Origin of the sequence: Providencia sp. PROV189 (assembly GCF_028480065.1) — a bacterium.
Lineage (GTDB): Bacteria > Pseudomonadota > Gammaproteobacteria > Enterobacterales > Enterobacteriaceae > Providencia > Providencia stuartii.
In genome coordinates this window covers 173,015-230,685 of sequence record NZ_JAMPOG010000004.1, presented here as the reverse complement: position 1 = coordinate 230,685, position 57,671 = coordinate 173,015, and the positions used below count along the sequence as shown (strand labels likewise).

The following is a 57,671-nucleotide window of genomic DNA, read 5'->3' as shown; positions in this document are numbered from 1 at the left end:
GTGGCGTTGTTAGGCATTGAAAAACTTCTAAATCGTTTTCCTATTACATTATCAGGTGGGGAAAAACAGCGTGTTGCTATTGGCCGCGCACTGTTAACCGCACCTGAAATTTTATTGATGGATGAGCCATTAGCTTCTCTTGATTTACCGCGTAAACGTGAGCTACTACCGTATTTAGAAAAACTGTCTCAAGATGTCAAAATCCCTATTTTATATGTCAGCCATAGCTTAGATGAGATTTTACGCCTTGCCGATAAAGTGATTGTGATGGCACAAGGTAAAGTTAAAGCTTTTGGAGCATTAGAGGAGGTGTGGGCAAGCAGTGCATTGCGTCCTTGGCTCCAACAAGAGACATTAAGTAGCGTGTTAAATGTGATATGTCATGGTCACCACCCTGACTATGAGATGACTGCGGTGATTGTGGGCAGTCAAAAATTATGGATCCCGCGTATTGATACAGAAAGAGGTGGGCAGTTGCGTTTACGCATTGATGCCTCTGATGTGTCTTTAGTATTAGAAAAGCCACAGGTCAGCAGTATCCGTAATATTTTATCAGCGGAAGTGGTTGAATGGATTGAAGATGGCGAGCAGGTGGATGTGAAGCTTGATTTAGGCGAACAGCATTATTTATGGGCGCGTATCACACGTTGGGCGCGTGACGAATTGTCTATTCGCAAAGGTCGTCGAGTTTATGCACAGGTTAAAAGTGTTTCATTAAGCCGCCATTACACATCATAACAGTACGTTAGCTGATATCTAAAGTCATGCCGCTTGAGTGAACAGCATAAAGTAGCAAAATGAGTTAATTAGGGGGCTTATTATTGGCCCCCTAATAGATAAAATTACAATACGTATTTATGGATCACTTCAGCGATACCCGGTTGGGTGTTATCACGTGTAACCAGTTTTGCTTGTTGTTTGATTTCATCGACCGCTTGGCCCATAGCAACACCTAGTCCAGCCGTTGTTAACATGCTTAAATCGTTAAAGTTATCACCAAAAGCAACCACATCATTCATGGTCATACCCTGTGATTCAACCCACTGTTTTAGTCGTTGGCCTTTGCTGTTTCCTTTGCGGCCGACGTCGACTTGATCAGCCCATGACCATTCACATTCCAAGCCAAAATCATCTTCAATACCGCGAACAACCTCTTTGAGCTGATCGATATTTTCTGAACTGACGGCAAATTTCCAAATAGATTGATAATCATGTAAGACATCAGCATAGTTTTCGACAAACTGAATATTAGGACGTTGAGCCACTGGCAGGGTTTCTGCCCAACTTAGCGTCCTTTTGATCCCTTCTGTCGGTGCGTTGTATAGCATGGCATCATCAACATACATTAAATGTTGAATATCGGTGCCACGCAGCCTTTCAATCATTTGTGTTGCTGATTCGAGTGTCATAGGGTCTGAAGAAAGAACTTTTTTACCTAAATAATCATAAAGATAAGTACCATTGCAGCAAATTGCAGGGGTATCAAGGTTAAGCTCTTGGTAGAAAGGATGAATGGCAACATGATGGCGCCCTGTCACAATCAACACTTTAACGCCTTGGCGACGTGCTTCATTTAATGCAGCAAGTGATTCGGGCAAAATTTTCTTTTGAGGATCAAGCAGTGTTCCATCAAGATCGAGCGCAATAACGCGGTATGACATAAACGGCTCCACGTGATTTGAGGTTACATATGCCTTAATGAGTGGCCATATGATGGTTTTTGTCGTTGTCAGCTAAACAGAAAGGGATCTGTTAGCCTGATAATAATCCAGTGCTAAAATAATTTTATCATCTTAGCGGATATTGCAGATTAACTAAAGTGGCGCAGAATGAATCGAGTCAGGTTATTGGTAATCTGTTGTTTTAATCATTTTGAGATAATTTAGTGGCGCGATGTATTGAAAAGAGGGGGATTGCTTGTTATTCGCTAGTCTATCCTGAGATTAACCGTCATAATGGAAGAAGATATTTTTATCATGAATCATAAGGAGACAGGATGAATCAGGTTGTCTATATTGCTAGCCCCGAAAGCCATCAGATCCACGTTTGGTCTATGAACGAAGCCGGTGAACTGACGTTATTACAGACGGTGACAACACCAGGCCAAGTACAGCCAATGGTATTAAGCCATGATAAAAAGCACCTTTATATTGGTGTCCGACCCAATTTTCGAGTAATCACTTATCAAATTGAAGATAAGGGCACTCTCAGACTAAAAGCTGAGACGGCAATTCCAAGTACACCGGTACATTTATCATTAGATAACACTGGTAAGTATTTGTTTGTGCCGTCATACCATCAACATAATTTGGCTGTCTTACCTATCAACCAAGAAGGTGTACCACAAACCGCGAGCCAAGTGATCGAAGGGCTACGAAACCCACACTCTTCACATGTTGATGCTGACAATCAACAATTATGGGTGCCGTGTTTGGGGGAAGATCATATTCGCTTATTTGATCTGCATGACGATGGTCATTTAACCGAAGCTTCTGCTGATCAAATCAGTTCAGCAAAAGGCGCAGGCCCCCGCCACCTTGCATTCCATCCACAGCACAAAGTTATTTATTGTGTTAATGAGTTGGATTCAACCATTAACGTTTACCATAAATTTACTCGCTATCGCCAAGTTCAGCATATTAACGTATACCCGGAAGGTCGTGAAAGCCAACGTTGGGCGGCAGATATTCATATCACGCCTGATGGACGTCATCTGTATGCGAGTGAGCGTTCAGATAGCTATATTAGCCATTTCCGAGTATCTGATGATGGCCGCGAGTTGACCCTAGAAGGGATTTATCCAACAGAAGCTCAGCCTAGGGGCTTTAACCTTGATGCAACAGGGCGCTTCTTGATTTCTAGCGGGCAAAAATCTGACAGTATTTCTGTTTCAGAAATTGACCCGATTACAGGTAAACTCACCCAGATTGGTCGCTACCCAGTGGGCAAAGGTCCAATGTGGGTGACGGTATTAGCGCGTTAATTGCTAAACTAAGATCTCCTCAAAGCACTGAGGGGATCTTTACCCCTCAATCACGTTTCTCATTGCACTTGTCACTTTACTCAGTTGTTCCGGTGAAATAATGTAAGGTGGCATAACATAAATCAGCCGACCAAATGGCCTTACCCAAACCCCTTGCTCAACAAACTTTTTTTGTAATTCAGCGGTATTGACTGGCTGCTGCATCTCAATCACGCCAATCGCCCCTAAAACGCGCACCTGCTTGACGCTTGCGTGGGAGGACAAAGGTGCTAATTCAGCTAAGAGCTGCTGCTCAATCTTGGCGACAGTATGTTGCCATGGGCTTTCAAGCAATAATTTTAGGCTTGCGTTGGCGACGGCGCACGCTAATGGGTTCCCCATAAAGGTTGGCCCATGCATGAAACAGCCCGCTTCGCCATTACTAATCGTTTCGGCAACATGACGCGTTGTTAAGGTGGCTGATAGTGTCATATATCCCCCCGTGAGGGCTTTGCCTAAGCACATAATATCCGGTGAAATAGCCGCATGGTCACAAGCAAATAATTGGCCTGTGCGCCCAAATCCTGTCGCGATTTCATCGGCTATCAGTAATATGCCATAGTGATCACAAAGCTCACGAACGCCTTTTAGGTACTCGGGGTGATAAATACGCATTCCACCCGCACCTTGTACGATAGGTTCGAGTATAATTGCTGCAATTTCGCGATGTTTTGCTGCAAGTTCCTGCTTAATTGGTAATAAATCATCACTGTTCCATTCATCATGAAAACCACATTGTGGAGCCTCAACAAAAATATGAGGAGGTAGATAACCTTTGTATAGGCCATGCATTGAATTATCAGGATCACATACTGCCATCGCACCAAAAGTATCCCCATGATAACCATGGCGTAAAGTTAAAATACGTTGGCGCTTTTCCCCTCTGGCCTGCCAATACTGGAGTGCCATCTTTAGTGACACTTCCACAGCCACCGATCCTGAATCGGCAAGAAAAATACACTCTAAAGGCGCTGGAGTGATCTCAACGAGTTGACGGCACAAATTCACTGCGGAAGGGTGAGTGATGCCACCAAACATGACATGAGACATTTTTTGTAGCTGCTCAGTAGCGGCTTGATTGAGAACGGGATGATTGTAGCCGTGGATCGCCGCCCACCAAGAAGACATTCCATCAACAAGTGTTTTTCCATCAGCCATAATCAACTCTGCGCCTTTAGCCTCAACGATGGGATAGGCGGGGATCGGGTGGCTCATCGAGGTGTAGGGATGCCAGATATGCTTGGCATCGAATGCAATATCAGAACTGTCCATTTTACTTTGTTGTCAACTTATTTAAATGAATTTGGTTGACATGATAACCACAATATTTAAACTGGCAACGACTTTTTATGATGGAGATCTGCCGTGAGCGAATTAAAAAAGTGGACAACTAAACAGGCTAATGAATTGTTCTCTATGCCTTTCTTTGAGCTTTTGTTCCAAGCTCAGCAAGTTCATCGACAGCATTTTGACCCACAGCAAGTACAGGTCAGCACTTTGCTTTCAATCAAAACAGGGGCATGTCCAGAAGATTGCAAATATTGTGCACAAAGTGCTCGTTATAAAACCGGATTAGAAACTGAACGTTTAATGGAAGTTCAGCAAGTTCTTGAATCTGCAAAAAAAGCGAAGCAAGCAGGCTCAACGCGTTTTTGTATGGGAGCCGCTTGGCGTAATCCTCGTGAGCGCGATATGCCTTATCTCGAAATGATGGTGCGAGAGGTGAAATCGCTAGGCATGGAAACCTGCATGACACTGGGAATGATTGACGATAGCCAAGCTCAGCGCCTTGCCGAAGCGGGGCTTGATTACTACAACCATAATCTTGATACCTCCCCTGAATACTATGGCAACATCATTACCACCAGAACTTATCAAGACCGCTTAGACACATTGGATAATGTGCGGAATGCGGGTATCAAAGTGTGCTCTGGAGGGATTCTTGGTTTAGGGGAAAAAATCAGCGATCGAGCAGCGCTGTTGGTTCAACTTGCGAATTTACCTAAACCGCCAGAAAGTGTACCGATCAATATGCTGATGAAAATGGAAGGCACCCCGATGGCGGATAATGAAGATGTCGATCCTTTTGATTTCATTCGAACTATTGCAGTAGCACGTATTATGATGCCGACCTCTTACGTCCGTTTATCGGCGGGTCGCGAATATATGAACGAGCAAACCCAAGCACTCTGTTTTATGGCAGGCGCTAATTCCGTATTTTATGGTTGTAAGCTGTTAACCGCTCCTAATCCGAATGAAAATAAAGATATCTCCTTGTTTAAAAAATTGAATATTAACCCAGAGCGTATTGAAGTGAGCGAAGGGGATAATCAACAAGCGGCACAATTAGCGGAGTCTATTTTGACAGCCGATAATTCACAGTTCTATAACGCGGCTGTCTAATGAGTTGGCAAACATTTATTCAAGCGCAACTCGAGCAGCGTAAACAAAATGCGGCTTGGCGTAAAAGAACCTGTATTGATTACAGCACAGGTCGTGAGTTGCGAATTAACGGGGAAAATTACCTGAATTTTTCAGGAAATGATTACTTAGGGTTAAGCCATCACCCCAAGGTCGTCGAGGCTTGGCAGCAAGGCGCCACATTATATGGCACCGGCAGTGGCGGTTCAGGGCACATTACTGGTTTTACTCGCGCCCATTATGATTTGGAAAACGCGCTATCTGCATGGTTGGGATATCCAAGGGCACTATTATTTATTTCTGGTTTTGCGGCGAATCAAGCGGTGATCACCGCTTTAATGGGGCAAGGGGATCGCATTTTAGCCGATAAACTTAGTCATGCTTCGATTTTAGAGGCATCAATGCTTTCAAAAGCTAATTTACGGCGATTTGCTCACAATAGCCCTGCATCATTACAAAAATTGCTCACCAGCACTTTAGATGCAAAGACACTCGTGATTAGCGAAGGGGTGTTTAGCATGGATGGTGACAGTGCGCCTTTAGCGGAATTAAAACAGCTCGCGGAACAACATCACGCTTGGTTAATGGTCGATGATGCCCATGGTATTGGCGTGAGAGGGCGAGAAGGGCGTGGTAGTTGTGATGTGCATGGTATTAAACCTGAATTACTGATTGTCACCTTCGGTAAAGCATTTGGTTTGAGTGGCGCTGCCGTTCTGTGTGATGAAGCAACCGCAGATTACTTTATTCAAGCGGCTCGCCACCTTATTTATAGTACCTCAATGCCACCAGCTCAGGCAGTTGCGCTATCAGCAGCGTTACAGCAGATCCGTACAGCCGATGATGCAAGGGAACGGCTTAATCAACATATTGAATATTTCAGAAAAAATAGTCAATTTAGTGATCTGCAATTAGCTGATTCACAGATGGCAATTCAACCCGTCATTGTGGGTGATAATGAGGTGAGCTTACAGCTTTCTGATTATTTACGACAAAAAGGGCTATGGGTACAAGCGATACGTCCACCGACTGTCCCACCAGGCAGTGCACGGCTACGCATTACCTTGAGTGCAGCTCATCACCAACAAGATATCGATCAACTGTTGGAGGCGTTAAATGGTTTTACCATTAAGTGATGAAAAACAAAAAATCGCTTCGGCTTTTGGTAAAGCAGCAAAACGCTATGATTCGATAGCTTATTATCAACAAAATAGTGGTCATCAACTGCTGGATTTATTAGCTTCAGCACGGGTCAATTTACCGGCTAAAAAAGTGATTGATGTTGGCTGTGGCACTGGTTTTTTCAGCCAAATAATTAAAGCACAAGGGGCTGAAGTGACCGCATTAGATTTATCGTCCGGCATGTTGGAGGTTGCACGTCAAAAAAATGCGGCTGAACAGTATATCTGTGCGGATATGGAAGCACTGCCTTTTGCCGACCAAACTTTTAATGTGGTTTTTTCTAATTTGGCTATCCAATGGTGCTCTGACTTATCACTGGCCCTGACTGAACTACATCGAGTGACTAAAAATGGTGGGGTGATTGTATTTACCACGCTTGCTAAAGGCTCTCTATCGGAGCTATCGCAAGCTTGGGCTAGGTTAGATGGCTATTCGCATGTGAATGAATTTTTAAGTTTTGAACAGATAACCGCGAGTTGCCAACCATGGCAGCATCAATTGCTGCTTCAGACCGATACACTACATTTTCCGGATTTAGCTCGATTATTGAATTCATTGAAAGGCATTGGCGCGACCCATCTCACCGCAGGACGGCGTGGTGGATTGATGACAAGGCAGCGATTACATCTACTTGAGAGCGCTTATCCCACGTCAGCAAACGGTCTTGAGCTCACTTATCAAACTGTATTTGGAATAATTTATCGTGACTAAAACTTATTTTGTGACCGGCACTGATACTGAGGTCGGTAAAACAGTAGTCAGTTGCGCATTACTGCAAGCGGCTAAACAATTGGGTTATCAAACCGCGGGTTATAAACCGGTTGCTTCAGGCAGCGAACAAACAGCACAAGGGCTACGTAACAGTGATGCACTTTTTTTACAAACAAACAGCACATTGCCGTTAACTTACCAAGAAGTGAATCCAATTGTATTCGAAGCGCCAACATCTCCACATATTATTAGCGAAAAAGTTGGGCTGCCAATTGATTTTTCAGTGATGACAAACGGATTAAAACATTTGCAGTCAAAAGCGCAGTGGGTGTTGGTTGAAGGTGCTGGCGGCTGGTATACGCCATTATCAGCACAACAAAGTTATGCAGATTGGGTGGTTGAGCAACAATTGCCAGTGATTATGGTGGTTGGCATCAAACTGGGTTGTATTAATCATGCCTTATTAACCGCACAAGCGATTAACCAAGCAGGGCTAAAATTGGTGGGGTGGGTGGCGAATGAAGTCGAGCCAGCAGGAACCTATCAGGCCGAATATTTAGAGACATTGCACCGTTCGATCAATGCGCCTTGCCTTGGTATCATTCCTCATCAAGATGCCGAACAATTTGCCGATGTAGGGCAGTATGTTGATGTGACAGCGATTTAATTTTTTAGTGGTTAATTGTCTATTTTATCAGAGAGCTTGTTTTTCAATATAAACACGCTCTCTGGTGTATTGAACGAAAACTCTTTTGTTGTGCAACGGCTCAGTCTAAACGTAACCCTGCGCCTATCTCTTCCGTTGAATTATCAAGCGATAAAATGACATGTCTTGATTCATCAAGTTCACGCCATCCTTCCCATTTTTCATGGCGACTTGGCTTAATTAGGGACTTGTGTGTAAAGCCCCTATATTAAATTTTTATATTCTAAATAATTCAATATTCAGGTAGGCAATAAACGGAGATAGGCAGGGAGTATCGATAACTATCAGACTCGTCTGGCTGAGCGCATTCAATAATCTTATATCCTGAAGTAGATGCTATAACTTGAGCGTTGTTAAACAGCAAAAATATCCTTTAACACCGAATGATAAGGACGATGGCGTAGTCATGGTACATTGGGTGTAATGTTTGGTTATTTATGATCGGAAAAGTGTGCCTATCTAGTGGATCTTACTAGATAATTTTTTATGTTCCTGTTTATTCTGTGTAAAAGGCTATTTTGGATCGTTAATCCGTCATTTTTGTCAACTCGGATCCGTTAAAAAAGAGTAAATACTGTTTTTATGATAAATTCTGAGTAAAAATATTTTCACTGAATTGCCATTTTTTTGTCATGTATATGCGCTATGTGGTTTTTAGAGTGGAACGGAAACGCACTATCTGAAAGGGATTGCAGAGTTATCCACTATTTCTGTGGATAACCTTGTGAATTAGATCTAAAAAAACAACCGAATCCAAGGTGACAAGCGGCTTTGCCTTTATTTGATGTGATTTCAGACTTATAAATAATAATTTTAAAATACAATAAGTTAAATAAAATCAAGACATGGGTTGTTATTTGAGATAAGACTAGAAGTCGCATCAGCATAAAATATATAAATCACTTTAGGTCAAGAAAAATTTTTGGGGATAACCTTGTTTTAACCACAATAAAAAATTGCTGGAGAATTTTTAAACTTAGCACTTGAAGCTGGTTTTTTATCCAGTATCATAGGGGGGAGATCGGTTAAGAGGCGTGGGTAATGAGTAAAGTATTTAAATTGTATTCTGATTTTCAGCCTGGAGGGGATCAACCCGAGGCAATTCGTCAGCTTTCTGAAGGGTTAGAAGATGGACTTGCTCATCAAACCTTACTCGGGGTAACAGGCTCAGGTAAAACCTTTACGATTGCCAATGTCATCGCCAAAGAAAATCGCCCAACCATGTTAATGGCACACAATAAGACGTTGGCAGCACAATTGTACAGTGAGATGAAAGCCTTCTTCCCTGACAATGCCGTTGAATACTTTGTCTCTTATTATGATTATTATCAGCCAGAAGCCTATGTGCCTAGTTCAGATACCTTTATCGAAAAAGATGCGTCTGTTAACGAGCATATTGAGCAAATGCGTCTGTCAGCGACAAAAGCACTACTTGAACGGCGTGATGTGATAGTTGTGGCTTCTGTTTCGGCTATTTATGGTCTTGGTGATCCTGATAGCTATTTAAAAATGATGCTGCATTTGACCGATGGGATGATTATCGATCAGCGGGCTATTTTGCGGCGCTTAGCCGATCTGCAATATACACGTAACGACCAAGCTTTTACTCGAGGTACGTTCCGCGTACGGGGCGAGGTGATTGATATTTTCCCCGCAGAATCAGATGAATATGCGTTACGTGTCGAATTATTTGATGAAGAAGTGGAACGGTTGTCTTTGTTCGACCCATTAACGGGGCAAATTCAGCATCGTGTTCCTCGCTTTACAGTTTATCCGAAAACCCACTATGTGACGCCGAGAGAGCGGATCTTAGAAGCGATGGAACAAATTAAGGTTGAACTGGCGGATAGGCGTAAGGTGCTCCTCGAAAATAATAAATTGCTAGAAGAACAACGTATCACCCAACGTACTCAATTTGATCTCGAAATGATGAATGAGCTGGGTTATTGCTCAGGTATTGAGAACTATTCACGTTATTTGTCTGGTCGCGCGCCAGGAGAGCCGCCACCGACGCTGTTTGATTACCTACCTGCTGATGGTTTATTGGTGGTGGATGAGTCGCACGTTACTATCCCGCAGATCGGAGCGATGTATAAAGGTGACCGCTCTCGTAAAGAAACACTGGTAGAGTATGGATTCCGTTTACCGTCTGCGCTTGATAATCGACCATTACGTTTTGAAGAGTTTGAGGCGCTTGCGCCACAAACTATCTATGTTTCCGCGACGCCGGGTAATTATGAAATAGAAAAATCAGGTTCAGAGGTGATAGAGCAGGTTGTGCGACCAACAGGCTTGCTAGATCCTGTGATTGAAGTGCGGCCTGTTGCCACTCAAGTTGATGATTTGCTTTCTGAAATTCGTATTCGTTCGCAGAAAAACGAGCGTGTGTTGGTGACAACGTTAACAAAACGAATGGCAGAAGATTTAACGGAATACCTTGAAGAGCATGGTGAACGGGTTCGTTATTTACACTCTGATATTGATACGGTAGAACGGGTTGAAATCATTCGTGACCTACGTTTAGGTGAGTTTGATGTGCTGGTGGGGATCAACTTGCTGAGAGAGGGTCTCGATATGCCAGAAGTGTCATTGGTGGCTATTCTCGATGCCGATAAAGAAGGCTTTTTACGCTCTGAACGTTCACTCATTCAGACAATTGGTCGTGCGGCGCGTAACCTTAATGGTAAAGCAATTTTATATGGCGATAGAATCACCAATTCAATGGAAAAGGCCATCAAAGAAACGGAACGCCGCCGTGCTAAGCAGATAGCCTTTAATGAGCAACACGGTATTGTGCCGCAAGGCCTGAACAAAAAAATTGGCGATATCTTGCAAATTGGTCACAAAGTGGGTGGCAAATCGAAAGGTCGCAATAAAGAGAGTGCCAAAATCGATAAACGTGAAGATATCCAATTATTATCAACAAAAGAGTTGGAGCAACGTATTTCGCAACTTGAAGCGCAGATGTATAAACATGCTCAGGATTTAGAGTTTGAAGCGGCGGCAAATGTAAGGGATCAATTGCAAGAGCTAAGGGAGCGTTTTATTGCTAATTCATGATGCTACAAAGGTTAACGGCTCTGTGAGTTTTTGCTGTTAACCTTTGGCGTGATTGGTGGTGATATCCCGTGGTGGTTTAAAACAAACGCACGGTTTCTTCGATAGCTTGCAAGAGTAGCTTACGGTCATGACGATAAGGAATATCATCGGCCTCTAACACCCGTTGAGTGACTAACCGCTCATGGCGAATAGGCGCGATATTCGTTCTAGGGCCAACAATCACGGCATCAATTTTTTTGCAGCCGATATGCTGCTCCATCATGGTTAACTTTTCTTGTAACGTGAGGCTAGCTGCGGATGTACTTAGCTCTTTACCTAGGTTACCGATATAGATCATCGGGGCTTTACATTCGCGCAAAGCATCCGTGATATCTTCCAACAGTAGCAGTGGCATCAGGCTGGTGAAGAAACTACCCGGACCAATTAAAATTAAATCCGCTTGATGAATTGCTTCAATCGCTTCTGCTGTGGCTTTTACGGTTGGGTAGAGTCGTAACTCTTTCGGTAATTCAATCAGAGCATCAACATTGACCTCGCCATACACTTCATTACCCATCTCATCAATCGCCATTAAGTCGACGGGAGATTCTGACATAGGAATGAGTTTGGCATCCACTTTGAGCATATTGCGGATCAAATTAATGGCATCAAGAGGGCGTACACTGAGGTGATCTAATGACTTTAGCATCAGATTACCCAAATTATGGCCTGAAAGTTCGCCGTTGCCACTAAAACGGTATTCAAACATCGCCGATGCGATTGATGGCTCAGTAATTAATTGATTGAGGCAGTTGCGCATATCTCCCCAAGCAATCCCACCTTCCGCTCGACGAATACGACCAGTAGAACCACCATTATCCGTCGTGGTGACAATTCCAGTTAATCGAGAGCCTAAAGAGGAAAGCGAAGACATTACGCGACCAAGCCCATGTCCGCCGCCAAGGGCGACAACATGCCTAAAATCAGTCAAACTACTATTCGGCATAGTGTTCCTATATCAGTTATTTTTTCAGCGCCAAGGCTATTATACAGTGTTATTGCCAGTTAAATGCAATTTAAAACGCGATTATCACGTCTATCACAAAACGGCGCTAATTTATCATAAAACACCGTTTGGGGGTCATTTACCGTCATCATTGACAGATAAAAATTGAAAATGATGGCAGTTTAAACAGCAATTATCTCATAGGGCTGTTTTTTACTATCCAAAAAAGATCAAAATTTGGGGCAAACCTAATCTAAGATTGCTCTTAATTAACGATTAAAAATAGGGGCTGGATGTTTTTTGTACATGCGCTTAATATTGGGTTTAATAGGTGACATAATACAAATTAGAACATTAAATTTATACTGAATTAACAAACGCATAACTAAATCCTAAGTCGTTGTATAATATATTATATATCGAAATTCAAATTCGCTTTTTCCTTTCTTTTACGCTAAAATCCCCACATAAACTAAGTGAACAAAGTGAGCAATTTGATTGTTAACCTATGCTGGCTTTGTGGGCTTGTTGATAAATATCACTCCTAGCCTTTGTGTCTAAGTTCGCGATAACGAATATGATGCTTTGGCCGTGGCCTCTGAGCCACCAGGGTGCAAGATAGAAATGTCTGCATCTCCCGTATTTGGAAAGGTGTCATTATGCAGCAGCTTGTCGATCAATTTGCTCGGAAATTTTATTATCTCCGTTTATCTATTACAGATGTTTGCAACTTTCGTTGCACATACTGCCTTCCCGATGGTTATAAACCAAGTGGTCGTCACGAATTCCTTTCACTGAGTGAAATTCAGCGCATTAGCCGTGCTTTCGCAGAATTGGGCACAGAAAAGGTACGCATCACAGGCGGCGAGCCGACCATGCGTAAAGATTTTACCGATATCATTGCCGCTATCCATGAAAATCAAGCGATCAAAAAAATTGCGGTGACGACAAATGGTTATCGTATGGCTCGTGATGTACAAAAATGGAAAGAGGCGGGACTCGGAGCGATTAATGTCAGTGTTGATAGCCTAGACCCGCGTCAATTTGCGGCAATTACTGGGCAAGACAAGTTTTATCAAGTGATGCAAGGCATTGATGCTGCCTTTGAAGCGGGATTCGACAAGGTCAAAGTCAACGCAGTATTGATGAAAAACGTCAATGATATTGCTTTAAAATCCTTTTTAAATTGGATCAAACATCGTCCAATCCAACTCCGCTTTATCGAATTAATGGAAACGGGGGAAGGGAGTGACCTTTTTAATCGTTTCCATATTTCGGGAGAAACGATCCGCGACCGTCTTATTGAAGAGGGGTGGTACAGTGTGCCACGCTCTCGTAGCGATGGCCCCGCCCAAGTCTTTAGCCACCCTGATTACCAAGGGGAAATTGGTCTTATCATGCCTTATGAAAAAGATTTCTGCCAAAGTTGTAACCGACTACGCGTTTCTTCTTTGGGGAATCTTCATCTGTGCCTATTCGGTGAAAATGGTATCCCACTACGTGACTTGTTAAGTGACGATAATCAAAACGAAGCATTAAAAGCACGTATTCAAAGTGGTCTACAATTTAAGCGAGAGACGCACTTTTTACATATGGGCGACAGTGGCATCACCCCGAATTTATCCGTTATTGGCGGTTAATGAATTTTTGATTTTTCAGGAGAAAATATGTCCCAACTGACTCATATTAATGCGTCGGGTGAAGCGCATATGGTGGATGTTTCTGCAAAAGCTGAAACAGTCCGTGAAGCGAGAGCCGAAGCATTTGTCACGATGAATAAAGAGACCTTAGCGATGATTGTTGAGGGGAGCCATCATAAAGGCGATGTATTTGCGACCGCACGTATTGCTGGTATTCAAGCAGCGAAAAAAACATGGGAGCTGATCCCGTTATGTCATCCGTTGCTGCTAACAAAAGTTGAAGTGACGTTGCAAGCATTGCCGGAGCAAAACCAAGTCCGTATTGAGTCCTGCTGTCGATTGACAGGAAAAACAGGGGTTGAAATGGAAGCATTAACTGCCGCTTCAGTAGCTGCTTTAACCATTTATGATATGTGTAAAGCGGTGCAAAAAGATATGGTAATTGGGCCTGTTCGCTTATTAGAAAAAACAGGTGGCAAATCTGGTCATTTTAAGGTGGACGCATGATTACGGTACTTTTTTTTGCTCAAGTACGTGAATTGGTGGGAACAGCTCGTCTCGAATTATCAGAACATTACTCAAATGTTGAAGCATTGCGTCAAGCATTGGCACAACGTGGTGACCGGTGGGCTTTAGCTTTAGAAGATGGCAAGTTGTTAGCGGCAGTTAACCAATCTTTTGTAGCAACAGATCATCCATTGGAAGATGGCGACGAAGTGGCCTTTTTCCCACCGGTGACCGGGGGCTAAGATGGAAAATACGCATATTGCGGTACAAACAGAAAATTTTAGTGTAGGCGAGCAGTATCAATGGCTTGCTGAATGTGATAGCGATGGCGCGGTCGTAACGTTTACAGGCAAAGTCCGAAATCATAATTTAGGCGATAGCGTTGCAGCATTAACGTTAGAACATTATCCCGGAATGACGGAGAAAGCGCTGGCCGCTATTGTGGTCGAAGCGCGTCAACGCTGGGCACTACAGCGAGTTAGTGTGATCCACCGAGTAGGTACTTTACAGCCGGGCGAAGAGATTGTTTTTGTGGGTGTGACCAGTGCTCATCGTGGCGCTGCTTTTCAAGCGGCTGAATTTATTATGGACTATTTAAAAACCAAAGCACCATTTTGGAAGAAAGAGACATTGCCTGATAATGAACGTTGGGTCGAGGCAAAAGAGAGCGATGAAGCTTCTGCAAACCGTTGGTGATCAGTAAATTTCATTTATATTTAAAATAATTTTTAGCGTATTTAGACGCCCGTCAGCAGCGGCATGGCATAAATTCTAATCAATGGTTTTAAGTTTGTTGAATGGTATTGTCAATAATTTATGATAAACTTTGTAGGAATTTGTCTGGCTACGGCACGTTGCTGTGGTCGTTTCTTACTAATGTACGAAGGGTAACCATCATGGATCGATTCGATCAACGTAATGATTCTCTTGTCCAGCGCAGCAGTGCCGGCATTCAGACATTTATGTCACAGGTTTATGGCTGGATGACTGTTGGTCTGTTACTGACTGCTTTTGTTGCTTGGTCCACACTGAATAGTGGCTTATTTTATACCATAGCGACTAATAATGTTCTGTTTTTTGGTTTAATCATTGTTGAGTTTGGACTTGTACTTGGTTTGTCATTTTTACTGCCAAGAATGAGTGGTATGATGGCAACGGGCATGTTTATGCTCTACTCAGTACTTACTGGGCTAACAATTTCTGTGGTTTTAGCTGCTTATACAATGGAATCGGTAGCAGGAACATTTTTTATCACGGCGGCAATGTTTGGTGCACTAAGTGTTTATGGTTACACCACAAAGCGTAGCCTAAGTGGTATCGGTAACTTCCTGTTTATGGCGCTTATTGGCCTAATTATCGCTTCTATTGTCAATATTTTCATGAAAAGCTCAGCATTATACTGGGTGATCACCTATGCAGGTGTTCTGATTTTTGCAGGCCTGACCGCATATGATACTCAGAAACTGAAAGAGATGGGTGCACAAATTGATGTGGAAGATAAAGAAAGCATGCGTAAACTCGCTATCCTAGGTGCATTAAACTTGTATCTGGACTTTATCAACCTGTTCTTAATGCTGCTACGTATTTTCGGCGACCGCCGTTAATCATGTATAAATTGTGTATTTAAGATACACAATAGCTTTTAAAGAATATCAACCCTTGTCATGGTCAAACAGACAAGGGTTTTTTATTGTTTAGTAAAAAATATAGTCGTGACTAATAGGTAATTGCTACGCTGTTTTCTGCCGAAAGAGGTAGTAAGCAAAGGTACTGGTAATGACTGATATCACGAGCAGTGGCCATAGGCTCGGCCAAATAACACTAAAATCAGCATCTTTTAAGTAAATCTGTTTGGTGATTTCAGTGAAATGGCGGATTGGATTGATCAAGGTAATTTCTTGCAACCAAATGGGCATATTCTCAACGGGAGAAATATAGCCTGAGAGCAAAATAGCGGGCATCACAAAAACAAATACACCGATAAATGCTTGTTGTTGGGTTGAACACAAAGCCGATATTAATAATCCAAAACCCACTAGTGAAAGGCCATAAACCACCATAGTTGCATAAAATAGCGTGAGGGAGCCTGCAAAGGGGATTTGGTAAAAGAAGATACCAATGACTAAGACTAAAGTCGCTTGCGCGGTGGCAATAATCAATGCGGGTACGGCTTTACCGATAAAAATTTGCCAAGTCGTGAGCGGCGATACAAGTAATTGGTCAAGGGTTCCCTGTTCGGCCTCTCGGGCAATCGACAGGGAAGTGACAATCAGTACGCCAATGGTCGTGATTAATGCCACCAGTGATGGCACGATAAACCATTTATATTCCAGATTAGGGTTATACCAGTTACGAACCACTAACTCGCTATTATTGGCTAAAGGGCGGCCTGCCGTTAGCTCGCTTTGATATTGTAATACGATTTGTTCAATATAGTTAGCGGCAATTTGCGCGCTGTTAGAGTTACGTCCATCAAGTAATAACATCATCTTCGCGGTGTGCTGGCTATCGATGTCAGCGCTAAAATTTTGCCCGAAGCGTACGACTAATAAGCTTTCTCGGTTATCCAGTGTTTCTCGGATCTCGTGCTCATTTTTGAGTAATCGTACTTGAGAAAAGGCTTCTGCTTTTGCTAATCGTTGAGTTAATTCGATAGAGTGCTTCCCGCCATCTTGATCGAAAATGGCGATCGTGGTGTTGGTAACCTCAAGGGTTGCAGCCAAAGGAAACAAGATCATTTGGAAAATAACAGGCATGAGCAAAATGATCCGCGTTTGCTTTTCCTGCAATAACGTCTGTAGTTCTTTCATGATCAAGGTATATAGGCGGTAAAACATATTTCATCCTTATCAATCAAGACGACGGCGTGTTTTCCATGCCGTTAAGCCAATAAATAAAATAGCGGAGGCGATAAGTAACAGCAGATTGGTGAACAAAACAATATAGATATCGCCTGCCAGAAATAGCGTTTGTAAGCTGCTGACAAAATAGCGCGCCGGAATGAAATAAGTCACGATTTGGACAAATATTGGCATACTTGAGATTTCAAAAATAAAGCCTGATAGCATAATTGCTGGCAAAAATGCCGCATTTAATGCGACCATTGCGGCATTAAATTGATTGCGAGTGATGGTGGAAATCAATAGCCCCATTCCGAGAGCGGTCGCTAAATAGAGGCTAGTGATCAAAAACAGCACTAAGAGTGAGCCTCGATAAGGTATATTTAATAGTGATGTCGTGACAATCATACACAAGATCATCACAAAGGAGCCTAAGACTTGATAGGGTAATAATTTGGATAAAAGCAATTCGGTGCGTGTAATCTGTGTCGAGAGAAGGGCTTCCATTGTGCCGCGCTCCCATTCACGAGCAACAACCAGTGATGTCAAAATAGCTCCAACTACCGTCATTATGATACTAATGGCACCGGGTATAATGAAATGCTGACTAATTGCAGCTTCATTGAACCAATAACGCATATTTAACTCAATGAGGGGATCTGTGGGATAGCCTCGATTTTCACCTTGTTGTATCAACCACGTATACCAGATCCCTTTGGTGTAGGCTTGTACAAAGTTCGCAGTATTAGGCTCACTGCCGTCGGTAATCACTTGTATGGCGGCATGCCCTTCAGGACGTAGCAATTGGGCTGAGAAGTTCACGGGGATAACGATAATGCCGCGAATTTTGCCCGCTTGCATTTTTGCAATTAATTGTTGCCGATTATCGCTAACCGTAGCGTCAATAAAAGGGGAGCCTGTAAATGTATCGACGAGTTGGCGTGCTTCATGGCTTTGTTGATCCATCAAGATGCCAACACGTAATTGACTGGAATCCAAATTGATCCCATAACCAAAAATAAATAACAGCATTAGGGGGATCACAACGGCAATCAATGCACTACTGGGATCGCGTACGATTTGTTTGCTTTCTTTAATGCATAATGCACGGAGTCTACGCCAAGAAAAATGAGACGCGTTGGCGGTCATTGTTCCTCCCGCTGTTTATCATAATCAAGTATCAACCCAATAAAAGCATCTTCCATTGATGGATTTGGATGACTTTCACTAGCGACTTGCTGTTTTAGTTCATCTGGTGTACCTGCGGCAATGATCTTGCCGTGATACACTAATCCTATGCGATCACAATACTCTGCTTCATCCATAAAGTGAGTTGTCACCATGACGGTTACGCCTCTATCGACCATGCCGTTGATATGTAGCCAAAACTCACGTCGAGTGAGAGGGTCGACCCCCGATGTCGGTTCATCAAGAAATAAAATATCTGGCTCATGCATAAGGGAGCAGGCAAGGGCAAGGCGTTGTTTAAAGCCAAGAGGGAGTGAATCAGTTATTTGATTAATAATTGGCTTAAAATTAAAGGCCTCAACCATTTCAGCTATTTTATGTGTTTGATGCTTACCATGCAGACCATAAACACCAGAAAAGAATTTGAGATTCTGCCCAACCTTTAAATTGCTATAGAGCGAGAATTTTTGTGCCATATAGCCGAGGTGTTGCCGTGCTTTATCTGAGCTGGTCTTTAAATCCATTCCTAACACTAAGGCGTGACCTTCGGTTGGTCTCATCAATCCACACATCATTTTAAAGGTGGTTGACTTCCCCGCACCATTGGGGCCGAGTAAGCCAAAAATTTCACCGCGTTTTACTTGAAAATTGACGCTATCCGTCGCGGCAAAATCACCAAATTTTTTCGTTAGATCACGCGCTTCAATAACGGTTTCACTTGGATTAGCAGGGATTTGCGGCATGATAGCCGCCAATTCTGAGCGATGGGAAGGCCCCCCACCTAAGAGATCAATAAAAGCATCTTCAAAACGTGGCTCTGCCTCAATCAGCTTCCCATCAGGCATATGCAAATTGTGAAGTAGCGACGTTTTAGACGCATTAGGCTTTAATATTAAGCGGATATAACGCCCTTGGATCACGCCATCGCTGGTTTCCGGAAGAACGAGGGCATTTTGCAATATTGTACGTTTATTGGCGGCCGGAACATCTAATAAATAGGAGCGACCAACCATAGTTTGGGTCAGATCTTGAGGTTTCCCTGAAAAAAGCAATTGGCCTTGGTTAAGGAGCAAAACATTTTTGCACTGTTGGGCCTCATCAAGATAGGAGGTACTCCAAAGGATCAGCATCCCCTCATCGGCTAAAGTGTGTACCATTCGCCATAATTCGCGTCGTGCGATGGGATCAACCCCAACCCCAGGCTCGTCTAAAAGTAGCACCTTTGGTCTGCCAATCAGTGTGCAAGCTAACCCTAGCTTTTGTTTCATACCGCCGGATAATTTACCGGCAAGTCGACCTGTAAAATTTGTTAAATCAGTAAAGGTGAGCAACTGACGATAAATGTTCTCTCTCTCTTCACCGAGGACGCCACGTAAATCAGCATATAAATCAAGATTTTCTTGGACGGTCAGATCTTCATATAAGCCAAATTTTTGTGGCATATATCCTAAATTAGCATGCACTTGTACGCTGTCTTTAATCGGATCTAATCCCATTAGACTGATTGTGCCTGAATCAGGTTTTAATAAACCGGCAAGCATTCTCATTAACGTCGTTTTGCCTGCACCGTCTGGGCCGACTAAACCCGTTACCGAGCCACCATAGATCTCGGCCGTTAAGCTCTCTACTGCGGGGGAGTCTAAACCCTGAAATGTTTTTTCAACCCCTTGAAGACGAATGCAGTCATCGTGCTTACTCATCATGCACTCTTATCACTGAATTTCAGCAAAGCGGATGGTAACTGGCATGCCTTGGCGTAGTGCCTCATCAGGATCGCTGACAACGATGCGTAGCCGATATACAAGATCAGTACGTAATTGCGGAGTTTGTACGCTTTTTGGCGTGAATTCAGCGGTTGGTGATACAAAACCAATGGTACCGTGATAAGGGTTATCTGGACGGCTATCGGTGTAGAGCAAAACTTCTCGACCAGGAACGGCCATCCCTAAATTAGGCTCATCGACATAAGCCCTTACCCAAACAGGCGTCGTGAGAGTGACACTAAATACAGTATTACCAGCACCGACAATGCTGCCAGGCTCAATGGCTCGCGTTAGGATGGTTCCATCTGAGGGGGCTGTTAATACGGTATCTTTTAAGTCTAATTCTGCCTGTGCAACAGCCGCTTCAGCTTGTAACCATTCGCCTCGTGCAGCCGCTATCTCTTCTTGACGGAAACCGCTTTGATACTGGTTTAGTTTATCTTGTGCGGCTTTTAATGCGGCAAGTGCTTGATTTCGATTTGTCTTTGCATTGTCTAGCTCATTGGCAGAAATCACATGGGAGGCTGCGAGTCCTTTTTGGCGCTGGTAAAAACTTTCAGCGTATTTCCATGCCGCTTGTTTTTGGGCAACCTCTGCTTCAACTTGTGCAATTTCTTGAGTGCGATAGCCTTTTTCTTTCATAGCTAGCTGGGCTTTTGCACTGTCTCTAACGCCCTTTGCTTTGTTTAATGCGTTGATATAAGGCGCTTGGTCAAGCTGGCCTAAAGCTTGACCGGGGGTAACGCGCGCGCCTTCATCAACATTCAAAGACGCGAGCTTCCCACCAACACGAAAACCAAGGTTGACGGTTCGTACATCAACATTACCATACAAAGTTAATGTTTTATCTTGCTGTGATTGATACCAATAATAACCACCTGCAGCGAGACCGATTACTATGACAATAAGAATTAAAAAGATTGAACGACGTTTATTGTTCATAATTAACCTTATTCTTCGTGTAGATTACATGTCTAAAAATAGATAGTTCGATAATCTATAACCGTTTTTTATGGATTAATGATATCACTTTTGTGCCTCTTTGCGATGACGCAATCCTTCCAACAAGATATTGGTGTGCTCTATCAGTACTTGGTTAATGATTTTATATTCCTCTTCATTGATATGTTTCCAGCCAGTTTGCCGAAGTAACGTCTCTCTTGCGATACGAAACGAGAGCGTTTCCCCTAAGATGGCATGGGTTTGGATTAAGGTGGTTAGGCTGTTGGGATCGGAGCCTATATAAATGGCAATAAGACGGTTTAATTTGGTGTAAATAGGTCCGAGAGCCTGCTCATGAATAATGGTATAGGCTTCGGTTGGGTTGAGTTGCTCTCTAGCGAGTATTCGAGAAAAACTCAGGTTCTTTTTTTCTAGCTGAAAGTAATTATAACCGACTAATGCTTTTTGCAAGAGTTTGATGGCCTCATCAGGAGGGGGATTGGTTTGACGAAGATATGTATCAATTTCCGCGGTTGTCTCGCTAAAGTTTTCTTTTATTGTGTTCGCAATCAATTGGGCTACAGCGAGATACAGCCCCTCTTTTGAACCAAAATAATAGGAAATGGCGGCAATATTTTGCCCCGAAACTTGAGCAATTTTGCGGGTTGTTGCTCCGTCGAGACCTAATTCACCATAGACATCTGCAGCTGAGCATAGCAACTGCACTCTGGCGTTTTCTCCTCGATGTGTTGACGGTGTGTTTGTAATCATGAAATTTCCTTAAACATTCAAAACTAAATATCAACCTAACAAGCTCTACACGGCTTTTTGCATAATTCAGTGACGGAAAACGACATATTCTAGTTTGTAATAGTTATATATACTATATTTGAGTAATTTTGTATTAATTTATTTTCTAAACTAAATTAATATACTTATTAGAGCCAAATAATGTTAGACTTCCCGCAATTGCACGGCAGTTTGCATCTTTTCTTCATCTACAATCCTTCCCCTCGAACTGCCTCTGATCATTCAGAGTGGTGAAGTCCGGAGTAATTTAATTTGACTAGTTTTTCAGACCTCGCATTAAACGAGGAAATTCTGCTCGCCATTAATGAGTTAGGCTACGAAGCCCCTACGCCTATCCAACAGCAAGCTATCCCAGCAGTCCTTGATGGTCACGACCTCTTAGCGAGTGCTCAAACAGGAACAGGGAAAACGGCGGGTTTTACCTTACCCATTTTACAAAAATTAATTTCGACTCCTAGAATTGGAAAAGATCGCAAACCGATTAGGGCATTGATCTTAACGCCGACACGTGAATTGGCTGCGCAAGTCGCTGAGAATGTTAAGGAATATAGCCGTCATTTAAGGATCCGCTCATTTGTCGTGTTTGGTGGTGTCAGCATCAACCCACAAATGATGAAGTTACGTGGTGGTGTTGATATTTTGATTGCGACGCCGGGGCGATTACTCGACCTAGAGCATCAAAATGCGGTCAATTTATCTCAAGTTGAGATCCTTGTTTTGGACGAAGCCGATCGTATGCTTGATATGGGGTTTATTCATGATATTCGCCGTGTGATCAGTAAGTTACCTAAAAAACGTCAAAACCTGCTGTTTTCAGCTACATTCTCTAATGAAATTAAACAATTAGCGAATAAATTACTGGACAAACCTGTGACGATCGAAGTTGCTCCTCGTAACTCGGCTTCTGAGCAAGTCACCCAGTTTGTCCATCATGTCGATAAGAAACGTAAAGCAGAGCTGTTATCTTATATGATAGGCCGTGAAAATTGGCAGCAAGTTCTTGTTTTTACACGCACAAAACATGGTGCGAACCGCCTTGCTGAACATCTAAATAAAGATGGCGTAAAAGCGGCGGCAATTCATGGTAATAAGAGCCAAGGCGCGCGTACACGTGCATTAGCAGATTTTAAATCAGGTGATGTTCGAGTACTGGTGGCGACAGATATTGCGGCACGTGGTTTAGATATCGAACAATTGCCGTATGTTGTTAACTTTGAACTGCCTAATGTAGCGGAAGATTATGTTCACCGTATTGGTCGTACAGGGCGAGCAGACGCAACAGGAATGGCTGTTTCACTGGTATGTGTTGATGAGTTAAAGCTGCTAAAAGATATTGAAAAGCTACTAAAAAAACCGGTTCCTGTTATGGCGATAGAAGGTTATGAGCCTGATCCTTCCATTAAACCTGAACCTATCCAAAAAGCGCCGCAGCGTAATAATGAAAGGCGTAGTGCAAATAAACGCCATAATACGTCTGTGAAGCCGCGCCGCGAACGTACTGGTGCTGATAGCTCAAAAGATAAATCGGCATCAGCCTCACCATGGAAAAGCGCACAAAAAAAAGTGCGTCAGGGACGCGGTGAAGGCTAATGCGTGTGTTACTTGCCCCGATGGAGGGGGTACTTGACTCGCTTGTGCGCTCCTTACTCAGTGAGGTCAATGATTACGATCTCTGTATTACTGAGTTTGTACGAGTTGTCGATACCCTTTTACCGGCAAAAACGTTTTATCGGTTATGTCCGGAATTGCGTCATGGCAGTCGGACACCATCAGGTACGTTAGTACGCGTTCAGTTATTGGGGCAGCACCCTCAGTGGTTAGCTGAAAACGCCTATAGGGCAGTTTCGCTGGGTTCATGGGGGGTAGATCTGAATTGTGGATGCCCCTCTAAAACCGTGAATGGCCATGGGGGTGGTGCAACTTTACTAAAGCAACCAGAGCTTATTTATCGTGCCGCAAAGGCGATGCGAGAGGCTGTTCCAGAGGAACTACCTGTTTCTGTTAAAGTCAGGTTAGGGTGGGATAATAGCCAATTTTGTCATGAAATCGCAGATGCCGTGGAGCAGGCTGGAGCGACGGAATTGACGGTGCATGGCCGTACCAAAGAAGATGGCTATCGAGCTGAAAAGATTAATTGGCAAGCTATTGGCGATATTCGCCGCCGCTTATCCATCCCTGTAATTGCCAATGGTGAGGTGTGGGATTATGAAAGTGCTCAGCACTGCCTAGCAATAACGGGATGTGATGCGATTATGATTGGGCGGGGCGCTCTGCATACGCCTAATTTAAGTCATGTCATAAAAAGCAATCAGCCTAAAATGGCTTGGGAGCACGTCGGCAGCTTGCTATTAAAATATACAGAGCTTGAAAAACAAGGAGATACGGGGAATTACCATGCCGCACGTATCAAGCAATGGTTAGGCTATTTACGTAAAGAATATCAGCAAGCAGACAGACTATTTTCTCTGATCCGAGCGCTAAAGAGTGCTCGCCAGATCGCCGAAGTGATCGAATCTGAAGTAAAAAAGCCAGCAAAAATGATGGAATTTTAATCATTCGGTTGTTTATGATTTGCTAAAATAGAGTATTAGTTCTTAACTTAAAGGGCTAATGGCTTTTTTAATCATGCTAAATTGACTTAAATCGTATGTCATAAGATGGCAAACTAACATGGTTAAAATCTATTTTTACCGTATTAATTCGTTTGGAGGTCGATGATGGGAGTCATTTCTTGGGTCATTTTTGGTCTGATTGCAGGGGTATTGGCTAAATGGATTATGCCAGGCACTTACCATATTGGTTTTATCATGACTATTGTACTCGGAATTGTTGGGTCTGTTGTGGGTGGCTACATCAGTACCTTCTTCGGTAAAGGTAAAGTAGACGGCTTCAATTTCGGTAGTTTTGTTGTTGCGGTTATCGGTGCGATCGTCGTGCTATTTTTAGCTGGGATATTTGCCAAATAGCGATTGACTAAACTTATCTCGATTTGAAAGAAATAACCCTCTCCGTGAATAGAGGGTTATTTTTTTGAATGCTATTTAATGTTGATTAAGTATTAATCCGATTTTTAGTTCAATTAATCTTTTGATTAGATGAATAATTAAGACTCTATAGGTAACCCATTGTCTTGGCCCCATTCTGCCCAAGAGCCATCATATAGCTTAACATTTGTGTTGCCTAATAGAGTCAGAGCCATGAGCACCACAGCCGCCGTCATACCAGAGCCACACGTTGTGACGGAAGGGGCATGAATATCAATACCTTGCTCTGCAAATAGGGCTTTAAGTTGGGCCGGTGATTTAAATTCACCATTTTCAACTAATTGATCCCAAGGCATGTTTTTACTACCGGGGATATGGCCCATACGTAGCCCTGGGCGAGGCTCAGGTGCTTGCGCTAAGAAACGTGCCGCGGCACGAGCATCAATAATTTGTACTTTTCCCTGTTCTACGAGGTTAAGCATTTGTGTTTGATTTAATGCGTTGTCACCGTGGCGCTGAGCGGTATAGTGCTGTGGGGCTGGCGGCGTGACCTCACCGGATTCAGTTTGGAAACCGAGTGCTTTCCATGCTTCAATGCCACCCGCGAGAATTTTGACATTTTTATGGCCCATTGTGGTGAATGTCCACCACGCACGTGGTGCTGAGAATAAATTATTCTGGGCGTAAATAATAACCTGAGTGTTATTGTTAATTCCCATTTCACCGACCGCACGGCTAAAAGTTTCAGCATCAGGCAGCATATGAGGCAGGGGGATTCGAGTATCAGCAACCTTATCTTGATCAAAAAACTGTGCGCTTGGAATATGCTCTTCTAACCAACGTTGTCGGCAATCATAGGGTGCTGTTGGGGGCGGAGATGAAGCATCTAGTACGATAAGGTTAGAGTCAGACAAATGGTCATGTAACCATTCGGGTGTTACAAAATAAGCGTCATACATAAATTATCTTCATCCTGAATGTAAATATTATTGAACCTGACCCGCTGAAGGTATAATTGAGGGTTGCTGTGCCTGACTCTGCTCAATAGGTGTCGTTGAGCGTGTATAAATATTCATGCCAGCTAAGACAATTCCACCGATGGAGCCGAATGCGCAGAGTGCGCAAAGCGCGATAACAACCTTTTTCATTTTTATAGCCTGAATTGAAGAAATAAACCCAAAGTATAACCCGATGTTTGTTGCAGACAAGTTAAATACTCTTTTTTGTGCGGATGGATCCGGAATTTGCCAACCTGTTCCCAATTTTATGGCATAATGGTTTTTTAAACAGTAGTTTTTGCGAGCGCCTTCGTAAGCATATATTGTTTAATTCGATGTTATTGACCTACTTGGTTATCCTATATCTTCTAATGTGAACAGCAGTGAGCCTATGTCCCTGTCAAATAAAATGAAAGAACATATAACCCAATGGTACAAAGGGTTATCACAGCACATTGACGGGTTCGTATCCCGCGCGCCTCAGCGCCAAATGATTGCTGAAGTTGCTAAAAATTTGGCGGACGAAGAAGGGCGGCATTTGGTTATTGAGGCTCCTACAGGGGTTGGTAAAACATTATCTTATTTGATACCGGGTATTGCTGTTGGCCGAGAAGAAGGCAAAACATTGGTTGTCAGTACTGCGAATGTTGCATTACAAGATCAAATATTCAGTAAGGATCTGCCTTTACTCAGTAAAATTATTCCTGATCTTAAATATACAGGGGCTTTTGGGCGAGCACGCTATGTGTGTCCACGCAATCTGGAAGCAATCTGTGCCGCAGAAGGCGAACAAATTGACTTAATGTTGCTGGTGGAAGATAAAACCGAAATCGCAAACAGTGAAGAGAGAGCGATTTGCCAGCAGCTACGTAATGATTTTCATAGTTTTGCATGGGATGGCTTACGGGATCACCATAAGCGTGCTTTTAGCGATAGCTTATGGCGTAAGGTCAGCACTGACAAAATGAACTGCTTAGGCCGTAATTGCCAATTTTATCAGCGTTGTCCCTTTTTTATTGCTCGGCGGGAAATTGAAGATGCGGATGTGGTGGTTGCAAACCATGCGCTGGTGATGGCGGCAATGGAAAGTGAATCGGTATTACCTGATCCTAAAAAACTCCTTTTAGTACTGGATGAGGGGCATCATGTGCCTGACGTAGCAAGGGATGCGTTGGAAGTGGAAGGCGAGATCACACTCGTTCAATTAACAGCACAGGTGGATAATTTTCTTCATCATGTGGGGCAATATCTCGCTCAGTTTAGGCCAGCCAAGCCGCCAAAATTAGCGAACCCAGAGCGGTTACAGCAGCACGCGGAAAAGTTAAGAGAAGCATTTCGTGATTTTTCGCTACTAACCAACGCATTATTACCAGAAACCTCAAAGGATAATGAGTACTTATTTCCGATGGGGCTGTTGCCTGAGGCAATGCAGCTATGTTGCCAAGAACTTTTCAAACTGACCGACGGGCTAAGAGGGTTAGCGGAATCAATTCTCAATGATTTAACCGAGCAAACGGCTAAACAGGATATTGTTCGCTTACATCGCTCTATTCTATTAACTAGCCGAGCAATGGGCTATTTTGAAAATATGGCGAAATTATGGCGGTTAGCGTCAATTGACCAAACATCAGGAGCGCCAATTTCGAAATGGCTTAGCCGTCGTTATGAGAAAAACCAGTCTCGTTTATTTCTGCACTGTGCTGGGATACGGGTTAGTGAGCAATTACAGCAGCTATTATGGCGCAATGTGCCACACATCGTGATCACATCAGCGACGTTACGCTCACTTAATAGCTACTCTCGTTTTCAAGAATTGAGTGGGTTATCAGAAAAAAGTGATGACCGTTTTGTGACGCTGTCTTCACCCTTTAATCATATTGAACAGGGAAAACTGATTATTCCTCAAATGAAGTACGAACCAACTATCTCGAATGAAGAGCTGCATTTAGCGGAGATGGCAACGTATTTCCGGCATCAATTAGAAAAAGGTACTCATCGAGGTATGCTAGTGTTGTTTAGTAGCCAGCGAGCGATGGAAGGGTTTCTGGAACATGTAAAAGATTTACGCCTACAATTGTTAGTGCAAGGGGATCAGCCGCGTTATCGGTTAGTTGAAACCCATTGTGACAGGATCAATAAAGGGTTAACCAGTGTACTGATAGGGTTGCAGTCATTTGCGGAGGGGCTTGATTTAAAAGGTGAGTATTTAACACAGGTACATATCCATAAAATCGCTTTTCCACCGGTGACTAACCCCGTGATTATTACTGAAGGTGAATGGTTAAAATCGCTTAAACGTTATCCGTTTGAAGTACAAAGTTTACCAAGTGCATCATTTAATTTGATTCAACAAGCAGGAAGGTTGATCCGTAGCCATGAATGCTATGGTGAGATTGTTATCTATGATAATCGATTGATCACCAAAAATTATGGTAAGCGGTTGCTGAACGCATTACCCGTGTTCCCGATTGAACGGCCGGCTATGCCAAGCGGTACGTAACGTTAACGTCTTTCTTAATAGTAATAATAACAATAAGGCCACACATTAGTGTGGCCAAGAGGTCAATCAACGTTGACTATTTTTATCGACATTACTCAATATTAGCTTCTAAGAACCATAAGAACTTATCGAGGTCGCGTGATGCCGCAGTAAACATATCCGCGGTATCCTCATCTTCGACTTCATCGATAGCTTTACGAATATCGTTAGCCACAACCGCATAACGGTCTGCTAATGCTTTTAGATGATCTTGAACATCGTGGATATCAATTGGATAAGCTTCTAACGATGTAAATTTATTGACTTGCTGAGTCGTACCAATTGCAATTCCACCAAGTTGTACAGCACGCTCAGCAAATTCATCAAGATGCTCAACTAAAGTGGTACGGAAGCCATCTAGCATTTCATGTACGGCAATAAAGTTACGACCGCGCATATTCCAATGTGCTTGTTTGGTCATTAAAGAAAGATCAGTAAAATGGATGACCATAACATTCAAAATATTGATAGACTCTAATTTAACGCTATCCTCAACATCATTGCGGGTATATAAAAGATTTGCTTGAGGTGCTTTTACTAATTTAGCTGTACTCATAATCTTCCCCTTATAAGTAATTAATTATTCAATAATCTGTTTCTGTTAATTAATATAAAACAACAGAACCAACTTGTCATAATGCAATATTCTATTACTTTGATAGGTAAAATTGATAACGGCTTATAATTAAATAAACGCTTAATAAATATTACTATAGGATTAATAAGCTAATATTTCAATGATATTAAAGAAAGTTTACAATAAATAAGGTTAATAAAGAAAATGTTGTTAACTTTATTAACCTTTATATAAATTAAATAATAAAGAAATTTCTTCCTCTATTTATTTAAGAAACCTCTTCTATTTTTGTTTTAGGGCGTGCTGTGGATGTTGAGCCTATTGAGGCACAAACAATACATAATAGTGCTAACCATTGAGTAACGGTTAAATGCTCTTGGAGGAAGACAATTCCAAGGAATGCCCCCATACAAGGTTCAAGGCTCATCAAAGTCCCGAAGGTTTTTGCTGGAAGTCGGGTAAGCGCTATCATCTCTAAGGTATAAGGAAAGGCTGTAGAGAGAACAGCAACAGCCAACGCCAACGGCAAAATAGCAGGGTCAAACATGACCTCAACACCTGTCTGCATTAACCCAATAGGGAAAAAGATCAGGGTTGAAATAAAGGAGCCTATTGCTACGGTTGCGGCACCATAACCTGCGCCAGCCCGTTGGCCAAAAATAATATAGATCCCCCAACAAACGCCCGCACCCAGGGCATATAAGGCACCGACAAGATCTAGGCCATTAATATCATCACCGATAGGCAATAAAAAGAGCAGCCCAACGATGACCAACGCTATCCATAAAAAGTCAATGGGGCGGCGGGATGAAAACATTGCGACAGCCAGTGGCCCTGTAAACTCAAGTGCTACCGCGATCCCAAGTGGAATTCGTTCTAAGGATAAATAAAACAAATAGTTCATGGTCCCCAAAGAAAGACCATAAGTTAACAGGGGAATAAGAGAGTTTCGCCTAAACTTTAATCGCCAAGGTTTAAAAATGACAAATAAAATAATGGTCGCAAGCAATAAGCGTAGCCCAGTCACTCCTGGTGCACCGATAACAGGAAACAGTGTTTTAGCTAGAGATGCTCCGCTCTGAATTGAGGTCATTGCCAGTAATAGCAATCCCACGGGTAATAGAGGAAAGGCACTCTTTTTAGTATCGGCAGACATGGATCGTTGAACCTCAGAAATACGTAATAAAATCAGCAAAAAAATGGCTGATTATTCTTCAATAAAAGAAAATTTTGACAAAGAAAATGTACGTGCTGACTATTAACAACTCAGGTACATAACATAAGCGGTGATTATGACATAAATTTAACATGGATAATATGTATTTATAAAATAGAGAGCACGATAAAACATAGCATTTAATATTTATTTTGTTGACTATATACCCCATGTGTAGGCGCTTTAATTAATTTTAGACAGAGTTTTATATGTTGATGAGGGCGGGATGAGAATGTGTGTTGAGCTTATCCTTATGTAACGTATAATTATTTTCCATAAAAACACGATAAAAACGAGGAAAAAATGAGAAAAATTAACAGTATTGCCGTTTATTGTGGTTCCAGCATGGGAGCTAATGAAGTTTATAAGCAACAGGCGATTAAATTTGCAGAAGAAATGGTCAAGCGCAATATTACTTTAGTTTATGGTGGGGCAAGCGTTGGTATTATGGGCACGGTGGCCGACACTATTTTATCTCAAGGTGGTCAAGCAATTGGAGTTATTCCTTCACTACTTGAAGAGCGTGAAATTTCTCATAAAAATCTGACTAAATTGTATAAAGTTGACACGATGCATCAACGTAAAAGTAAGATGATTGAGCTTGCCGATGGCTTTGTTGCTCTACCTGGAGGTTACGGCACTCTTGAGGAATTTAGTGAGGTGTTCACTTGGAGTCAAATAGGGCTACACACTAAGCCTTGTGGGCTATTTAATATTAATAACTATTGGCAGCCACTAATTGATATGACGAACAAAATGGCTGATGAGGCTTTTTTACAGGAAAAATATCGCCATATGGCGATAGTTGAAAATGATCCAGCAGCACTACTCGATCGTTTTGAAACCTATCTTGCGCCATCGGTTAAAACTTATGATTAAACTTCGGTGAGGTATTTATGATCCGCTGTGCAGTAAAACACGATATTGAAGCTGTGCTGTCTCTCTATGAGCTGTTATTTACTGAAATGGCAGCGCTTGATAGTGAAAGAATGCAGCCTGCTAAACAGATGAGAGATTTTGTTGAAAATACCATCAGTGATGAAAACTTTCATTTGCTCGTGGCGGAATATGATGGGCAAGTTAAAGGCTTTTGCATTGCTCAAAAGCAAACGGCACCGCCTTATAATTGTATGGTTCCTCGGCAATTTGCCTATATTTTTGACCTTGTCGTATCTCCCGAGTTGAGAGGCCAAAAAGTGGGGCATCAATTAATTGAGCAAATGAAAACATGGGCAAAAGACAATCAATTAAGCCATTTAGAGCTTACTGTGTTAGCACAAAACCATAAGGCAATTAAGTTTTATGAGAGAGAGGGGTTAACAGAAATCACGCGTACCATGGGAATTAAGTTATAAAATACCATTGATGGTCTAATAATAAATATTAGGCCATCACGACATTATAAATAAATTTTATCTTTTATTATCGCGATATTAAGTTGCCTTAGCGAACAATATTTTTATTTAGAACTTAAAGTTCATCATACGACTTTTTAATTCCATTTATTATATTGCCATAATAGCAATAATAAGTATTGGTATATTGTGGCATAACCGATAAATGCTTACCTCGTTTGATTATATACAGGGCTGAATGGATTACTATTCATCTAGGTGATGCAATCAGTACAAGATCTAAGCGAATGATTGTGGCATAATGCGCCGCTATTTGGTTGGGTATCCTCGACATCGTAAATTAAAGGCATAGAAGTGTTACAGACAAGCAATATCACTATGCAGTTTGGCAGTAAGCCGCTGTTTGAAAATATTTCCGTTAAATTCGGAACAGGGAACCGTTATGGTTTAATCGGGGCAAATGGCGCCGGTAAATCGACATTTATGAAGATATTAGGGGGCGATCTTATACCAACTGCGGGGAATGTGAGTACCACTGACCCTAATGAGCGCATTGGTAAACTCCGTCAGGATCAATTTGCCTTCGAAGAATACACAGTGCTCGATACTGTCATTATGGGGCATGTTGAGCTATGGAATGTAAAACAAGAGCGCGACCGTATTTACGCACTTCCTGAAATGAGTGAGGAAGATGGCTACCGCGTTGCTGATCTTGAAGTCGCTTACGGTGAAATGGATGGCTACAGTGCGGAAGCTCGTGCGGGTGAACTGTTACTTGGTGTGGGCATTCCTGTCGAGCAGCATTACGGCCCGATGAGTGAAGTCGCTCCAGGTTGGAAATTACGGGTACTGTTGGCTCAAGCACTGTTCTCAGATCCCGATATTTTGTTACTCGATGAACCAACCAACAACTTGGATATTGATACTATTCGTTGGTTAGAGCAAGTGTTGAACGATCGTAATTGCACTATGGTCATTATTTCCCATGATAGGCACTTCCTGAATACGGTTTGCACGCATATGGCTGACTTAGATTACGGTGAATTGCGTTTGTTCACGGGTAACTATGATGAGTATATGATTGCTGCAACACAAGCCAGAGAGCGCCTGCTTGCGGATAATGCGAAGAAAAAAGCGCAAATTGCCGAATTGCAATCCTTTGTGAGTCGCTTTAGTGCGAATGCTTCAAAATCAAAACAGGCCACTTCTCGAGCACGTCAAATTGATAAAATTCAGCTTGAGGAAGTTAAAGCTTCTAGCCGTCAAAACCCATTCATTCGTTTTGAACAAGAGAAAAAATTATTCCGTAATGCCCTTGAGTTGGAAGGGGTGACGAATGGTTATGATCAAGCTCCGCTGTTTAAAAACTTAAATTTATTACTTGAAGTAGGGGAAAAAATGGCGGTTATCGGTGCGAACGGTATCGGTAAAACCACATTTTTGAAAACACTCGTTGGCGAACTTCCTCCTAAGAGTGGTACGGTTAAGTGGTCTGAAAATAGTGCTATTGGTTATTATGCACAAGATCATGCAGAAGACTTCGAAACAGATCTGACCGTTTTTGACTGGATGAGTCAGTGGAAAAGTGAAGGCGATGATGAACAAGCGGTTCGCAGTGTTTTAGGACGCTTACTCTTCACTCAAGATGACATCAAGAAAAAAGTATCAGTACTGTCGGGGGGGGAGCAGGGTCGCATGTTATTTGGTAAGCTAATGATGCAACAACCAAATATTTTAATTATGGATGAACCTACCAACCACTTGGATATGGAATCTATTGAGTCCTTAAACCTAGCCTTAGAGCTTTATAAAGGCACATTGATTTTTGTCTCTCACGACCGTGAATTTGTCAGTTCATTAGCAAGTCGTATCTTAGAAATCAAAGAAGATAAAGTCATTGATTTCAAAGGAACTTATGATGAATATTTGAAGAGCCAAGGTGTGATTGAATAAGTTTACTGGCGTCAGATAGTCAATGGAAGACCTAGCTTTAAGCTAGGTCTGAGATGACTGAACCTGCAATTTAAATGGCATCGTTACCTGTTTTAGATAGGTTAAATTACCCAATAAAGTAGGTAATATTAAAAAATTAGTGAAATTTGCAGCAAGCCCTCGACCCGTTTTGGCGTCTTCATGTGGTTTCGTCAACCGAAAATGACATTCAGTGCCGCTAGGGTTATTTTCGGCTCACCATTACGAAATACTCAAAAACGCATTTCCTCAAGTAATACGCATTCAGCTTAACCCAACTGACAATATCGTTTTCACTAAACATTTCCCGCGAGCAGTTTTAATGGCCTGTGACCACATAATGTAACTTTCTACTTTGGTAGCGAGTGCTAGAGGTAGTGGCTCCTCTGAGAGATATCATTAAGTTTATATAACTCAATATTAAGCGATATATGGTGATCTCAATATAAAACATGTGCTGTATTAGGAAATAGCCTCAGAGCCATTGTCATTAATTTATTAATTTAATTTATTTGTATAAAATATCTTTTCAATGTCTTATATCCCTATAAATTAAGTCGATATTAACATGTTATTGTATTTTAATAAGAAGTAGTTAAAAAATGAGTAAATAGATGTACATGATTTACAATTGACTTTTTACTCATAATTTGATGGTTAATTGTTGAGCAGTTATAACTTAAATGACCAAAAATATGCCTTATTTTTATAATATATATCGTCATAAAATCACCAGAAGTGAGTAATTGTGGTGATTATCATCTTCCAATAAAGATCATCAAAATTAGATTATCATAACTCATTGTAATCAAATGAGATTATTTTTTTGTATTGATGGTTTTTTTTATATTTAGATAAAGTGAGATTTTCACAGGTATTTAAATAATAAATTAAATTCGTATAATTATCGCGACAAAAGGAAGTAGTAAGTATTAGTCTTAAATATCAGGAGTGGAGACGCTATATGCATATAGAAAAATTTAATTATTCTAGCACCAATGATGGTAAGTCTATTACAAAGATAGTTGGTGCCTCCATGAAAAGAGCAAGAAGAGAAAAGGGATTATCTGGATATGAAATTGCAGTTAAATTAAATATCTCTCAACAACAAATCTCGAGATATGAAAGGGGAATTAATCATATTAGTGTCGATACGCTATTTAATTTTATATTAGCGCTAGATATTAGTTATGAAATCTTAATTCAATATATATTAGAAGAAATGAAGTTAAGTGATATTTATATATTAGATATTAATAATGCCAGTAGGAATGACTTTTTAGTTATATAAATTCTTTTTATTTAAAATCATATGTAAGAATAAACATAATATCCATATTGGATATTATGTTTATTTTCTCAATGGGAAATAAAACGAAACAATACCCCTTATTATAATGGGTATCTATTATCTTATTTTATAGAGGCAGTTATGAGTAAAAAAATTATTTTAGCAGCATTAATTTCCGGGGTAATGAGTTCATCCGTTTTTGCCGCAGGAAGTGGCACGGTATCTTTTCAAGGTGAAATCATTGATGCTCCATGCGGTATCAGTGCTGACACTGCTAGCCAAATTGTACCAATGGGTAAAATCTCCAATGCTTCATTAGCGGATGGTGGTAAATCTACTGCACAAAATTTTAATATTCAATTAGTTGATTGTGATGTTAGCACACTGAAAACAGTTGATGTTTCTTTTACTGGCGGTGCAATTGGTACTGATAGCGATATGTTAGCGATACAAGGTTCAGCATCAGGTGCAGGTGTTGTGGTTATAGGCATGAATGGTGAAAAAGTGAAATTCGATGGCTCATCGGTCACTAACCAAAACCTACTAACAGGTCGAAATACACTGAACTTTTCTGCTTATTTACAAGGATTAAGTGGCCAAGCGATTGTTCCTGGTGATTTTACCGCAGTATCTAATTTCTTATTAGAGTACAAATAATACTTGAAAAGTATTGATATTTAATTTTGAACATAGGACTTCAGTATGAAAGAAAATATGTATTATACCACTATGGCCTTCTTGATTTCTGGAGTCCTTTCATTTGCACATGCTGATGAAGAAACAGGGTTGTTAACTATTCAAGGAGAAATTACAGATGCAGCATGTGCAATCGCGACAGGCTCGAAAGAACAATCTATTGATTTAGGAACGATTCCTATAAGTTTAATTAAACAAGATGGCAAAGGTCCGGAAAAAAGTTTTTCAATTCATCTTATTAATTGCAATTTAATAAGACATAACAGCCAGAATCAATTATGGAATGCAGTTGAATTAACTTTTGATGGTCCATCTGAAGATAATATTTTTTCAATTTTTGGCGATGCTCAGGGTGTGGGGTTATCTTTAAGAAATTCGAGCGATATAAATATTATTCCCGGTAGGCCAGTATCAAAAATAGATATTACTCCACCATCAATGAGATTGGATTATCATGTGAGATTAGTCTCCAATACCAAACCATTACAATCAGGGTCTTATTACTCTGCGATTCGATTCAAACTTGAATATTATTAAAAATCATTGATGAAATTATTTAATTAGGGATGCTTATATGTATTCATATAAATTGGTTTCCTATCGGCCAAATATGGTTTGTTTATATATTTCAGTTGCGTTAAATATATACCCAATAAACTCTATTGCTCATAATGATATTGAATTTAACACGGATGTGTTAGATGTTGAAGATAAAAAAAATATTAATTTAAATCATTTTTCCCGCGCCAACTATATTATACCGGGTAGCTATTCTTTGACTCTCAGAGTGAATGGCGATGAATTATCAGAAATACCCGTTAAATTTATTACGCCTAAAAATGATCCAAAAGGAAGTGAACCCTGTCTTTCACCCGTAGAAACACAAAAGTTGGGGTTAACGAAAGACGCTTATAATTCACTGGCATGGTGGAACGATAATCAATGTGTGGATCCTAATAGCTTAGCAGGGATGTCAATTACTGGGGATTTTTCAACATCTTCTTTAAATGTAAGCGTTCCTCAGGCTTATTTAGAATATAGTGCACCTAATTGGGATCCACCTTCTCGTTGGGATGAAGGTATTCCAGCAATAATGTTGGATTACAATTTAAACGCGACAGCCAATCATTCTTACAATGATGGTAACGATATTTATGCACTAAATGGTAACGGGCTTGTCGGCATCAATACAGGTGCTTGGCGCTGGCGTGCAGAGTGGCAAAGCCGTTTAGATTATAATACTCAGTCATACGTAAAAACGAATAACGATTTTCGTTGGAACCGCTTTTATACCTATCGTGCAATTCCATCATTACAGTCAAAACTAACACTGGGTGAGGATTACTTACAGTCAAATATTTTTGATAGTTTCCGCTTTATTGGTGGTAGCTTGCGCTCGGATATCAATATGATGCCACCGATCTTACGTGGTTATGCGCCAGAGGTAACAGGGATCGCACAAACCAACGCGACAGTGATGATTAGCCAACAAGGACGCACTATTTACGAGACACAGGTCGCACCTGGCCCATTTCGTATTCAAGATTTGAGTGATGCGGTTTCCGGCAAGCTTGATGTCACTGTAAAAGAGCAAGATGGTTCGACGCAACAGTTCCAAGTAGATACGGCAAGTCTACCTTTCTTAACGCGTCCGGGACAAGTGCAATATAAGTTAGCTTTAGGGCAGCCAACGGATATCGATCGACATAGCCAAGGTGATAGCTTTGCCACAGGGGAGTTTTCATGGGGGGTGACTAATGGCTGGTCTTTGTTCAGTGGAACGCTAAATAGCCAAAATTATAATGCACTCTCATTAGGCCTAGGACGTGATTTGCTCAGTTGGGGGGCTATTTCAGGAGATATTACGCACTCGATTTCTAAATTACCGAGTGAAGAGCGCATACATGGTGGCTCATATCGTGTGAATTACTCCAAACGTTTCGAAGCGATCGACAGTCAAATTCAATTTGCGGGCTACCGTTTTTCTGATCGCAACTATATGACTATGTCTGACTATCTAAGTGCTAGGCAATATGGTGAACGTTACGGCAGTAGTAAGGAGCAATACACCGTATCGATGAGCAAGAATTTTAGTGACGCAGGCGCATCTGTTTACCTCAATTATAATCATCAAACCTTCTGGGATCGTCCTGATAATGATTATTACAGCGTTATGTTTTCCAAATATTTTGATATTGGAACGATTAAAAACGTCAGTCTAACGGTTTCGGCAAATCGTAGTATTTACCAAGAGAGCCATGACGATAGCGGTTATTTATCGGTGAATATTCCATGGGGCAGTGGCGTACAAATCGGCTACTCGCTCGATACTAACCGTCACGATACAACCAATCGTATGACGTATTACAACAGCACTGATGAACGTAATAGCTATCAATTGAGTGTAGGGAATACGCGTAAGGGGCTATCAAGTAGTGCGTTCGTGACTCATCAAGGCGATCTTTCGCGCATTACAGCTAATGCTAGCTATATGCGTGGGCAATATAGCGCAGTGGGAGCTTCTTTTAATGGTGGTTTAACACTAACACCAAATGGCGGTGCTTTCCATCGTATGAGTTCGATGGGAGGAACGCGTCTATTAGTTGATACTGATGGTATTTCTGATGTTCCTATCAAAGGTTATGGCAGCCCGATAACGTCAAACCGATTTGGTAAAGCGGTAGTGACTGAGCTCAGTAGCTATTATCGCAATAAAGCCAGTATCGATCTCAATGCGTTGCCTAATGATGTTGACGCTCAACAATCTGTTGTTCAAGCCACTTTGACAGAAGGTGCTGTTGGTTACCGCAAATTCTCTGTCATATCAGGGCAAAAGAGAATGGTGGAGATCCGTTTGGCAGATCATTCTTTCCCACCATTTGGGGCTCAAATCTTTAATCAAAAAGGGCAAGAAGTCGGCATCGTCGGTGATTCAGGAAGCGCTTACGTTAGTGGGATCAACGCAAATGAAGTGATGAGTGTGCAGTGGGGTGGTGATGCTCAATGTCAAATCACCTTCCCTGAGCCACTTCAAAATAGTGAACACGCATTGTTATTGCCGTGCCGTGTATAGCTGTCATGCATATAGCTTAAATACCCAGAACAATCATTGATAAACCACATTAGGTACTACATAGGAAGGTAACGATTAAATGAAACTAAACACCAAATTTATTGCAGGGGTTGGGTTAGCCAGTTTCGTGTTATCCAGCACCAATGTATTAGCGGCTATTTCAATGGACCGAACGCGTATCATTTTTGAGGGAATGCAGAAATCGGTATCGTTAAATGTCGCTAATAATAACAAACAACTTCCGTATTTAGCTCAAGGTTGGATAGAAAATGAAAAAGGAGAAAAAATCACCTCTCCATTAATTGTGTTACTGCCTATTCAACGTATTGAGCCTGCGAAATCAAGCCAAGTAAAAATTGAAGCATTACCTGCTATCAATTCATTACCACAAGATAGAGAGTCGTTGTTTTATTTCAACTTACGGGAAATTCCGCCTAAAAGTGATAAACCCAATACATTACAAATTGCACTACAAACACGGGTCAAACTTTTTTATAGGCCAAAAGCCATTATTAGCGGACCAAATACCGTTCCTTGGCAACAAAAATTAACCTTATTAAAAGAGGGGAATAGCGTAACGATAAATAATCCAACGCCTTATTATGTCACCGTTATTGAAGCTGGTGAAAGTAATCAGTCTGCACCAATTAAAGATTTTAAGCCGATTATGCTAGCCCCTTTTAGTGAGCAAAATCTTGGCGTGAATAGTCATCAACTCGGTAATACGCCAGTGCTGACTTATGTTAATGACTATGGTGGTCGCCCTAATCTCACTTTCAGTTGTCAAGGAAGTACGTGCCATGTTGATCCAGATGCAGCAGAGAAATAAGGCTAATGGTGCCTATGAAAGAGGGTAGATAAATGACTTTACATAAGCGATTGGCTATCTTTTGGACGCTGCTAATAGGGGCGCCATTGGGATGGGCAATGAATGAAAATACTCAGCTATATAATTCAGCGAATAATTGGGATGTCGATGGTCAACAAGGCGTGTTGTATGTTCGTGGTTCTTTATCGGAAAGTCCGTGCCGCTTAGCGATGACATCTGAATACCAATCTATTGATATGGGTAATTTTGAAACTGCGCAACTTAATCGTATTGGGGCAAAAGGGCGGGCGGTTCCTTTTCAAATAGAGCTATTAGATTGTATTTCTCATCCAACATCATTACTTGATGAAAAAACAGGACAAACAGCGTGGAGTCACTCTCAGCCAGCGGTAAAAATACGCTTTGTAGCACCATCAACAAATGAAATGCCTAATTTGGCTTTAGTCGAGGGGGCAAAAGGGTTTGGGTTACAGCTAAGTAATGCGTCAGGTACGGTTTTGTCTTTAGGGGAAGAGAGTCACCCTGTGTTATTACCCTCTGGCCAACGTCAACTGACCTACACGATTACACCGGTTAGGACGGGATCACTCTTAATCGCTGGAGCATACCATGCGGTGATCTCATTCCAGATGCTCTATGAATAGGAGCAGTGATAATGAAAAAATCGTTTATTCATCGGGTGAGGTGTTTGCGTAGCCTAGTGCTCAGTAGCATTTTATTAGTGAGTACCAATACTAGTGCGGATATTTATACTTTAAGGATTAAAGTCAAAGTATTACAGCAAACCTGTACCGTTAATCAAAACCAAATTATCACTGTTGATTTCCCTGACATGGTTATTAAGGATATTGATGGACAGCGTTATGAAACGTCGATCCCTTACACATTAGCTTGTGATGGCTCTGCGAATAATCCAGCATTGAAACTCAAATTTAGTGGAACGCCAGCCAGTTTTAACACCCAGTATCTTGAAACATCAGAGAGTGATTTGGGGTTAGAAATTCGCGTTGATGGCACGGCAACTGAGCCAGGACGTTGGGTTGATTTCTACTTTAACACATTACCTAAATTAACCGCAGTCCCTGTATTAAAAAATGGGGGGGCGGTGAATGCTGGGGTATTCAATGCATCAGGCACATTAAGTGTGGAGTACCTATGATGAGCAAACAAAACAGGCGTCTAATAAAGCCCATGTTTGCCTTTATGATAGGCGCTTATATGTCGCCTGCATTAGCCAATACCGTGGATGTGAAATTTAAAGGAACATTACTTGAAAATCCCCCTTGTGATGTTTATAGCGATAAAGGAATTAATCAATCAATACAGATTGATTTCCAAGACATAGGTATCAATAAAATTAACGGTATCGACCATCAACGGCCTTTTACCGTAAATATAGATTGTCGAAGTTATACGTCACGACCTTCATCTTTAGCACTGTCTTATAGCGGTGATGCTGCGAATGGTTTTGATGCCAATGCGTTACAAGCCGATGTAACAGGTCTCGGTGTACGTTTATATCGAAATGAAAATGGAAGTGTTGTGGCACCAAATAGCCACTTCACCTTTAATTTGCCTAGTAATGGCTTTACGGCACTGAATTTCTATGCCGTACCTGTAAAGGATCCACAAGTGAACTTACAGGAAGGCCCTTTTGAAGCGATTGCAACCATTGCATTGCAGTACCCCTAAGGAGGAAAAATGAAGCATATGGGTATTTTTTTAGGGGTAAGTTCGTTGGTGGGGGCGCTTTCTGCAAATTTATATGCTGCCACAAATAGTAGCCAAGTGACATATGGCGGCACATTGGTAGCAGAACCCTGCGAAATTGTGCCTGAATTTGAGAACTTTTCTGTTGAGTTCAATAGTATCTCAACGAAAGAGTTGTACTCAAACAGCAGGATCTTAAGTAAGGAATTTGAGCTTCAATTGAAAGATTGTGACGCTTCAATTGCAAATTCAGTAACGACTATTTTTAATGGCAACGCCACGCCGGATGGGCTTTTAGAGTTTGATGCCAATAGTGAGGCATCGGGAGCCGCAATCGGTATTGAAACGTTAAGTGGTGTGAAACTCCCATTGAATCCGACGAGTGGAGTATCTTATCCATCACAGCCGATAAAAAATGGTGCCATGACGATCCGATTACGTGCTTATCTTCAAGGAAAAGCGGGAGCGATTGCCAATAACAGCATCAAACCCGGTAATTTTTCTGCCACCATGACATACACCCTAAGCTACCAATAAGTGGCTGAAATATGTCTTCAACGGGTCAATAATTCAGTTTAAATCGAGGATCATATGAAAAACATATGGGGTCAACGTTTATTTAAAAATTATCTGTTATTTAGTGTATTGTTATTGTTAGGCACTAAAAGTTTTGCATCAACACCTTGGATAAATTCGCAGTGGATCGGTGTTAACAGTTATGAAGTGAGGATCCCTTCGAGTTCAGGGCGCTGTTATAACCCCCAAAATTTAACGAATGGGAGTTGTTCTAATGTCAATATTTCTTCATACCGTCTTTTCCACTATGCGCCAGTGAATCAGTTTCCATGGATGAGAACAGTCAACCAGTGTACTGTGGAAATTGAAATAATTTTGTTACTAAGAAGCGTTGTTTATGATAGGTATGGCGCTTTTCTCTTAACTCCACCACCGACAGGAACACGCTACATCAATTCATCTGGACGATTAAACCATTCATATTATAGGTATACCGCAAATCGGAGTTGTGAAAGTGTCTTAAATGATCTATCGCTGTTTCAAATGTCAGGTACTAGAGGGGTAGGCCAAGCGGCTCCAATAATTATATCTAGTGTGGCGAATCCGAACGATTTTAGACAAATATGTTGGCGGGTGAATGTATATGGTGCGAATAACACATCATCTTCTTTAGTTGCAGGTAGTGGCATCGATGAAGCGGACTGTACACGTTCTACACCCCAAGTACCGATTGCTTGTACATTTGAGATGTCGACATTACTGGATCATGGAACGGTAGATTCTAATCAGCTCAATGGACATAAGGCAACGGCCACAGGGTATGTAACCTGTACAGGGAATACCAAAGTGACCACACAGTTACTCGGTAACGGCACTACCAGCAATACCATTCTTGCACCAGGCTTATATTCAGAAGCAAAGGTCTGTGCACGCAACACTTGCTCTTCAGGTAATGAACAATACACGATTGATACGGCTATGAATGTAAAAACGCCTTTTAATGTGGAATCGACATTACATAGTTCAGGAAGTATTGCTGCTGGGGAATATCAGGGAACTGTGGTATTAGTAACGAGTATGTTTTAAAGAGTATTATATAGACTTTAAACGGCTCGCTTTCGTTATTGTGAGCCGTTTGCTTTATTGACTGACCAATCCTTTTAAGCACGTTTCTAAAAATTATTTAGCAGATTATGTGTTGATAACATCGGGAACAGTGTGGTTTCCCAATGTGTATTGTCGGTCAAAAAATGATTTTTCTAATCATCATTTATTATGTTTCGAGACCGAATCTAAGCCTCATTAAGTTTGTGAACGCTCTGAAACCTAGCTGAGCTAGGCCAACAGACTGTTATCGTTAAATGAGTTCTCAAAGGTGATGACTAATCTAGACATCATTCTTGCTAAGAAATTAATTCGACAACAAGCATATAGAGATGAGCGTAGCGCCCTGATCATACAGAGAGGCTACGCTACTCCCAACCGTTCGAATGCTCTTTTGATAAATGTGGTAAAAGTGATAAAAAGACCTCGATTTTTCGCTCGACAGTCATATTCACAAAATCATCCATCGCAATCTCTACGCGTTGTATCGTTCCATCACGGATCGTGAATTTATACATCAAATGCCCAGTCCAGCTTCTGTGAACGAAAACACAGCCATCCTCACTGTATGATAGCCATTTATCTTCCATGCATGAAGGAAGCCAGCCATTCAGTATGTTTCTTTCGGCTGTTTCCGACAGAGGGTAATTCAAATGGTGAACCAATGGTTCATTTTCAAAAAACTTCAGATTTTTAAATTGGCTCTTATCGATCACTTAATTTACCAGACTAATAATATCTTACGGTACAGCCTATACAAACATCCGATTGAGATCAAAGTTAATCATAGTTTCATGGGGGGAATTTTGTCAGCTGACGAGGTGGGGATACTGGAACCTTTTTAGATCAAATGCCTCAATAAAAAATGAGGACGTTATTCGCACTTTGAGACCTAGCTGAGCTAGGTCTTAGTATTTAACTGAACAAGTTAATTAATTCTTTTTCACAAACTCAGATTTCAGCTTCATTTGGCCGAAACCATCAATTTTACAATCGATATTGTGGTCGCCTTCGACTAAGCGAATGCCTTTTACTCGAGTACCAATTTTCAACATTGATGAGCTACCTTTCACTTTTAAATCTTTAATGACAGTGACGGTATCGCCATCCGCTAATAGGTTCCCATTAGCATCTTTAACGATCAACTCATCGCTTTCTTCTACAGGCTCGGCATCATTCCATTCATGCGCACACTCAGGGCAGATATACATATCGTTATCAGTATAGGTGTATTCAGACTGACATTTCGGGCAAGGAGGGAATTGCATATTAAATACTCTCAGTAACTTATTTAAAAATGTAAAGTGATGACTGCTTATTGATGTCAGCCAACACGAAAGGGGATAGTATAAGGTTAAAGCAAAAATAATTTATTTTTTAGGAATATTCTTAATCGAGCGGTGCGTTTGTCACCGCCCTAATGGAAGAAATTATTGGTGTGCGCACACTTCACAATGGGGGTCTTTGGTCAGTTTGAATTGGCGGAATTCCATCGTCATCGCATCAAAAAACAACACGTTACCAGTATTGACCTTGCCATATTGGGTAAGCAATTTGAGGGTTTCCATTGCTTCGAGTGTACCTATCGTACCAACCAAAGGCGCCATTACGCCGGCTTCTACACAGGTTAGACTATTTTCACCAAACAAGCGGCTCAAGCAGTGGTAACAAGGCTCTCCTTCTTGATAGGTGAAAACAGATAGCTGCCCTTCCATACGGATAGCGGCACCGGAAACAAGTGGTTTCTTATGCTGGAAACATAAGCGATTTAACTGCTCTCTAATAGCCACATTATCAGTGCAATCAAGGATAACATCATGGGTCATTATCCGTTCATTCAGTTGCGCATCGTCCAACTGTGCATTGACCGTTTCAATACAAATATGTGGATTGATTGCGGCTAACTGTGCTTTAGCTGAATCAACTTTAGGTTGACCAATCGTCGCATCACGGTGCAAGGTTTGTCGCTGTAGATTAGACAGTGAAACAGTATCGAAATCGACTAAAGTGAGTTGACCTACACCAGCGGCAGCTAAGTATTGTGTGGCTGCGCAACCTAAACCACCAAGGCCAATGACCAGCACTTTGCTGGCCTTGAGTTTCTCTTGCCCGTCAAAATCAAATCCACGTAAAATGATTTGGCGGTTATAACGCAACATCTCTTGATCGGTAAGCTCTTGCACGGTCATTATTCGCTTTTGAGTAAGTCATTAAACATTTCGACATCAACGGTTTCGCCTACCGCGACATGCCCACGCTCCCTTTCTAAGACGATAAAGCAGTTGGCTAAGCTAAAGGAGCTAAATACATGAGAGCCTTGGTGGCCAGTTGTTGCAACTTGCAGTTGCCCATGTTCATTGACGCTTAGGATCCCGCGTTGAAAATCCAGACGACCGGGGCTTTTTTTCAACGGTGTGGTAACAGGAACTTTAAATTTCATTGGCGCTTTCCATTGGCTATTCCCAGAAAGGCGAGCAATCAACGGCTGCACGAGTTGATAAAAGGTGAGTGCTGCGGAAACTGGGTTACCCGGTAATCCACAAAACCACGCTGAATGGAGTTTACCAAAAGCAAATGGTTTACCGGGTTTGATTGCTAGCTTCCAGAAGCCGATTTCTCCTAGCTCCTCTAAAATTTGTTTGGTGTAATCCGCTTCACCCACGGAGACGCCACCACTACTAATCACTAAATCAGCTTGGTTATCTGCATCAATAAAGGTCTGCTTGAGCTTTTCAGGGGAATCAGGAATAACACCAAGGTCGATAACCTCACAGTTAAGTTTTTCGAGCATTAGGCGAACAGTAAAACGGTTAGTGTCGTAGATCTGCCCCTCTTTGAGTGGTTGACCCACCGCTTGCAACTCATCTCCCGTAGAAAATACCGCAACTTTTAGACGGCGGTGTACATCAACCGTTGAAATACCCAAAGAAGCAATAAGAGGCAATTGAGCCGTGGATAGCAGAGTACCCGCGGGGATCACACTACTACCTTTTGCGATATCTTCCCCAGCACGGCGGATATTGCTGCCTTTTTTAACTGTACCTGTAAACACGACCCCTTGAGCTGTCTCTTCCGTTTCCTCTTGCATGACGACAGTATCGACACCTTGTGGAATAGGGGCGCCAGTCATAATGCGCACACAGCTACCGTGCGGAAGCTCCCCTTGCATTGGTTGACCTGCGAATGATTTTCCTGCTACAGGCATAGGGGTTTTCCCATCCCACTCAGCGAAACGAAAACCATATCCATCCATTGCAGAGTTATCAAATGGGGGAACATTCATTGGCGAGGTGATGTCGGCTGCGGTGATGCGTTGGGCCGATTCTGTGAGCGGAATGCGCTCTGAGTGAGTCACTGTTTGTGTTTGAGTGAGTATTTTATCGAGTGCTTGCTCAAGTGAGATCAACCCAGCGGTATGACACATGTCCATTAGTACCCCTATTATTCTGCTTTGCCATTGAGGCTTAAGATTTTGTCGTGCTGCTTATTATGGCAGAGATATCGCGAGGGGTGAATGAATAGAAATTGATTAAGAATAGCTTTTCGTTGGATTTTACGAGAAGTCTCGCGCGAATAAATGCCTTAGATAGCCTTACGGACATAAATTGTATTTTTGTTAATGTTATGTTAAACAGTAATCTGATTAATTATTGCATTCTAAATGAAACTAAGGAATTTATGGTTTCCGCCAATGAACAGGCGCACCCTAGCTGTAGTGCAGCCGCCTTCCATATTGCTTTTAGTGGATTTCTTTCGCTCGTTGTTGTTATGGGGATAGGGCGCTTTACGCTAACTCCCCAAGTCCCTTTAATGATTGAAGAGCATCAACTTACACTCTCTACAGCCAGTGTGGTCGCTGCTTTTAATTATTTAGGGTATTTGTTGGGCTCCTTTGATGCAATGCGTGCGCGTCAACACGTTGAAAGACGCATGTGGTTGGGAATATGGGGAGCCGTTGCGATAACCTTGATTTCCGCACTTCTTGATGGCCCTATTTTACATAGTATTGCCCGTTTTTTTATTGGCTGGGCGAGTGGCATGGCACTGGTACTCGTGGTTGCTTGGGCTAATGAGAATTTAGCAAAATTAAATCGACCTGCATTAAGTGTGGCGGTATTTGCTGGAACCGGAGCTGGAATATTTCTTAGCGGTCTGTTTGCGGTAGCCATCCAAGATTGGCAATTATCTGCCAGCCAAGGTTGGTTAATCTACGGTGGGTTAGCACTAATTTTTAGTCTATACATTAGCTGCCATATTCCACGTACGGGGCAGTGGCATCGGCCTGTCGGGGAAATAAAAAAACTTCAGCTTACGCCAGAAATCAAGCGACTGGTATGGAGCTATGGATTGGCTGGCTTTGGTTATATTTTGCCAGCGACATTTTTATCACAAATGGCCGCGCAGCGTTTCCCTGATAGTTTATTTGCCCAATTTGTTTGGCCGGTCTTTGGTATATCCGCGGTGGTGGGCATTCTAATCGCCATGCTACTACGTAATTTCTCGACAACCCAAAACCGATTAGCGATCACTTTATGGTTACAAGGGATCGGAATATTAATCTCAGAAGTTATTTCGGGTATTTCAGGGTTGGTGATTGCCGCAATCCTAATTGGTGGGGGGCTTATGTGTGCGGTACAGTTGTCAATGCAACTAGGACGTGAATTGGCCCCGGAACATAACCGTTTTATGGCGGGTTTACTCACGACATGTTATGCAATCGGGCAGCTTATTGGCCCTATGTTGTCTTTTATTTCCACGACATTCACCGGAAAACTAGAGCCTGCCTTATACAGTGCGTTTATCGCATTGTGTGTCGCGGGTGGGTTAGTTTATCGCCGTTCTCAATAAAGAATAGCTCTGAAAATATGTTATTAATTATAGTTAAATGATGATATATCCGAGGGGAGCATCAAAGGCTATCCTGATAAAATGAATATTTGTTGATGCAAATATTTCATCTGATCTATGGATGTAATGCTGGATTATCTAAACTTGCTGTTTTAGAGTACAGCGCACACCTGCATTTTCATAAAAAATCGTTATATCGTTTGTGGAGAATCTAATGTCATCTCTGAGTAAAGAAGCCGAATTGGTGCATGCTGCTTTGGAAGCAAGAGGGCTTGAAACCCCGTTGCGTATCCAACCAAAATCAGGCGAAGAGCGTAAGCAACTGATTGAAGGGCATATGACAGAGATCATGAAGTTACTGAATTTGGACTTAACTGACGATAGCTTGGCGGATACACCAAAGCGCATCGCTAAAATGTATGTCGATGAAATTTTTTCAGGTCTAGATTACGCGAACTTCCCAAAAATCACCGTCATTGAAAATAAAATGAAAGTTGATGAGATGGTCACTGTGCGTGATATTACCTTAACAAGTACATGTGAACACCATTTTGTCACTATTGATGGTAAGGCTACAGTTGCTTATATTCCGAAAGATAAAGTGATTGGCCTGTCAAAAATCAACCGTATTGTTCAATTTTTCTCACAACGTCCTCAAGTACAAGAACGCTTAACTCAGCAGATTTTGGTGGCCTTGCAGACATTGCTAGATACTAATAATGTTGCGGTATCAATTGATGCTGTGCATTACTGTGTTAAAGCTCGAGGTATCCGTGATGCGACCAGTGCCACCACCACCACCTCGTTGGGAGGACTGTTTAAATCTAGTCAAAACACACGTCAAGAGTTTTTGCGCGCAGTGCGTCACCTGTAATCTATTATGACTGCCATATTATCGCATCGCTCCCAAGAAGGGCGAATTGATAGGCTTGATGCAACACGTGGCATCGCAATCTTAGGTATTCTATTAATGAATATTTTTGGGTTTGCTTTGCCGCAAATGGCTTATATTAATCCTGTTTATTCTCAATCTATTAGCCAAACTGATATGGCTATTTGGGTGGTTTTTAACCTATTTATTCAGGGTAAGTTTTTAACGATTTTTTCGATTTTATTTGGTGCGACGTTAGCGTTATTACGTCGCAAAGGCGACCGATGGAATATGAGTCGTTTAGTCATTTTGGCGGTACTAGGGCTGATTCATGGTATCGGTTTTTGGTCAGGAGATATTTTATTTGCTTATGCAGTAACGGGATGTATTGCATTACTGATATTTAAACAATATGACCCTGGCAACCTATTAAAAATAGCAGGCTTTGTCTATGTTATTGGATTAGTGAGTTTATTGTTGTTAGGTAGCACGGTGGGGTCGAGTGATTTTTGGGTCGTTTCTGAAGAGCAAGCGTTGTACGAATCACTGGGAAACACTGCGGGGGGGAGTGTTAGCTTAATCTATCGCACTCAATCGATGTTAACCATGGTGGAAATGCTGTTTATTCAGTATGGGTGGCAGCTGTTGGGGCTAATGATCGCGGGGTATGTCGCGATGCGCAGTGGATGGTTAAGCGGGCAATTCAGTTCCCAGCATTATCGACGTATGGCAATGCTATTAATTATTCCCGCTTTGCTTGTTCAAGCCGTATCTCTTTATATGCAAAGCCTATCAGGATGGAGTTATTTTGCGACAGCCATTGTGGGCTATGTTGTCAACGAATTGATGTCCCCATTACAATCTTTTGGTTATATCGCCCTTATTTACGGTTTTTGGGGAACGCTACAGCATAGTGTGTTGGCCAAAATGCTACAGTGCACGGGGCGAATGGCATTAAGTAATTACTTATTGCAAACCTTAATTTGTGTGACGATTTTTTATTATTTAGGCTATTTCAACCATTTTTCACGGTCTGAGTTGTTGCTCTTTATTGTGCCAATTTGGGCGGTAAACCTATTATTTTCTTATTTCTGGCTCTCCTTTTTTCATCAAGGCCCGATGGAGTGGGGGTGGCGAAGGTTAACCGAAAAGTTAGATAGAATATAGAAAAGGCGAGATAAAACAATTCAGGCAGTTACCCTGCCTGATTGCTAGAAATTTTTAAATTTTGTTGATTTCATCGGGAGAAACAGCCGGATAGCCCTTGATCCCTTCTGGCATTTTAATGGGCGCAGGGATAGACTCTTGCTCCCCTAAAAACTTAGGTTCGCGGTTTAAAACATAGAGATCCGCTAAAGCCCCCAACCGAGCAAACACTTCACGTATTCTTACTTTAAACATCGCTTTTGGTGTTGGCACCGCTAAACATTGCGCATCTATCCCTTTGTGCTTAGCGATAAACAACGCGCGTTCGCAATGGAAGCGCTGGGTAATAATCGTAAAATTGTCGGTATCAAATACTTTCCGTGTGCGCACGACAGAATCCAATGTTCTAAACCCTGCGAAGTCGAGAACAATTTTTGAAGCGGGCACGCCTGCTTTGATTAAATCCTTACGCATGGCGATGGGTTCATTATAACTGTGTGCACCATTATCACCGCTAAGCAGTAGATACTTCACCTTTCCACTGTGATAAGCATCTGCTGCCCCCTGAATTCGGTAGCTATAGTATAAATTTTGGACGCCACTTGAATAATATTTAGATGTACCCAATACCATACCAACATCACGTATTGGCAGATCAGCGACATCTTCATAAATATCAGGAGCCGTATCCCACGCTATCCAACGGTCAAGTAAAATAATAGTGACTAACGCTATCCCTAAAATCGCTATCAGACCATAAAGCAGACGTTTCCTCATTGTCCTTGCCTTTAATATTAATAGTCATGGTGATAAGGCTACTTGAGTTAAATAGGGGAAGCAAGTCGGGCAACGTAAAGTCCTGTCAATCGATTTAAGGGAGGGTTCTGTCGATAGTGCAAAAATGCGAATTGGCGGCTAATAAGAAAAATCTAACCTAGTTGATGTAGATCAATTTTCTATCTATCACTTGCGGCAGTAGGTACATGATTGTCGATTTTATTGTCAGTATGATAATAGCTCCCAACTACCCTACAAAGAATAAGAAGGAATGGGTATGTCAACATTGACATCAAAATTGGAAAGCTTATTGAATAGAGGTAAAGGAACTGAACAGCGTCTTGCCCGTTTTTTGCTAGATAGTCGTGATAATTTTGTTGCAATGAATGTGGCGGAGTTGGCTCAAGCTGCGGGAGTGAGCAGCGCATCTGTCATTCGTTTTACTCGCCAAATGGGGTATCGCGGATATTCTGATTTTAAAGTGGACTACTTATCGGATGAAAAACAATATAAAGCTGAAAGCCTCAGCGGTAGCTTGAACCCTTATGATGATACAGAGCAAATTATCGCTAAATCGGGGCAAATGTTTATTACAGCCATTGAAAAATCGCTGGAATTACTTGATCCCAACACCATGGATGAGATTGCGCAAAAAATAGTTGAAGCGAAACGTATTGTTTTATTTGGGGTTGGTACTTCTGCGATTGTGGCTTATGACATCTTCTATAAATTAATCCGTGTAAACAAGTATGCACTATTTAGCCCTGACTTACATGTACAGCTAAGTTATTCGTCTAATGTAGATGCCGATGATCTGGTTATCGCGATCACGGCAAAAGGGAATACGCCAGACATTAACCATATGTTAAAGTTAGCAAATAAAAAAGGGTGTAGCACCATCGTATTAACCCGCTTTGGGCAAGATGAAGCCGTGCGTTTGGCGGATTTAGTCCTTCCCTATTTCTATGATGAACAGCTCTTTCAGACTGGCGTGATCACACCACAAGTTTTGCAAATGGTCGTTTTTGATACGCTGTTTTTTAAATATTTAACACTCACCAATGAAGATGTCGTGCTTGCATTACAGAAGGAACGAGAAGCCATAATACAATTAGGATGAGGCAGAATGATTTTTACTGAGTTAGTTATCGGTGCATTGATTGGTTTGGTTATTAGTACAACGGGGGTCGGGGGCGGAGTTATTGTTTTGCCAATATTGAGCTATTTTTTTGGTCTTAATGCGCTGGCTGCTGTGGCGACGGCTAATTTTCTTTCGATGTTGATGAAAGTGTCATCGTCATATATGCATTTTCGTTTAGGGAATATTCCCCTTAAAGGGGCATTAATTGTGCTTGCTATCATGCTACCTAGCACATTTCTATCAAGCCTCCTTGTTACTTGGTTGGGGAGTCTGCCTGAATATACCCAAAAAGTTGAGCGGGGGATCAATCTACTTGTTGCTGCCGCTATTATTTTTTCGCTGTACTTATTTATTCACCGTATGTTTTTTGCCACACCGATACAAAAAACGACCCTGAAACAACATCAAATAGGGGCAATGTTTTTTCCTGCTGTGATAGCTGGGGTCGTGCTTGGTGCGACGGGGGTTGGAGGTGGGGTGGTGGTTTTACCCATGCTATTACGTTATATGCAATTAAACATTAAGCAAGCGATTGGAACTTCTATTGTGGTGACTACTGTCTTATCCGGCTCTTCTGCATGCGCTTATGCGCAAGATGGGCACACGGATTTAACATTGGCGTTAACCTTATGTATTGGTGCATTACTGATTATGCCACTCGCAAAATATTTGCTGCTCAAACTATCAGAGCGTACCTTTCAATATCTGACATTGCTGCTGATCTTATGCAGTGCCATTATGATGACACTTAAGGTGGTGATACACTGACCCTTCTCAAGATTATTGGTTGGCATCAGCAAGCTCTGTATAGACTTCCTGATAAATAAACTCACGCTCCTCTAGTAAGTGCTTATTTGTAGAAAATGAATAGAGGTAGATCATCATTGTAAGCAAACTTGCTGCAATGACCGTAATACAGAGATTAGCAACACGTAACTTATGGGGAACAAGTATATAAGCGATGCTGATTAAGGCGCCGATGATAGCACCACCAATATGTGCTGCATTATCAACGCCGGACTGCAATCCATTAATTAACGTTAATGCAATCATGGCAATCAGATTATAGAGTTGGTATTTTTGTCTACGCTGTATTACGGGATGAGGATTGGGTTTATTGATAACCACTTTGATTAAATATATCACTGAGGCTGCTGCAATTCCCATAATCGCGCCAGAAGCCCCAACACCGATAGTAATGTATACAGTACTATCAGTCCAAAGGTCGCTATTTGATATTTCGTAATATTGCCAATATGCACTAAATAAGGCCGCGCCGATGCCTGAGATAATATAAATAGCTAATAATTTGAATTTGCCGTAGGCACGTTCACAGCCGATACCTATCACAAACAATGCTAAGCAATTGAAGGCAAGGTGCGTGCCATTAGAATGTAGCATCATACTGATTGGATAGCGCCACCAATCACCCGTTAATGAAAGCTGATAAATATTCGCTCCAAACAAAATAAGATTACTTTCACGAGAATCAAGGGGGGATGCAAAGACGATTTGATAGAAATAGACAGCAATATTCAGTAAGACTAGAGTCAGAGTCAGCGCTATCGCGCCCAAAGAGAAGCGAGCTTTTGATTTTATTGAGAAAGGATTTTGCTGCTCTGCCATATTATTACTCTACAAGACGACCACTATAGTTGAAATATTATAATATAGTAATATATTTTCGTTAATTTTAATATAATTGAATGAGGATTGACGTTATCCAAAGCATAATGTGCTGTTCTCAGTGCTTTTAGTTATGACCAGTGTTAGGAAATAAAATTATTCCATATTAAGAGTATTACCTTTTAAGTATATTCCTAATGTTGAAATAAAAGTGATCATTTCGGCAATTTTAACATAATAGTATTTCACTTAATCCAAATTTTTTATTACCATGCGTGGTTGCTTTTTAATGTTTATCAAAAAATAAATAATTATCTTTTTAAGATAGGGAGATATCGATGTCTTACGAAAACAAAAGTGTTCCAAATGAAATCAAACGCTGGAATTGGGGGGCATTTATTTTTAATATCTATTGGGGTATTGGTAATAAATCTTATTTGCCATTACTCACATTAATTCCTTTATTGAATATAGTCTGGATATTTGTTTGTGGTATTAAAGGTAATGAATGGGCTTGGAAAAATGGCGATTATGACTCTGTTGAAACCTTTATGAAGGTACAAGAGACATGGAACAGAGCTGGGTTATTTTGTTTCATTATAAGCATTGTTGTCACATTTATTATGTTCTTCTTCTTATCTTCAATAATTGCAATATTTGGAGCAGCAGCAATGCAAGGGCACTATTAATAGCGAATATGTCAGCAAACGCTGATGATACATCAAGATTATATAATATGTTCGCTTATTTTCAGTCTAATCATGATTGAAAAAGAGAAAGCTGAAAAAGGCCGTTAAGGTGCTATCAGATTAAAACCCCATGTTATTATCCTCATGGGGTTTTGTTTTTGAATAAGTCAGTTTAAGTGACCACAATTAGGCAGTTTTCATTAGCTATTGGCATAAAAGATATGCAGTGGCAGTTGAGTAAGTTCAAAATCGATAGCAGTCTTCATTTTCGGTATGAAATGGCCTTGATAAGAGGATTCATTGAGAGGCTGGTTTTCAATTGATATAGATGAAAAAAGTTTTTTAGACTCTAATTGATTAAAGCCCTAACCAAAAGGTTAGGGCTTTGCCTGTAATATAAGGGTAACGTCCTTAATTACAACTAAAAAGAAGTACGTTTATAAGTACGATACTCTGGTTTCCAGAAGTTACGTTCAATGGCTTCATCCAATGCATTATCAGACGTTACGGTTGCAACACCTTGCACCTGTGCCTCTTTGGCGACTTGTTTTGCAATAATACGTGAAACTTGTTGGATATCAGATAGAAGTGGTAATAGTGGGCCTTCCCCTTCTTTAGCAAGTGGTGAACATTCGGCTAATGCACGGCTTGCTGCCATTAACATTGTTTCAGTGACACGTTTTGCACCTGAAGCAATTACACCTAAACCAATACCAGGGAAGATATAGGAGTTATTGCATTGAGCGATAGGATAGACTTTATCCTTGTAATTTACAGGTGAGAACGGGCTACCTGTTGCCACCAGTGCTTTACCATCGGTCCAGTTAATAATATCTTCTGGGCGAGCCTCAACCCGTGATGTTGGGTTAGATAATGGCATGACAATTGGGCGTTCACAGTGTTTATGCATCTCTTTGATGATCTCTTCTGTGAATAGGCCTGCTTGACCTGAAACCCCAATTAGAATAGTGGGTTTTGCATTACGTACAACATCCAGTAAAGAGATTGAATCACTGTTTACATCCCAATCACTTAGGTTGTTGCTGCTTTGCGTTAGCTTACTTTGGAAATCGAGGAGGTTAGGCAGTTTATCGGTTAATAAACCAAAACGGTCGACCATGTAAATGCGTGAACGCGCTTGTTCATCGCTTAACCCTTCTGATTTCATTTGTGCGATGATTTGCTCTGCAATTCCGCAACCAGCAGAGCCAGCGCCTAAGAAGGCGACACGTTGATCACTGAGTTTACTCCCCGCAGCATGGCTAGCGGCAATCAAACTACCTAAAGTGACAGCAGCAGTGCCTTGAATATCATCGTTAAAGCAGCACAACTCATCGCGGTAACGGTTGAGTAATGGCATCGCATTTTTTTGCGCAAAATCTTCAAATTGCAGCAGTACATTAGGCCAACGACGTTTTACCGCTTGAATAAACTCATCGATAAATTGGTCATATTCTTCGCCTGTAATACGTGGATGACGCCATCCCATATACAATGGGTCATTTAAACGTTGTGGGTTATTAGTGCCGACATCAATAACAATCGGCAGGGTATAGGCTGGGCTTATACCACCACAAGCGGTGTACAGTGAAAGCTTACCGATTGGGATCCCCATACCGCCGATACCTTGGTCACCCAAACCTAAAATACGTTCGCCATCAGTGACAACGATCACTTTAACATTTTGTTTGGTCGCATTTTGTAGCATATCATCAATATATTCACGGTTTGGATAAGAGATGAATAAGCCACGAGCACGGCGGTAAATATCAGAGAAATGCTCACATGCTTCACCGACTGTTGGCGTATAAATGATGGGCATCACTTCAGTCAAATGAGCATCAATCAGGCGGTAAAACAGGGTTTCGTTGGTATCTTGGATATTTCTTAGGTAGATATGTTTGTCGATATCGGTTTTGAAATCGATTAACTGGCGATAAGCACGCTCAACTTGTTCTTCAATAGTTTCTACCTGTTCAGGTAGGAGACCATATAGGTTAAAGCTAGCACGTTCTTCTTCGCTAAAAGCACTACCTTTATTTAGCAAAGGAAATTCAAGCAGGATAGGGCCTGCATAGGGAATGTACAGAGGGCGTTTTGTTTCGTATTCATGTTCCATGAAAAATCACTCTTTGGACGATTAAAAAACAACAGTCGATGTAGATCCTAAGGTAAACAGAAAATATGTACAGTGATTATTGATACAAAGAGTTAAAATATTTGTTAAATAGCATTATCTATATGATAAATAATATAATCGATTTTTTCACCATGGAAAGAAATTGCACTGGAATGGTCTTTTTAGCCCTTACTTTTTGTCAAATGGAAGGGATGGCCTATCTAGCTCAATTGTAGGGAAGAAAAGTGTAGGTTAAGTAAGATGTTTTCAATTAGAGCAATGTGTTAAATATACATAAGAAAAATTATAGAGTTAACCTTTTCTAAGCGATAAATATTATTCTTTATCTTACGAATTTTTTATTTTAATCGCAGCGAGCTTTGTGAGTATTAATATTTTTGATAAGAATGGTTTTATAGAAATATTAAAAGATCGTATAAATCAATTGATAATCTTTAAGTCGAATTGGGCAGTACACTAAAAAGTAGAGAAGGGCTATATAACAAATTGCCGCCATACTCTCTGGCGGCAATCAGCGATAAAACGATTAATTAAGATAAATTAACTCTTTTTGTTGGCAGCCTAGTGCCTGCAATGTATTTTCAGTGATACACCACTGTTTAACGATAGCATCTTGTTTTTCAACAAGTACCGCTTGCTCAATAGCGTGTAGGTCTTTACCTGCCATGTTTACCATAATCAACGCGGCTTGTAGAGGAGGTAAGCTTGGGTTAAATGCTGCGTTTTCAGCATAGCGACCCGTGAATAATGAGCCATCTTTTAGCTGTAGCGCAATGCCTGAGTGAGATTGGCTATAAGGGGCATGAGACTGGTTTGCCGCTTCGATAGCAGCACATAACAAGCGATTACGGCTTGGTGTGCTATAGCCGTGATCAACACTATCCATTAACAGCGTTGTGATTGCTAAATCAGCCGGTCCAAACGAATCGGGTAAATAGTCATGTAATGTTGCAGGCTGGCGCTCAGGTAAACGGATTGCGATTTTACCGCCACCGCGTAATTCATTCATAAACTGGCGGCAGTGGCCACAAGGTGTGTGGTTTACGGTGATGGAAGTGAGCTGTTTTTCACCTTTCATCCATGCATGGGTGACGGCACACTGTTCCGCATGGATGGTTTGTGCGATAGCGACATGGCTAAATTCCATGTTAGCACCGAAATAGAGGTTGCCACTGATGCCTTGAGCAATCGCACCGACATTAAAGTGGGAAATTGGTGTGACGGCGTAAGCGGCTGCGAAGGGCAATAATAAAAATGCCAATTCACTATCACTATAACCACAATCAGCTTTAAGCTGATTAACTTGTTCAGCACTCAGCATCCCTTGAAAGTCTGGCGTATCAATAATGGGTTTGAGTGCGGTTTGCAACTTTTCTGGAAGTTGAGACCAAGCGGACTTAAATCTTGAATGCATGAGATACCTCCCTAATCACTTATTTACATTCTATGTAATAAATCATTAAACCATATGTGATCAATATCACTTTTCAAATGAAATAAATGAAACTCATCTTATAATTGAGAGATGTATCTCAAATTTTTGACGCGGTAAAAACCAAAAGAGGCAAATAAGCCTCTATTGGTTTTGAGTCTAGCCGAAAAGATGAAGAATAACAGGGAAGACAAAGGGGGCGAGCAGTGAGGTAATCACCCCGCAGGTCATTAAGGCTAAAGAGCTATATGCGCCTTCAATATAGTTGATTTCAGCACATCGAGCTGTACCGAGCGCATGAGAAGCGGTTCCCATTGCTAGCCCTCGTGAGGCGTGAGTGCGAATGCGCAATGCATCAAATAAGG

Annotated in this window: 57 protein-coding genes and 1 riboswitch (2 of these 58 running past the window's edge); of the genes, 35 read left to right on the top strand and 22 right to left on the bottom strand. The window is 41.5% G+C overall.

Annotated features, from left to right (window positions below; all coding sequences use genetic code 11):
* Positions 1-738, top strand: partial view of a molybdenum ABC transporter ATP-binding protein ModC gene (modC, locus tag PR833_RS03405; RefSeq protein WP_072502923.1) — the 3' portion only. It extends 336 nt beyond the left edge of the window; 738 of the gene's 1,074 nt are visible here — the last part of the coding sequence; its start codon lies off the left edge, out of view; it ends in the stop codon at positions 736-738.
* 104 nt (positions 739-842) lie between these two features.
* On the opposite strand, the gene PR833_RS03400 is transcribed toward modC, so the two are convergent.
* Positions 843-1,661: a pyridoxal phosphatase gene (locus PR833_RS03400; RefSeq protein ID WP_004917819.1), complete on the bottom strand. Its 819-nt coding sequence runs from the start codon at positions 1,659-1,661 to the stop codon at positions 843-845.
* Between the two features lie 335 nt (positions 1,662-1,996).
* Between PR833_RS03400 and pgl the strand changes: the two genes are divergently transcribed.
* Positions 1,997-2,983 carry a 6-phosphogluconolactonase gene (pgl, locus tag PR833_RS03395; RefSeq protein ID WP_072502924.1) on the top strand — a complete coding sequence of 329 codons (987 nt, stop codon included), beginning with the start codon at positions 1,997-1,999 and terminating at the stop codon, positions 2,981-2,983.
* Between the two features lie 39 nt (positions 2,984-3,022).
* Here pgl and bioA read toward each other — a convergent pair whose 3' ends face one another.
* A complete protein-coding gene (bioA, locus tag PR833_RS03390) occupies positions 3,023-4,294 on the bottom strand; it encodes an adenosylmethionine--8-amino-7-oxononanoate transaminase (protein ID WP_040132924.1) in 1,272 nt (423 codons plus the stop codon).
* Positions 4,295-4,387: 93 nt separating this feature from the next.
* Here bioA and bioB point away from each other — a divergent pair, with 93 nt between their 5' ends.
* Genes bioB through bioD form a run of 4 tightly spaced genes read left to right on the top strand, consistent with a single transcriptional unit; the run spans position 4,388 to position 8,003 of the window.
* Positions 4,388-5,425 carry a biotin synthase BioB gene (gene bioB / locus PR833_RS03385; RefSeq protein WP_004917825.1) on the top strand — a complete coding sequence of 346 codons (1,038 nt, stop codon included), beginning with the start codon at positions 4,388-4,390 and terminating at the stop codon, positions 5,423-5,425.
* Entirely contained in the window at positions 5,425-6,579 is a 1,155-nt protein-coding gene (gene bioF / locus PR833_RS03380) for an 8-amino-7-oxononanoate synthase (protein ID WP_061064302.1), read from the top strand. The genes bioB and bioF overlap by 1 nt, the downstream gene beginning before the upstream one ends.
* Positions 6,560-7,336, top strand: coding sequence for a malonyl-ACP O-methyltransferase BioC (gene bioC / locus PR833_RS03375; RefSeq protein ID WP_272525879.1), 777 nt, complete (start codon positions 6,560-6,562; stop codon positions 7,334-7,336). Before bioF ends, bioC begins: the two co-directional genes overlap by 20 nt.
* A complete protein-coding gene (gene bioD, locus PR833_RS03370; RefSeq protein WP_040132926.1) occupies positions 7,329-8,003 on the top strand; it encodes a dethiobiotin synthase in 675 nt (224 codons plus the stop codon). The genes bioC and bioD overlap by 8 nt, the downstream gene beginning before the upstream one ends.
* A gap of 100 nt (positions 8,004-8,103) precedes the next feature.
* Here bioD and PR833_RS03365 read toward each other — a convergent pair whose 3' ends face one another.
* Positions 8,104-8,223, bottom strand: a complete 120-nt coding sequence (locus PR833_RS03365; RefSeq protein ID WP_080728275.1) for a contact-dependent growth inhibition system immunity protein — start codon at positions 8,221-8,223, stop codon at positions 8,104-8,106.
* Positions 8,224-9,083: 860 nt separating this feature from the next.
* On the opposite strand from PR833_RS03365, the gene uvrB reads away from it, so the two are divergent.
* Positions 9,084-11,102, top strand: coding sequence for an excinuclease ABC subunit UvrB (uvrB, locus tag PR833_RS03360; RefSeq protein WP_004917833.1), 2,019 nt, complete (start codon positions 9,084-9,086; stop codon positions 11,100-11,102).
* 76 nt (positions 11,103-11,178) lie between these two features.
* On the opposite strand, the gene yvcK is transcribed toward uvrB, so the two are convergent.
* Positions 11,179-12,087 (bottom strand): uridine diphosphate-N-acetylglucosamine-binding protein YvcK, encoded by a 909-nt coding sequence (gene yvcK, locus PR833_RS03355; protein WP_004917836.1) that lies wholly within the window; start codon positions 12,085-12,087, stop codon positions 11,179-11,181.
* 529 nt (positions 12,088-12,616) lie between these two features.
* A riboswitch (molybdenum cofactor riboswitch) is annotated at positions 12,617-12,757 on the top strand.
* On the opposite strand from yvcK, the gene moaA reads away from it, so the two are divergent.
* The 5 genes from moaA to PR833_RS03330 all read left to right on the top strand — a co-directional run bounded on the left by moaA (position 12,747) and on the right by PR833_RS03330 (position 15,838).
* Positions 12,747-13,727, top strand: a complete 981-nt coding sequence (gene moaA / locus PR833_RS03350) for a GTP 3',8-cyclase MoaA (RefSeq protein WP_014657771.1) — start codon at positions 12,747-12,749, stop codon at positions 13,725-13,727. It overlaps the preceding riboswitch by 11 nt.
* A 27-nt stretch (positions 13,728-13,754) precedes the next feature.
* On the top strand, positions 13,755-14,234 hold the full coding sequence (moaC, locus tag PR833_RS03345; protein ID WP_004917841.1) for a cyclic pyranopterin monophosphate synthase MoaC: 480 nt from the start codon (positions 13,755-13,757) through the stop codon (positions 14,232-14,234).
* The gene (moaD, locus tag PR833_RS03340; RefSeq protein WP_004917843.1) at positions 14,231-14,476 is read left to right on the top strand and encodes a molybdopterin synthase sulfur carrier subunit; all 246 of its coding nucleotides are present in this window, start codon (positions 14,231-14,233) and stop codon (positions 14,474-14,476) included. Before moaC ends, moaD begins: the two co-directional genes overlap by 4 nt.
* Before the next feature lies 1 nt (position 14,477).
* Entirely contained in the window at positions 14,478-14,930 is a 453-nt protein-coding gene (gene moaE, locus PR833_RS03335) for a molybdopterin synthase catalytic subunit MoaE (RefSeq protein WP_004917845.1), read from the top strand.
* Between the two features lie 200 nt (positions 14,931-15,130).
* Positions 15,131-15,838 (top strand): Bax inhibitor-1/YccA family protein, encoded by a 708-nt coding sequence (locus tag PR833_RS03330; RefSeq protein WP_004917846.1) that lies wholly within the window; start codon positions 15,131-15,133, stop codon positions 15,836-15,838.
* Positions 15,839-15,964: 126 nt separating this feature from the next.
* Here PR833_RS03330 and PR833_RS03325 read toward each other — a convergent pair whose 3' ends face one another.
* From PR833_RS03325 to cecR, 5 genes are all read right to left on the bottom strand, one after another.
* Positions 15,965-17,071 (bottom strand): ABC transporter permease, encoded by a 1,107-nt coding sequence (locus tag PR833_RS03325; protein ID WP_272525878.1) that lies wholly within the window; start codon positions 17,069-17,071, stop codon positions 15,965-15,967.
* A 12-nt stretch (positions 17,072-17,083) separates the two neighbouring features.
* Positions 17,084-18,223: an ABC transporter permease gene (locus tag PR833_RS03320; RefSeq protein WP_004917851.1), complete on the bottom strand. Its 1,140-nt coding sequence runs from the start codon at positions 18,221-18,223 to the stop codon at positions 17,084-17,086.
* Positions 18,220-19,962, bottom strand: coding sequence for an ATP-binding cassette domain-containing protein (locus PR833_RS03315; protein ID WP_088498621.1), 1,743 nt, complete (start codon positions 19,960-19,962; stop codon positions 18,220-18,222). Before PR833_RS03315 ends, PR833_RS03320 begins: the two co-directional genes overlap by 4 nt.
* 12 nt (positions 19,963-19,974) lie before the next feature.
* Positions 19,975-20,967, bottom strand: a complete 993-nt coding sequence (gene hlyD, locus PR833_RS03310; RefSeq protein ID WP_004917855.1) for a secretion protein HlyD — start codon at positions 20,965-20,967, stop codon at positions 19,975-19,977.
* A gap of 84 nt (positions 20,968-21,051) precedes the next feature.
* A complete protein-coding gene (cecR, locus tag PR833_RS03305) occupies positions 21,052-21,738 on the bottom strand; it encodes a transcriptional regulator CecR (protein ID WP_004917856.1) in 687 nt (228 codons plus the stop codon).
* A gap of 291 nt (positions 21,739-22,029) precedes the next feature.
* On the opposite strand from cecR, the gene rhlE reads away from it, so the two are divergent.
* The 3 genes from rhlE to PR833_RS03290 all read left to right on the top strand — a co-directional run bounded on the left by rhlE (position 22,030) and on the right by PR833_RS03290 (position 24,743).
* Positions 22,030-23,367, top strand: coding sequence for an ATP-dependent RNA helicase RhlE (gene rhlE, locus PR833_RS03300; RefSeq protein ID WP_014657777.1), 1,338 nt, complete (start codon positions 22,030-22,032; stop codon positions 23,365-23,367).
* Positions 23,367-24,329, top strand: a complete 963-nt coding sequence (gene dusC / locus PR833_RS03295; protein ID WP_004917859.1) for a tRNA dihydrouridine(16) synthase DusC — start codon at positions 23,367-23,369, stop codon at positions 24,327-24,329. The genes rhlE and dusC overlap by 1 nt, the downstream gene beginning before the upstream one ends.
* A 165-nt stretch (positions 24,330-24,494) precedes the next feature.
* Positions 24,495-24,743: a GlsB/YeaQ/YmgE family stress response membrane protein gene (locus PR833_RS03290; RefSeq protein WP_014657779.1), complete on the top strand. Its 249-nt coding sequence runs from the start codon at positions 24,495-24,497 to the stop codon at positions 24,741-24,743.
* A 137-nt stretch (positions 24,744-24,880) separates the two neighbouring features.
* Here PR833_RS03290 and sseA read toward each other — a convergent pair whose 3' ends face one another.
* Positions 24,881-25,720 (bottom strand): 3-mercaptopyruvate sulfurtransferase, encoded by an 840-nt coding sequence (gene sseA / locus PR833_RS03285; protein ID WP_272525877.1) that lies wholly within the window; start codon positions 25,718-25,720, stop codon positions 24,881-24,883.
* A 27-nt stretch (positions 25,721-25,747) separates the two neighbouring features.
* Complete coding sequence (locus PR833_RS03280) at positions 25,748-25,909, bottom strand: hypothetical protein (protein ID WP_014657780.1); 162 nt, start codon at positions 25,907-25,909, stop codon at positions 25,748-25,750.
* Between the two features lie 241 nt (positions 25,910-26,150).
* On the opposite strand from PR833_RS03280, the gene dinG reads away from it, so the two are divergent.
* A complete protein-coding gene (dinG, locus tag PR833_RS03275) occupies positions 26,151-28,259 on the top strand; it encodes an ATP-dependent DNA helicase DinG (RefSeq protein ID WP_014657781.1) in 2,109 nt (702 codons plus the stop codon).
* A 91-nt stretch (positions 28,260-28,350) separates the two neighbouring features.
* On the opposite strand, the gene dps is transcribed toward dinG, so the two are convergent.
* Positions 28,351-28,854, bottom strand: coding sequence for a DNA starvation/stationary phase protection protein Dps (gene dps / locus PR833_RS03270; RefSeq protein WP_036943542.1), 504 nt, complete (start codon positions 28,852-28,854; stop codon positions 28,351-28,353).
* A gap of 289 nt (positions 28,855-29,143) precedes the next feature.
* On the bottom strand, positions 29,144-30,031 hold the full coding sequence (gene rhtA / locus PR833_RS03265) for a threonine/homoserine exporter RhtA (RefSeq protein ID WP_036943544.1): 888 nt from the start codon (positions 30,029-30,031) through the stop codon (positions 29,144-29,146).
* 363 nt (positions 30,032-30,394) lie between these two features.
* Between rhtA and PR833_RS03260 the strand changes: the two genes are divergently transcribed.
* From PR833_RS03260 to PR833_RS03200, 13 genes are all read left to right on the top strand, one after another.
* Positions 30,395-30,970, top strand: a complete 576-nt coding sequence (locus PR833_RS03260; protein WP_004917874.1) for a TIGR00730 family Rossman fold protein — start codon at positions 30,395-30,397, stop codon at positions 30,968-30,970.
* 17 nt (positions 30,971-30,987) lie between these two features.
* A complete protein-coding gene (locus PR833_RS03255; protein ID WP_004917876.1) occupies positions 30,988-31,446 on the top strand; it encodes a GNAT family N-acetyltransferase in 459 nt (152 codons plus the stop codon).
* 354 nt (positions 31,447-31,800) lie between these two features.
* A complete protein-coding gene (locus PR833_RS03250) occupies positions 31,801-33,399 on the top strand; it encodes an ABC-F family ATPase (protein WP_014657783.1) in 1,599 nt (532 codons plus the stop codon).
* Between the two features lie 982 nt (positions 33,400-34,381).
* On the top strand, positions 34,382-34,708 hold the full coding sequence (locus PR833_RS03245) for a helix-turn-helix domain-containing protein (RefSeq protein ID WP_004917882.1): 327 nt from the start codon (positions 34,382-34,384) through the stop codon (positions 34,706-34,708).
* Positions 34,709-34,849: 141 nt separating this feature from the next.
* Positions 34,850-35,365: a fimbrial protein gene (locus tag PR833_RS03240; RefSeq protein WP_014657784.1), complete on the top strand. Its 516-nt coding sequence runs from the start codon at positions 34,850-34,852 to the stop codon at positions 35,363-35,365.
* 45 nt (positions 35,366-35,410) lie between these two features.
* Entirely contained in the window at positions 35,411-35,941 is a 531-nt protein-coding gene (locus PR833_RS03235; protein WP_004917888.1) for a fimbrial protein, read from the top strand.
* Positions 35,942-35,978: 37 nt separating this feature from the next.
* The gene (locus PR833_RS03230) at positions 35,979-38,477 is read left to right on the top strand and encodes an outer membrane usher protein (protein ID WP_088498616.1); all 2,499 of its coding nucleotides are present in this window, start codon (positions 35,979-35,981) and stop codon (positions 38,475-38,477) included.
* A gap of 79 nt (positions 38,478-38,556) precedes the next feature.
* Positions 38,557-39,306 (top strand): fimbria/pilus periplasmic chaperone, encoded by a 750-nt coding sequence (locus PR833_RS03225; protein WP_272525876.1) that lies wholly within the window; start codon positions 38,557-38,559, stop codon positions 39,304-39,306.
* Positions 39,307-39,338: 32 nt separating this feature from the next.
* On the top strand, positions 39,339-39,950 hold the full coding sequence (locus tag PR833_RS03220) for a fimbrial protein (protein ID WP_004917893.1): 612 nt from the start codon (positions 39,339-39,341) through the stop codon (positions 39,948-39,950).
* A gap of 11 nt (positions 39,951-39,961) precedes the next feature.
* Positions 39,962-40,465, top strand: a complete 504-nt coding sequence (locus PR833_RS03215) for a fimbrial protein (protein WP_272525875.1) — start codon at positions 39,962-39,964, stop codon at positions 40,463-40,465.
* Positions 40,462-40,998, top strand: coding sequence for a fimbrial protein (locus PR833_RS03210; RefSeq protein ID WP_004917896.1), 537 nt, complete (start codon positions 40,462-40,464; stop codon positions 40,996-40,998). The genes PR833_RS03215 and PR833_RS03210 overlap by 4 nt, the downstream gene beginning before the upstream one ends.
* 9 nt (positions 40,999-41,007) lie before the next feature.
* Complete coding sequence (locus tag PR833_RS03205) at positions 41,008-41,553, top strand: fimbrial protein (protein WP_014657790.1); 546 nt, start codon at positions 41,008-41,010, stop codon at positions 41,551-41,553.
* 54 nt (positions 41,554-41,607) lie between these two features.
* A complete protein-coding gene (locus tag PR833_RS03200; protein ID WP_014657791.1) occupies positions 41,608-42,618 on the top strand; it encodes an MrpH family fimbial adhesin in 1,011 nt (336 codons plus the stop codon).
* Between the two features lie 386 nt (positions 42,619-43,004).
* Here the strand turns inward: PR833_RS03200 and PR833_RS03195 are convergent, their stop codons facing one another.
* The 4 genes from PR833_RS03195 to moeA all read right to left on the bottom strand — a co-directional run bounded on the left by PR833_RS03195 (position 43,005) and on the right by moeA (position 46,066).
* Positions 43,005-43,352 carry a hypothetical protein gene (locus PR833_RS03195; RefSeq protein WP_171830753.1) on the bottom strand — a complete coding sequence of 116 codons (348 nt, stop codon included), beginning with the start codon at positions 43,350-43,352 and terminating at the stop codon, positions 43,005-43,007.
* 216 nt (positions 43,353-43,568) lie between these two features.
* Positions 43,569-43,904 (bottom strand): zinc ribbon domain-containing protein YjdM, encoded by a 336-nt coding sequence (locus PR833_RS03190; RefSeq protein WP_004917906.1) that lies wholly within the window; start codon positions 43,902-43,904, stop codon positions 43,569-43,571.
* 162 nt (positions 43,905-44,066) lie between these two features.
* Entirely contained in the window at positions 44,067-44,825 is a 759-nt protein-coding gene (gene moeB, locus PR833_RS03185; protein WP_004917908.1) for a molybdopterin-synthase adenylyltransferase MoeB, read from the bottom strand.
* Positions 44,825-46,066 carry a molybdopterin molybdotransferase MoeA gene (gene moeA, locus PR833_RS03180; protein ID WP_053110319.1) on the bottom strand — a complete coding sequence of 414 codons (1,242 nt, stop codon included), beginning with the start codon at positions 46,064-46,066 and terminating at the stop codon, positions 44,825-44,827. The genes moeB and moeA overlap by 1 nt, the downstream gene beginning before the upstream one ends.
* Before the next feature lie 248 nt (positions 46,067-46,314).
* Between moeA and PR833_RS03175 the strand changes: the two genes are divergently transcribed.
* From PR833_RS03175 to yeiB, 3 genes are all read left to right on the top strand, one after another.
* Positions 46,315-47,484 carry a YbfB/YjiJ family MFS transporter gene (locus PR833_RS03175; protein ID WP_154599075.1) on the top strand — a complete coding sequence of 390 codons (1,170 nt, stop codon included), beginning with the start codon at positions 46,315-46,317 and terminating at the stop codon, positions 47,482-47,484.
* Positions 47,485-47,698: 214 nt separating this feature from the next.
* The gene (folE, locus tag PR833_RS03170; RefSeq protein ID WP_004917919.1) at positions 47,699-48,358 is read left to right on the top strand and encodes a GTP cyclohydrolase I FolE; all 660 of its coding nucleotides are present in this window, start codon (positions 47,699-47,701) and stop codon (positions 48,356-48,358) included.
* A 6-nt stretch (positions 48,359-48,364) separates the two neighbouring features.
* Positions 48,365-49,522, top strand: coding sequence for a DUF418 domain-containing protein YeiB (gene yeiB, locus PR833_RS03165; protein WP_040132934.1), 1,158 nt, complete (start codon positions 48,365-48,367; stop codon positions 49,520-49,522).
* 54 nt (positions 49,523-49,576) lie between these two features.
* Here yeiB and sanA read toward each other — a convergent pair whose 3' ends face one another.
* Positions 49,577-50,278: an outer membrane permeability protein SanA gene (gene sanA, locus PR833_RS03160; RefSeq protein WP_004917922.1), complete on the bottom strand. Its 702-nt coding sequence runs from the start codon at positions 50,276-50,278 to the stop codon at positions 49,577-49,579.
* 277 nt (positions 50,279-50,555) lie between these two features.
* On the opposite strand from sanA, the gene PR833_RS03155 reads away from it, so the two are divergent.
* Both PR833_RS03155 and PR833_RS03150 read left to right on the top strand, forming a co-directional pair.
* Entirely contained in the window at positions 50,556-51,398 is an 843-nt protein-coding gene (locus PR833_RS03155; RefSeq protein WP_014657798.1) for a MurR/RpiR family transcriptional regulator, read from the top strand.
* A gap of 6 nt (positions 51,399-51,404) precedes the next feature.
* Positions 51,405-52,187 carry a sulfite exporter TauE/SafE family protein gene (locus PR833_RS03150; RefSeq protein WP_272525874.1) on the top strand — a complete coding sequence of 261 codons (783 nt, stop codon included), beginning with the start codon at positions 51,405-51,407 and terminating at the stop codon, positions 52,185-52,187.
* A 12-nt stretch (positions 52,188-52,199) separates the two neighbouring features.
* Here PR833_RS03150 and PR833_RS03145 read toward each other — a convergent pair whose 3' ends face one another.
* Positions 52,200-53,045 carry a rhomboid family intramembrane serine protease gene (locus PR833_RS03145; protein WP_004917931.1) on the bottom strand — a complete coding sequence of 282 codons (846 nt, stop codon included), beginning with the start codon at positions 53,043-53,045 and terminating at the stop codon, positions 52,200-52,202.
* 338 nt (positions 53,046-53,383) lie between these two features.
* Here PR833_RS03145 and PR833_RS03140 point away from each other — a divergent pair, with 338 nt between their 5' ends.
* The gene (locus tag PR833_RS03140) at positions 53,384-53,734 is read left to right on the top strand and encodes a hypothetical protein (protein ID WP_053110315.1); all 351 of its coding nucleotides are present in this window, start codon (positions 53,384-53,386) and stop codon (positions 53,732-53,734) included.
* A 421-nt stretch (positions 53,735-54,155) separates the two neighbouring features.
* Here the strand turns inward: PR833_RS03140 and PR833_RS03135 are convergent, their stop codons facing one another.
* The 3 genes from PR833_RS03135 to PR833_RS03125 form a co-directional block, all read right to left on the bottom strand.
* On the bottom strand, positions 54,156-55,853 hold the full coding sequence (locus tag PR833_RS03135) for an NAD-dependent malic enzyme (RefSeq protein ID WP_004917935.1): 1,698 nt from the start codon (positions 55,851-55,853) through the stop codon (positions 54,156-54,158).
* Positions 55,854-56,400: 547 nt separating this feature from the next.
* On the bottom strand, positions 56,401-57,288 hold the full coding sequence (gene cdd, locus PR833_RS03130; protein WP_004917936.1) for a cytidine deaminase: 888 nt from the start codon (positions 57,286-57,288) through the stop codon (positions 56,401-56,403).
* Positions 57,289-57,465: 177 nt separating this feature from the next.
* Positions 57,466-57,671, bottom strand: partial view of a CidB/LrgB family autolysis modulator gene (locus PR833_RS03125; RefSeq protein ID WP_004917940.1) — the 3' end only. Its footprint extends 490 nt past the window's final position; 206 of the gene's 696 nt are visible here — the last part of the coding sequence; its start codon lies off the right edge, out of view; it ends in the stop codon at positions 57,466-57,468.

What these genes read in the sequence shown, in the direction of transcription:
- dusC (WP_004917859.1), top strand. Translation starts at nt 23,367, where the DNA reads ATGCGTGTGTTACTTGCCCCGATGGAGGGGGTACTTGACTCGCTTGTG.
- PR833_RS03245 (WP_004917882.1), top strand. Translation starts at nt 34,382, where the DNA reads ATGCATATAGAAAAATTTAATTATTCTAGCACCAATGATGGTAAGTCT.
- moaE (WP_004917845.1), top strand. Translation starts at nt 14,478, where the DNA reads ATGGAAAATACGCATATTGCGGTACAAACAGAAAATTTTAGTGTAGGC.
- PR833_RS03320 (WP_004917851.1), bottom strand. Translation starts at nt 18,223, where the DNA reads ATGACCGCCAACGCGTCTCATTTTTCTTGGCGTAGACTCCGTGCATTA.
- PR833_RS03175 (WP_154599075.1), top strand. Translation starts at nt 46,315, where the DNA reads ATGGTTTCCGCCAATGAACAGGCGCACCCTAGCTGTAGTGCAGCCGCC.
- PR833_RS03280 (WP_014657780.1), bottom strand. Translation starts at nt 25,909, where the DNA reads ATGAAAAAGGTTGTTATCGCGCTTTGCGCACTCTGCGCATTCGGCTCC.
- cecR (WP_004917856.1), bottom strand. Translation starts at nt 21,738, where the DNA reads ATGATTACAAACACACCGTCAACACATCGAGGAGAAAACGCCAGAGTG.
- PR833_RS03220 (WP_004917893.1), top strand. Translation starts at nt 39,339, where the DNA reads ATGACTTTACATAAGCGATTGGCTATCTTTTGGACGCTGCTAATAGGG.
- moeA (WP_053110319.1), bottom strand. Translation starts at nt 46,066, where the DNA reads ATGGACATGTGTCATACCGCTGGGTTGATCTCACTTGAGCAAGCACTC.
- moaD (WP_004917843.1), top strand. Translation starts at nt 14,231, where the DNA reads ATGATTACGGTACTTTTTTTTGCTCAAGTACGTGAATTGGTGGGAACA.
- folE (WP_004917919.1), top strand. Translation starts at nt 47,699, where the DNA reads ATGTCATCTCTGAGTAAAGAAGCCGAATTGGTGCATGCTGCTTTGGAA.
- moaC (WP_004917841.1), top strand. Translation starts at nt 13,755, where the DNA reads ATGTCCCAACTGACTCATATTAATGCGTCGGGTGAAGCGCATATGGTG.
- PR833_RS03260 (WP_004917874.1), top strand. Translation starts at nt 30,395, where the DNA reads ATGAGAAAAATTAACAGTATTGCCGTTTATTGTGGTTCCAGCATGGGA.
- pgl (WP_072502924.1), top strand. Translation starts at nt 1,997, where the DNA reads ATGAATCAGGTTGTCTATATTGCTAGCCCCGAAAGCCATCAGATCCAC.
- bioF (WP_061064302.1), top strand. Translation starts at nt 5,425, where the DNA reads ATGAGTTGGCAAACATTTATTCAAGCGCAACTCGAGCAGCGTAAACAA.
- PR833_RS03140 (WP_053110315.1), top strand. Translation starts at nt 53,384, where the DNA reads ATGTCTTACGAAAACAAAAGTGTTCCAAATGAAATCAAACGCTGGAAT.
- PR833_RS03155 (WP_014657798.1), top strand. Translation starts at nt 50,556, where the DNA reads ATGTCAACATTGACATCAAAATTGGAAAGCTTATTGAATAGAGGTAAA.
- PR833_RS03200 (WP_014657791.1), top strand. Translation starts at nt 41,608, where the DNA reads ATGAAAAACATATGGGGTCAACGTTTATTTAAAAATTATCTGTTATTT.
- moaA (WP_014657771.1), top strand. Translation starts at nt 12,747, where the DNA reads ATGCAGCAGCTTGTCGATCAATTTGCTCGGAAATTTTATTATCTCCGT.
- PR833_RS03215 (WP_272525875.1), top strand. Translation starts at nt 39,962, where the DNA reads ATGAAAAAATCGTTTATTCATCGGGTGAGGTGTTTGCGTAGCCTAGTG.
- bioA (WP_040132924.1), bottom strand. Translation starts at nt 4,294, where the DNA reads ATGGACAGTTCTGATATTGCATTCGATGCCAAGCATATCTGGCATCCC.
- PR833_RS03255 (WP_004917876.1), top strand. Translation starts at nt 30,988, where the DNA reads ATGATCCGCTGTGCAGTAAAACACGATATTGAAGCTGTGCTGTCTCTC.
- moeB (WP_004917908.1), bottom strand. Translation starts at nt 44,825, where the DNA reads ATGACCGTGCAAGAGCTTACCGATCAAGAGATGTTGCGTTATAACCGC.
- PR833_RS03225 (WP_272525876.1), top strand. Translation starts at nt 38,557, where the DNA reads ATGAAACTAAACACCAAATTTATTGCAGGGGTTGGGTTAGCCAGTTTC.
- PR833_RS03145 (WP_004917931.1), bottom strand. Translation starts at nt 53,045, where the DNA reads ATGGCAGAGCAGCAAAATCCTTTCTCAATAAAATCAAAAGCTCGCTTC.
- PR833_RS03135 (WP_004917935.1), bottom strand. Translation starts at nt 55,853, where the DNA reads ATGGAACATGAATACGAAACAAAACGCCCTCTGTACATTCCCTATGCA.
- yvcK (WP_004917836.1), bottom strand. Translation starts at nt 12,087, where the DNA reads ATGCCGAATAGTAGTTTGACTGATTTTAGGCATGTTGTCGCCCTTGGC.
- PR833_RS03150 (WP_272525874.1), top strand. Translation starts at nt 51,405, where the DNA reads ATGATTTTTACTGAGTTAGTTATCGGTGCATTGATTGGTTTGGTTATT.
- PR833_RS03235 (WP_004917888.1), top strand. Translation starts at nt 35,411, where the DNA reads ATGAAAGAAAATATGTATTATACCACTATGGCCTTCTTGATTTCTGGA.
- PR833_RS03330 (WP_004917846.1), top strand. Translation starts at nt 15,131, where the DNA reads ATGGATCGATTCGATCAACGTAATGATTCTCTTGTCCAGCGCAGCAGT.
- sseA (WP_272525877.1), bottom strand. Translation starts at nt 25,720, where the DNA reads ATGTATGACGCTTATTTTGTAACACCCGAATGGTTACATGACCATTTG.
- PR833_RS03230 (WP_088498616.1), top strand. Translation starts at nt 35,979, where the DNA reads ATGTATTCATATAAATTGGTTTCCTATCGGCCAAATATGGTTTGTTTA.
- PR833_RS03205 (WP_014657790.1), top strand. Translation starts at nt 41,008, where the DNA reads ATGAAGCATATGGGTATTTTTTTAGGGGTAAGTTCGTTGGTGGGGGCG.
- PR833_RS03400 (WP_004917819.1), bottom strand. Translation starts at nt 1,661, where the DNA reads ATGTCATACCGCGTTATTGCGCTCGATCTTGATGGAACACTGCTTGAT.
- yeiB (WP_040132934.1), top strand. Translation starts at nt 48,365, where the DNA reads ATGACTGCCATATTATCGCATCGCTCCCAAGAAGGGCGAATTGATAGG.
- rhtA (WP_036943544.1), bottom strand. Translation starts at nt 30,031, where the DNA reads ATGTCTGCCGATACTAAAAAGAGTGCCTTTCCTCTATTACCCGTGGGA.
- uvrB (WP_004917833.1), top strand. Translation starts at nt 9,084, where the DNA reads ATGAGTAAAGTATTTAAATTGTATTCTGATTTTCAGCCTGGAGGGGAT.
- sanA (WP_004917922.1), bottom strand. Translation starts at nt 50,278, where the DNA reads ATGAGGAAACGTCTGCTTTATGGTCTGATAGCGATTTTAGGGATAGCG.
- PR833_RS03325 (WP_272525878.1), bottom strand. Translation starts at nt 17,071, where the DNA reads ATGTTTTACCGCCTATATACCTTGATCATGAAAGAACTACAGACGTTA.
- PR833_RS03190 (WP_004917906.1), bottom strand. Translation starts at nt 43,904, where the DNA reads ATGCAATTCCCTCCTTGCCCGAAATGTCAGTCTGAATACACCTATACT.
- dps (WP_036943542.1), bottom strand. Translation starts at nt 28,854, where the DNA reads ATGAGTACAGCTAAATTAGTAAAAGCACCTCAAGCAAATCTTTTATAT.
- PR833_RS03315 (WP_088498621.1), bottom strand. Translation starts at nt 19,962, where the DNA reads ATGAGTAAGCACGATGACTGCATTCGTCTTCAAGGGGTTGAAAAAACA.
- PR833_RS03240 (WP_014657784.1), top strand. Translation starts at nt 34,850, where the DNA reads ATGAGTAAAAAAATTATTTTAGCAGCATTAATTTCCGGGGTAATGAGT.
- cdd (WP_004917936.1), bottom strand. Translation starts at nt 57,288, where the DNA reads ATGCATTCAAGATTTAAGTCCGCTTGGTCTCAACTTCCAGAAAAGTTG.
- dinG (WP_014657781.1), top strand. Translation starts at nt 26,151, where the DNA reads ATGTCCCTGTCAAATAAAATGAAAGAACATATAACCCAATGGTACAAA.
- PR833_RS03210 (WP_004917896.1), top strand. Translation starts at nt 40,462, where the DNA reads ATGATGAGCAAACAAAACAGGCGTCTAATAAAGCCCATGTTTGCCTTT.
- hlyD (WP_004917855.1), bottom strand. Translation starts at nt 20,967, where the DNA reads ATGAACAATAAACGTCGTTCAATCTTTTTAATTCTTATTGTCATAGTA.
- bioC (WP_272525879.1), top strand. Translation starts at nt 6,560, where the DNA reads ATGGTTTTACCATTAAGTGATGAAAAACAAAAAATCGCTTCGGCTTTT.
- PR833_RS03290 (WP_014657779.1), top strand. Translation starts at nt 24,495, where the DNA reads ATGGGAGTCATTTCTTGGGTCATTTTTGGTCTGATTGCAGGGGTATTG.